Raw genomic sequence first — 57,671 nt, 5'->3', positions numbered from 1 at the left:
GCAGGGGCAGTACTGGGTCATCAACGGCCAGCACTACAACAGTGGCTGCTGCTACGACTACGGCAACGCCGAGATCGACAGCCGCGACGACGGCAACGGCACGATGGAGACCACCTACTACGGCAACGCCACCGCCTGGTACCGCGGTAGCGGAGCCGGTCCGTGGATCATGACGGACCAGGAGAACAACCTGGTGGGTTGCGTCAACCCGGGTAGCACCTCCAAGGTCTGCGCGGACCTGCCGAGCATCAACTGGCGGTTCGTGACCGCCATGGCCAAGGGCGAGCCGCACCACTGGGCCTCGCTGGGCGGCGACGCCCAGCAGGGCCCTCTGTCGACCATGTTCGACGGGCCGCGCATCAACGCCACCTATGACCCGATGCGCAAGCAGGGGGCCATCCTCCTGGGCAACGGTGGCGACAACAGCAACGGGTCGCAGGGCACCTTCTATGAGGGCGCGATGACGACCGGGTACCCGTCGGACGCCGTCGACCAGCAGATCCAGGACAACGTCGTGGCCGCCAAATACGACGTGCAGCGGCTGCGCATCGCGCCGGCGTCGGCGGTCTCCACCCCGCCCGGGCTCCAGACCTTCGCTCCCGGGTCCTCGCAGGACACCACTGTGACGTTCACCAACACCACCGGCTCCGCGGCGGTGGGCGTGAAGCTGAGCATTTCCCTGCCCGACAAGCAGTGGACCTCCGTCGTCCCGGGCACCACGGACACCTCGGTGACGTTCGAGGACCCGGTCGCACCCGGCGCGAGCGTGAGCGCGACCTTCAAGGTCACCTCGGGACCGGCCCCCTTCAACGGCGACCTGACCGGCAACGCCTGGTGGACGAGCCCGACGAAGGGCGGGCGGCAGTCCGAGACGACGGTCGAGAAGGTGCGGAACGTCAGCCCGATCAAGATCAACGAATTCCGCACCGGCAGCACCGGCAACTCGACCAACGCGTACATCGAGCTCTACAACGCCGGCGCCGCCGACATCGACATCTCGAACTGGACCCTGACCCAGCACCCGGCCCAGCAGGCCACCTTCTCCACGGTGACCGTCCCGGCCGGCACCACGCTGCCGGGCCACGGCTTCTATCTGCTCGGCCTGGCCAACTCCGGGCTGGCGGCCCCCGCCGCCGGCGGCGACACCACCGTCAACGTCAGGAGCACGACCGGGTTGGCGGCCGGCCACCAGATCGCCGTCGACACCGGCGCCGGCGCGGAGACCCGCACGATCGTCAGCGTCGGGACGGCCGCCACCGGCAACACCACCCTGTGGCAGCCCCTCCCCGACGGTCCGGTCGTCACGATCCCCGCCGGCTCGACCAACGTGCCCGTCACCAGCGTGTCCGGCTTCACCGTGGGCCAGAAGATCGGCCTCGGCTTCGGCGCCAACCACGAGGTGGCCACGGTGACCGCGGTCGGCAGGCAGGGCACCCAGGGGCTCCTGTCGGCGGACGCGCACGTGGGCGACACCAGGATCAGGATGTCCTCGACCGCCAACATCTCGGTCGGTGACCGGATCCGGTTGGACATCGACAGCCCCGGCCACGGGATCGAGTACGTCACGGTCACTGCGGTCGGCACCTCCGGCGCGAACGGCACCGGCATCACCATCGCCGAGCCGCTGCGGTTCGAGCACGCGTCCAACCTCCCCTACAGCGTGCGGGGAACCGGGGTCAGCTTCACGCCGGCGTCGCGCTTCCCGCACTCGAGCAACGAGCCGGTGCAGGCGCTCGGCAGCGGCATCACCCTCGACGAGCCCCTCGCCAACGCCCACGCCGTCAACGCGCCGGTGCGTGACACCGCGGTGGCGAACGCCGGCTACCCGGGGACGCCGGCACCGCACCAGTGGTTCGGCGGCCGGCCCTCGCCAGCGCCGGCAACATGGTGCTGCGGGACACCCAGCAGCTGGTCGTCGACAGCCTCAACTACGGAAGCCTCGTCGACCCGTGGACCGCCGAGGGCTACCAGGCGACCTCCGGGGCGGGGCAGAGCGGCTGCCGAGTGAGCAACCCGGGCACGACGGGCGCCAACGGGCGCAGCGCCGCCCGCTTCCCCGACGGCAACGACACCGACAGCAACTGCGGGGACTTCCAGACGGCGAGCGGGCCCACGCCCGGGGCGTCCAACGACGTCAGCTTCACCCTCTCGCCGGGTCCCCGCGTCTCGCTGCAGACGACGGCGCCCAGTGGCTCCTCGAACTATCTCCAGCACGGCTCCACCACCACCAGCGTGGTGACCGGCCCGGTGACGGCGGCCAGCCCGAACGCCGACAAGCAGAACGCGACCTTCGTGAAGGCGGCCGGCCTGGCCAACCCGAGCTGCTTCTCGTTCGAGGCGGTCAACCGGCCCGGAAACTACCTGCGGCACCAGGGCTTCGTGGTCTCCCTCCAGCCCGACGACGGCAGCACCCTGTTCTCCCAGGACGCCACCTTCTGCCAGGTGGCGGGCAACAACGGGCGGGGCGCCTCGTTCCAGTCGGTGAACTTCTCGACGCGGTATCTGCGCGACTACAACGGCGGCGTCTACCTCGCCGGCCCGCCCGGCACCAACGAGTGGGACACCAGCGTCTCGTTCGCCGACGACACGAGCTGGCTGGTCGCCACGCCATGGGCCCCGGCACCGTGAGGCACCGCCCGCACGACTGATCGACCCTCACGATCGATCGGGTTCGACCGCTTCCGGTGCCCACCGGCGTCGGTGGGCACCGGAAGCGCCCGTCCCACCCACCACAGGACTTGCGAAGAGGAGCTGTCGCGACATGGTCAGACCCCCCACTCGCCCCGCACGCACGAGAACCCTCGCCGCGCGTACCGCCGTGGCGCTCGCGCTGGTCGGCACGATGCTGACGATGGCGCCGGCGGCGCAGGCCACGAAGCCGACCGCCCCGCCCAGAGCAGAGGGGCCGTGTGACATCTACGCCGCGGGCGGCACGCCCTGCGTCGCCGCGCACAGCTCCACCCGTGCCCTGTACGCGTCCTACGACGGCCCGCTCTACCAGGTCCGGCGCACCTCCGACAACGCCGTCAGGGACATCGGCGTGGTCGCCCCCGTCGCGCTGCCGTTCGCCGACGCCGGCGGATACGCGGACGCGGCCGCGCAGGACGCGTTCTGCGCGGACACGCTCTGCCTGATCACGGTCATCTACGACCAGTCCGGCAAGGGCAACCACCTCTACCAGGCGCCCCCCGGCACCTTCCGCGGCCCCGACGTGGGCGGCTACAACACCCTCTCGATCGCCGACATGGCGCCGGTCACGATCGGCGGCCACAAGGCGTACGGCGTCTACATCATCCCGGGCATGGGGTACCGCAACAACGACGCCTCGTACCTCGCGAAGGAGGACGAGCCGGAGGGCATCTACACCGTCTTCGACGGCACCCACTACGACAGCGGCTGCTGCTACAACTACGGCAACACCTCGACCAACAGCCGCGCGGTGGGCACCGGCACCATGGAGACGGTCTATTTCGGCACCGCCACCGCCTGGGGGCGCGGCACCGGCCCCGGCCCGTGGATCATGTCGGACATGGAGGCCGGCCTGTTCACCGGATACAACGCCCGGCAGAACGACGCAGCGCCGACCATCGACGGCTGGCGCTTCGTGACGGGCGTGGTCAACGGTGGTGGCGGCAACCAGTGGGACCTGCGCGGCGGCAACGCGCAGCAGGGCTTGCTGACCACGTATTACAGCGGGATCCGTCCCGGCTCCCTCACCAACAGCAACTACTTCCCGATGCACCGGCGGGGCGGCATCCAGCTCGGCAACGGCGGCGACAACGGCAACGGTTCGGCCGGCACCTTCTATGAGGGTGTGATGACGACCGGATACCCGACCGACACCACGGTCGACGCCGTCCAGGCCAACGTCGTCGCCGCCAGGTACGACGTGCAGCGGCTCAGCCTGTCGCGAGCCACCACGTTCACCCCGGGCACGGCGCAGGAGGTCACCCAGACGTTCACGAACACCACGGGCTCGACCGCGGTGGGCGTCAAGTTGAGCCTCTCCGCGCCGGCCGGGTGGACCGCCGTGGTCAAGGGCACCGACGACAGCTCCGTGACCTTCGAGGAACCGGTCGCGCCCGGCGCGAGCGTGAGCGCGACCTTCACCATCACCTCGGCGACGACCAGTGCCGGTCATCTGACGGGCCGGGCCCAGTGGACCAACCCGACCCGCGGCGGCCGGCAGTCGACGGTCACCAGCCAGGCGGTGCGCAGCGCCCTCCCGGTCCGGGTCAACGAGGTCCGGTTCCGCACCAGCAGCAACGCGACCGACCAGTTCGTCGAGCTCTACAACGCCTCCGCCGACGAGGTCGACCTCTCCAACTGGACCCTGACCAACACCCCGAGCGGCTCGGCCGCCGTCACGCTGGCCACGATCCCGGCCGGGACGAAGCTGGCGAGCGGCGCCTACTACCTGCTCGGCCTCTCCGGCTCGGGGCTGGCGGCTCCCGCCGCCGCGGGTGCGGCCACTGTCAACGTCCGGAGCACCACCGGCCTCGCCGCCGGCCAGCAGATCGAGATCGGCACCGGCTCCGCCCGGGAGACCCGTACGGTCGTCGGCGTGGGCTCGGCGGCCACCGCCGCGACCACCCTGTTCGTGCCGGTCACCCACGGTTCGATCACGATCCCCGCCGGGTCGACCAACCTCCCGGTCACCAGCGCGGCGGGCTTCACCGTCGGCCAGCAGATCGGCATCGACGCGGGCGCCGGCTACGAGCAGGCCACCGTCACCTCGGTCGGCAAGGCGGCCACGCAGACGACCCTGTCGGCGCCGGCTGCCGCGGGCGCGACCAACCTCAAGGTCGCGGCCAACGCCAACCTGACCGTCGGCGACACCCTGACGGTGGACGCCGGGGAATACAAGGAGACGGTCACGGTCGCGGCGATCGGCACCACCGGCGCCAACGGCACCGGCATCGAGCTGGCCGCGCCGCTGCGGTTCGCCCACCGGTCGGCCGTCGACGTGGCCGGCCGCGGTACGGGCGTCAGCTTCTGGCCGCCGACCGGCCGGCCGCACAGCAGCGGCGTGTCGGTGCAGGCGCTGGGCGCCGGCATCACCCTCGACCAGCCCCTCGCCAACGACCACCCGACCGGCGCACCCCTGGTCAGCCCCCAGATCACCACGGCGGGCTACCAGGGGTCACCGGCACCCGACCAGTGGTTCGGTGGCAGCCTCTCGGTCAGCGCCGGCTCGATCGCGCTGCGGGACGCCACCGGCTCGGTGGTCGTCGACGCCATCGTCTACGGCTCCCAGCAGAGCAGCTCGAGCGGTAACGGCACGATCACCAGCCCGGAGCTCGCCGTCCTGGAGGCCGACCAGGGCGGTGGCGGCTGCATTGCGGTGGTGGCCGGCGCGGCCGCCAACCCGGGCCGGAGCAACGCCCGCTGGCCCGACGGCAGCGACACCGACAGCCTCTGCCGCGACTTCGTCACCACCACGATCCCCACGCCCGGCGCGGTCAACACCAGATAGCGCCGGCAACCGCTGACAACTTCCGGTGTCCGCCTGACGCGGCGGGCACCGGAAGTCTCGGGCGTGCGGTCCCGCACTGCGTCCGCACGCCCGGCGACCGGTCCCGCGCAGCCGTGGGCCGGTCGCCACGCACCCTCTCCCCAACCTTCAGGAGGCATCGTGTCATCTGGATCACTCAGTCGACGCCGGCTGTTGCAGGCCGCCGGTATCGCCGCCACCGCCTCGGCCACCGGCGCCTTCGCCGTGGGCACTCCGGCGAACGCGGCCGTACGGCCGGCCCGGCCGGACCTCGGGGCCGGCGCCCTCCCGTTCGACCTCACCCAGGTACGCCTGACCCCCGGCCGCTGGCTGGACAACCAGACCCGCACCGTGAACTATCTGCGCTTCGTCGACGTGGACCGGCTGCTCTACAACTTCCGCGCCAATCACGGCCTGCCCACCGGCGACGCCGCCCCGAACGGTGGCTGGGACAGCCCGACGTTCCCGTTCCGCACCCACATGCAGGGGCACTTCCTGACCGCCTGGGCCCAGGCGTGGGCGGTGCTCGGCGACACCACCTGCCGGGACAAGGCCGACCAGATGGTCGCCGAGCTGGCGAAGTGCCAGGCCAACAACGCCGCCGCCGGGTTCAACCCGGGATATCTGTCCGGCTTCCCGGAGTCGGACTTCACCGCCCTGGAGGCACGGACGCTGCGCAACGGCAACGTGCCGTACTACTGCATCCACAAGACCCTGGTGGGTCTGCTCGACGTCTGGGTGCACCTGGGCAACACCCAGGCCCGCGACGTGCTCCTGGCGCTGGCCGGCTGGGTCGACGAGCGCACCGGCCGGCTCACCGCCGCCCAGATGCAGGCCATGCTGGGCACCGAGTTCGGCGGTATGAACGCCGTACTGGCCGACCTCTACCAGCAGACCGGCGACGACCGCTGGCTCGCCGTCGCCCAGCGCTTCGACCACGCCGCCGTGTTCAACCCGCTCGCCGCCAACCGGGACCAGCTCAACGGGCTGCACGCCAACACCCAGGTGCCGAAGTGGATCGGCGCGGCCCGCGAGTTCAAGGCCACCGGCACCACCCGCTACCGCGACATCGCCAGCAACGCCTGGGACATCACGGTCGGCGCCCACACGTACGCCATCGGCGGCAACAGCCAGGCCGAGCACTTCCGGGCCCCGAACGCCATCGCCGGATACCTGCGCCAGGACACCTGCGAGGCGTGCAACACCTACAACATGCTCAAGCTGACACGGGAACTGTGGCTGCTGGACCCGGACCGGGTCGCCTACTTCGACTACTACGAGCGGGCCCTGCTCAACCACCTCATCGGTCAGCAGAATCCGGCCGACGAGCACGGCCACATCACGTACTTCACGCCGCTGAACCCCGGTGGCCGCCGCGGTGTGGGGCCGGCCTGGGGCGGTGGCACCTGGAGCACGGACTACGACTCCTTCTGGTGCTGCCAGGGCACCGGCATCGAGACCAACAGCAAGCTGTCGGACTCCATCTACTTCCACAACGGCAGCACCCTGACGGTGAACCTGTTCCTGCCGTCGAGGCTGGTCTGGTCGCAGCGCGGCATCGTGGTGGAGCAGCAGACCTCCTATCCGGTCAGCGACACCACCACCCTCACCGTGCGCGGCAACGTCAGGGAGTCGTGGACGATGCGCATCCGGATCCCGGCCTGGACCAGCGGGGCCAGCATCCAGGTCAACGGCGCGGCGCAGGACATCGCCACCACACCCGGGACGTACGCCAGCCTCACCCGGTCCTGGTCGCCGGGGGACGTCGTCGCGGTCCGCCTGCCGATGCGGGTCGTGCTGGAGGCCACCAACGACAACGCCGACATCGCCGCGATCACGTACGGCCCGGTGGTCCTCTCGGGCAACTACGGTGACGCCGCCCTGAGCGGCCTGCCGTCCCTCGACCCCGCCTCGATCACCCGCACCAGCTCCAGCGTGCTCGCGTTCACGGCCACCGCGAACGGGAGCACGGTCGACCTCGGGCCGTTCTACGACGCCCACGGGCACAACTACACCGTCTACTGGGCCACCGGTCCGGGTGGCGAGAGCCCGCCGAGCTTCCGCCTGGTCAACGCCGGCACCGGCCTGGTCCTGGGCATCCGGGACATGTCGCTGGCCGACGGCGGGCTGGCGCTGCAGTGGGGTGACACCGGGACCGCCGACCACGACTGGCAGCTCGTCGTCGACGGGAACGCCCTCCGGCTGCGCAACGTCAACAGCGGCAAGGTCCTCGGCGTGGAGAACATGTCCACCGCCGACAACGCCCGCGTCCTGCAGTGGAGCGACAACGGCACCGCCGACCACCTGTGGACCGTGGTGGACGTGGGCGACGGGTCCCACAAGCTGCGCAACGTGCACACCGGCAAGCTGCTCGCCATTCTCAACGCGTCGACCGCCTGGGGCGCGCAGGCGGTGCAGGACCAGGACAACGGCACGCCGGACAACCAGTGGCGGTTCGTGCCCAACGGCGCCTGCCGCATCCAGAACCGGGCCAGCGGGCTGGTGCTCGGGGTGCAGAACCTGTCGACCGCCGACGGCGCCCCGGTCATCCAGCGGGGTGACACGGGCGCCGCCGACCACCGCTGGACCGCCGTCGTGGACACCAACGGCTACCTGCGGCTGCGCAACGCGCACAGCGGCAAGGTCCTCGGTGTCGAGGGTGACGCCGGCAGCGACGGGGCCCGCGTCGTGCAGTGGGCCGACAACGGCGCCGGCGACCACCGGTGGCGGCTGCGCTACGGCACCGGCGGCTACTTCCGGATCCAGTGCGCCGTCGCGGCCGGGTCCTCGGCGTCACGGACGCCTCCACGGCCGCCGGTGCGCAGGTCGTGCTCGGGGACGACAACAGCGCCACCGATCACCTCTGGCGCTTCATCTGATCGCGGCGCCCTGAACGCCAGTGACGGCGCCCGGCGATGCCGGGCCGCCGCGACTGTCATGTCGATCAGCCGCAGGAGCGGGCCGGGTAGCTCGCCTGGTACGACGCCGAGACGGGCTCGCCGTCGACGGTCGCGGTGGCGGTCACCGTCACCACACCCGCCGGCACGGCGGCCGCGTCGGTGGGGAACGACCGGAACTTGTCCTTGCCGGGCGGCACCGACCCGAACGGGCGCGTCCCGTACGCCGACTCCGCCGAGGCCGTCACGTGGATCGCCTCGTTGTTCGCGGCCCGGACCGTCACCATGACCTTCTCGCCGACGCACCGGGTGTCCGCCGTGACGGACAGGTCCAGCGGCGGTACGGCCTCGAACGCCCAGGAGTCGATCTCGAAGAGGTCGTCCCCGGCCGGGCCGCGGTAGGTGAAGTAGACGTCGTGAACGCCGGTGGCGCCCTGCAGGTCGGCGGTCACCTCGGCCCATTCGCCGGTCGGGGTGTCGACCGGGATGGTGCCGACCACCGGGCCGCCCGCGTTGTCCAGCCGCACCTCGATGCTGCCGCCGGCGGCCAGCGCCCGCACCTTGGCCGTCACGCTGGCCGCGCCGTCGGCGCCGAAGTCGACCGCCGACAGCGCCGTCCAGTCTCCCTCGTCGATGTCACGCACCACCAGGTTCGGCGCCGCGGTGCCGAACTCGGCGGAGGCGCCGTCGACCTTGCCGGTGGCGATGCCCTTGCTCCAGCCCAGGGTCTCGGCCTCGAACACCCGGTAGGGGTTGAAGTTCCGCACCTGGTCCACGCCGGCGTAGTCGCCGACGACCTGCTGGATGGTGCCGTCCGGGTTGAAGGTCAGCTCCTGGATGTGCGGGCTGCGGTAGCCCTGGGTGGTGTTGCCGTTGATGCGCTTGTTCAGCGTCGGGGCGTGGTAGGTGAAGTAGTACTTGCCCTCGAACTCGAACACCGACTGGTGGTTGTTGCCGCCGGTGCCAGCGCCGAAGAACTGCGACTGGTTGGGGAACAGCACGCCCGCGTAGGTCTCCTTCGGCCACGACATCGGGTTGTCGGAGATCATGTAGCCGATCTGGCCGCCGCCGGGGTAGCCCGGAACCCGCGGCTGGTTGCCACCGAAGTCGTTCCCGCCGAAGTGCGAGGAGTACGAGAAGTAGTACTTGCCCTCGCGCTTGAACACGTGGCCGGCCTCGAAGGCGACCGGAGCGTCGACCACGGCCGCCCGCCCCTCGGTGGCGACCATGTTGTCGTTCAGCTTGATGCTGCGGATGTTCTTCGGGTTGTTGAAGCGCTCGACCGCCGGCATGCTCGTCGACGCCGGGCCGCCACCGAAGTAGAGGTACGCCTGGCCGTCGTCGTCCACGAGCGGCGCCGGGTCGAACTTCCACGCCACGTCCTCGGCGCCCGGAGTGCTGCCGTTGATCAGGGTGCTGGTGCGCTCGCTGGTCCACGGGCCGAGCGGCGACTTGCCCGTGATCACGTTGGAGGAGCCGCCGCCGTTGGCGTAGTAGAGGAAGAACTTCTCCTCGCCGTTGACGACCTTCTTGGCGATGCCGGGCGCCCACGAGTTGCCGGTGAACGGCGCGACGCCGTTCGGGCCGGCCACCTGGATCTCGCCGTGGTCGGTCCAGTTCACCAGGTCAGCCGAGGAGATCACGGTGATCTGGTTGATGTCGCCGTAGTTGATGCCCGGGGAGACGCCGGTGGCCGGGTTGGGGGCGTAGCCCTGGGTGTCGTTGGTCATGTAGAGGTAGACCCGGCCGTCGTGCACGAAGCCGAACCCGTCGGCGCCGAACTTGTGCCCGATGAGCGGGTTGTGCTCGCCGGGGAGCTTGCCGACCACCTCGATGGTCTTCGATACGACGTACTCCTGGAGGGTCACGTCGTCGACCTTGAAGTTCATCAGGTGGGTGTCCGGCGCGGTCGACGGGTTCGCCGTCCACGGGGTCTCGACGAAGATCCGCGCCGTGCTGACGTTCTGCCCGGCGGGAATCGTGAAGGTGCCCTGGATGAGCCCCCACTGTCCGCGCGGCACGGTGACGGTGCCGAGGTTGGTGTAGGTGGAGCCGCCGTAGTGCATGGTGATGAAGAACTGCTTGGTCGCCGGGCTGTTCGGGTTCTCGTACTTCACCCGCGCCGTGACCAGGTAGGTCTTGCCCGCCTGCACCTTGCCGGAGAGGTTCTGCATCGGGCCGGATCCGGTGGTGCTGCGGTTGGTCACGAGTACCGCGCCCGTGCCGGAGTAGGCGTCCGTCGTGGTCGACAGCGTGGCGGTGTCCGAGGCGTTGCCGTCGTTCGCGAACCAGCTGGCGAGGCCGTCCTCGAACCCACCGTTCACGATGAGGTTCGGGCTGGCGGCCTGGACGGGCGCCGCCGCGACGGCGGCGGATCCCACCGCCAGGGTGAGGGCCGCCGCGACGGCCGTGATCCGTCGTCGGGACGATCTCAGCAATCGGTGTTCCAAGGCACTTCTCCTTGATCTGAGGGTAAACCGGAAGCGGTTCCTGGGCGCCCAGGCGCGGTTGCGGTACGGCCCGGCGGGGTTCGGGGTACGGGAGAGGGGGCGGCCTCCCCGGGCCGCCCTCTCTCCCCTCACTCACTCGCAGGCGCGCGCCGCGTACGGCGCCCGCACCGTCACCTCGGCCGGTTCGCCCTGGTAGCTGGCGGAACCGACCACGGTGACCTCACCGGCCGGCACGCTCCTCGCGTTGCTGGGGAACGACCGGGCCTTCTCCTTGCCGGGCGGCACCGCCCCGAAGGGCCGCGTCCCGTACGCCGAGTCCGCCGAGGCCACCACGTGCATCGCCTCGCCGTTGCTCACCCGTACCGTCACCATGACCTTGTCGCCGACGCACCGGGTGTCCGCCACCGCGGTGACGTCCAGCGACGGCTTCTCGATCTTGAGGACGCCCAGCCGGGCCAGCTGGTAGCTGAGCGCCCGCTCCGGCGCGTCGATCTGGTTCTGGGTGCCGAACGCGCCGGCCCGGGCCGCCTTCGCGTCGGCCAGCGCGGCCTGCATCGCGGCCCAGGCGTCCGTCGGGTAGTAGTGCCGGTCGAGCGTCCCGGCGTGGGCGATGGCCGCGTCGAGGTCGCTGGTGTCGAGCGGCCGACCCTGCGCGGTCAGCGTGTCGCTGAGCAGGTAGTTGTCGAAGTCGACGTGCCCGCCCTTCTCCTGGGTCGCGTAGTTGAACAGGCCCACCCGGTGGCCCATGAAGTGCGCGAGGCTGCCGTCGAGCGTCTGCGGACCGACCCGGTTGCCCAGCTGGTGCCAGGTCAGCCCGTCGAGGCTGTAGTAGAAGGTCGTCCAGAGCTGTCCGACCGGCGAGGCGAAGTCGAGGTCCGCCTTCACGTACACCTCGCTCGCGTCACCGAGGGAAACCGCCGTGCCGGGTAGGAAGTTCTCCAGCGTGGCCTGGTCGAGGTCGACCGCGAACGGCTGTCCCCGGTTGACGACGCCCAGCGTGTTCACCCCGCCGGAGCGCTTGACCGCCACGTACGAGAAGCCACGGTTGTAGGCGGCCAGGCCCACGACGTCCCCGTTCTTCATGCCGGAGATGTCCATCCGGGTCTCGACCGACTGCCGGGGCCCGAAGGTGCGCTGCGACAGGATGTTGCGGGCCTCCTCGAACCAGGCCAGCTCGGCCCGGTTGGACAGCTTGGTGTAGATGTACTTGCCGGTGACCACCTTGCCGTTGGTCAGGCGCAGCCACCCGTCCCGGTCGGTCAGCGACCAGTACCGGTTGTCCGGGGCGTGGTTCCACTCCCACGGCAGGTCCAGCCGCGACCCGTTGGGGGCGATCTCCTCCTTGGTCGGGTATTCGGCCGTCACCGGCTGCCCGACGATCGATACGTCGTCGATCAGGTAGTCAACGCTCGACGAGGGCGGCTGCGGGTTGGCCCACGGCGTCTCCACCGCGAACTTGAAGTTGTTCAGGTTCGCCGTCGTGGGCACGGTGTACTGGGCCGACACCGTGGTCCACTGCCCGATCGGCACGCTCCGGGACGCCATCGTCTGCACGCCCGCGCCCCAGTCGGCGACCAGGTTGAACGTGATGCTGTTGGGGCCGGTGGCGTACTTGACCTTCGCCGACACGGTGTAGGTCACGCCGTGCTGCATCCTGCCGTTGAGGAACTGGTTGGGACCGGAGCCGTTGAGCGTACGGTTGCTCACCTTCAGCGCCGCCGATCCGGTGGCCGGACCGGTCGAGTCCAGGCTGATCGTCGCGCCGAACTGGGTGCCCCACGGCGCGACCGAGCCGGACTCGAAGCCGGGGTTCTGCACGAGCTCGACACCGAGGAGCGAGTCGTCGTACGTGGGCGGCGTCGGGATCGTCCACTCCTCGTCCTGGTACGCCTTGTGCGGCGCGTCGTTGGCGAAGTCGTCCGAGGTGACGATGCTCTTCTGCCGCTCGAACAGTTCCTCGGCCGGGCTGAGCTTGATCGGCTTGTCGAATCCGCCGTTGACCGGCACGACGCCGTTGGTGCCGAAGGTCGGCCAACCGTCCTGCCAGGTGGCCGGGATGAGCGCCGGGATCCGCCCGATCGGGAAGGTGTCGCGGAAGAACATGCCGTACCAGTCGGTCGCGCCGCCCGGGCGGGAGATCGGCACCAGGCTGCCCTGCGCGAAGCCGTTGGAGTTGAGCACCCCGCGCGCCTCGTAGGTGTTCACGCCGCCGGCGGAGGTGTAGCGCCCGAGCAGTTCCTTGGAGCGGAACATGACGACCTGGCGGCCCTGGCCGGAGGGCCAGGTGATGATGACGGCGTAGTAGTAGCCGTCGATGTAGTAGAACTGGGCGCCCTCGAACAGCCCGCCGATGAAGGGCCGGCCGGCGTAGTTGTTCGCGGTGAAGATGTTGGGGTAGTCCTGCTCGATGGCCGTCAGGTTCGAGTTGAGGCGTACGGCGCTGGTGCCGCCGGAGCCGTAGAAGATGTAGGGCGTGCCGTCGACGTCGAAGAAGAGCGAGGGGTCGTGCAGGCCGCGCCCGAGCGGGGTGCGCTGCCACGAGCCGTTGTCGATGTCGTCGGTGCGGTAGAGGTAGGCACCGCCGAGGTTGTTGGTGTTGAAGACGACATAGAACGTGCCGTCGTGGTAGCGCAGCGACGGCGCCCACTGGCCCTGGCCGTACGAGTTCTGCCCGTTGCGCAGCGAGAACGCGTCGCCGATGCTCGCCCGGTCAAAGACGTAGTTGACGATCTGCCAGTTCACCAGGTCGTAGGACTTCATGATCGGCGCGCCGGGGCTCAGGTGCATCGTCGTGCTGATCATGTAGTAGATGTCGCGGCCCTCGTCGTTCTCCGCGGCCGGGACCCGCTCCACGCCGATGTCCGGCACGTCGGAGTTCAGAAGCGGCACAGAGTAGGTGCCGTCACCCTTGTCGGTGGACGTGTACGACGACTTGGGTGACCAGGCGTCGGCGGCCTGTGCGGCGCCGGCGGGCGCTACGAGCGCCGCGCAGAGCAGCACCGCCCCGACCCTGGACATCCATCCTTTACCCATCGGGCTCCCCTATGTTAACGTTAACATCAGCGCACAAAATTATTGAAACATTCACGACATATAGTGTCAATGGCCCTGGCGGACGACGGCTCCCACCAGCGAGGAGGCCGACCGGTGGCCGGCCGTACCGGTCGACACCGAGCGTCGCCCATGCGCGGCAAGGCCCGAGCTTTCGGACTCTCCCCGCCGTCCTGATCGGACTTCGCGGCCCTGCCGGCGCCCGATTTCCCGCTCGTTACCCCAGTGTTATGTGCGGGTGTTGACGGTACAGATGTGAACGCAAACACTGGCCGGTGCGGCGGCAAGCGCGAGTTCCACAGAGGGGAGAACTCAGTGAAGCGAAAGTTTTTGGCCGCTCTCGGCGGTGCCGTGCTGGCGATCAGCCTGGCGGCCTGCGGCGGCGAGGGCGCGGGCGGTGGGAGCGGTACCGGCGACAAGAAGCCGGCCGACCTCACCATCGGGGTGTCGATGCCGACCCAGACGTCGGAGCGGTGGATCGCCGACGGCAACTCGGTGAAGAAGAAGCTGCAGGCCAAGGGCTACAAGGTGGACCTGCAGTATGCGGGCGACGACATCCCCACCCAGTCCCAGCAGGTGGACCAGATGATCACCCAGGGGGCCGACGTCCTGATCATCGCCGCCATTGACGGCACGGCGCTCAGCGGCCAACTACAGGCGGCAGCCGACGCGAACATCCCGGTGATCTCGTACGACCGGTTGATCCGGGACAGCAAGAACGTCGACTTCTATGTCAGCTTCGACAACTACAAGGTCGGCGTGGCCCAGGCCGAGGCGCTGCTGACCGGGCTCGGCCTGCACAACAAGGACGGCTCGAAGGGCTCGGCGAAGGGGCCCTTCAACATCGAGCTCTTCGCCGGCTCGCTCGACGACAACAACGCCCACTTCTTCTTCAACGGGGCGATGGACACGCTCAAGCCGTTCCTGGACGACGGCACGCTCGTGGTCAAGTCGCGCCAGACCAAGATCGAGCAGGTGGCCATCCTGCGCTGGCAGCAGGAGACCGCGCAGAAGCGGATGGAGGACCTGCTGACCTCCACCTACCACGACGGTTCGAAGGTCAGCGGCGTCCTGTCACCGTTCGACGGGCTGTCCCGCGGCATCATCACCGCCCTGCAGAACGCCGGCTACGGCACCGCCGCCAACCGGATGCCGGTGATCACCGGCCAGGACGCGGAGATCGCCTCGGTCAAGCTGATCGACGACGGGGTCCAGAGCTCCACCATCTTCAAGGACACCCGCCTGCTGGCCGAGCAGGCCGCCATCGCGGCCGAGGCGTTCCTGAAGGACAAGAAGCCCGAGGCCAACGACACCAAGACCTACGACAACGGGGTCAAGGTCGTGCCGTCGTACCTGCTGCCGGTGGTGACGGTCTACAAGGACGACATCAAGCAGGCGCTCGTCGACACCGGCTACTACACGGCGGAGGAGGTCGCCGCCGGCCAGGTCAAGTGACGCCGCCGGTCGGGCCCGGCGGTGACCGCCACCGCCGGGCCCGCCGAGGCCCGGAGCGTTCGCGTACGACCCAGACGACGAGGACACGCAGCCATGGACGACACCATCCTCGAGATGCGCGACATCACCAAGACCTTCCCCGGCGTGACCGCGCTGCGGGACGTGTCGCTCACCGTCCGGCGCGGTGAGATCCACGCCATCTGCGGCGAGAACGGCGCGGGCAAGTCCACCCTGATGAAGGTGCTGTCGGGCGTCCACCCGGCCGGCAGCTACGTCGGCGAGATCCTGGTCGACGGCAAGCCGGTGCGGTTCCACGGCATCCGGGACAGCGAGGCCATCGGCATCGTGATCATCCACCAGGAGTTGGCCCTGGTGCCGTACCTGTCGGTCGCCGAGAACATCTTCCTGGGCAACGAGCGGCGCGGCGCCGGTGGGCTCATCGACTGGAACCGCACCAACGCCGAGGCCGCCGCCCTGCTCGACTCGGTCGGTCTCGCCGAGAACCCGGTCACGCCGGTCATCCAGCTCGGCGTCGGCAAGCAGCAACTGGTGGAGATCGCCAAGGCGCTGTCCAAGGACGTACGCCTGCTGATCCTGGACGAGCCGACCGCCGCCCTCAACGACATCGATTCGGCGCACCTGCTGGACCTGCTGCGCCGGCTGCGCGACCGGGGGATCACCTGCATCCTGATCTCCCACAAGCTCAACGAGATCACCGCCATCGCCGACTCCACCACCGTCCTGCGCGACGGCCGTACCGTCGAGACGCTGGACATGCGCGCCGGGGACGTCACCCAGGACCGGATCATCCGCGGCATGGTCGGCCGCGACCTGGACAGCTTCTATCCCGACCGGACGCCGTCGCCGGGCGCCGAGGTGCTGCGGATCGAGAACTGGACGGTGCGACATCCGGTGCAGGACCGCAACGTGGTCGACGCCGTCACCCTGAACGTCCGGGCCGGTGAGGTGGTCGGCATCGCCGGGCTGATGGGCGCGGGGCGCACCGAGCTGGCGATGAGCGTGTTCGGCCGCTCGTACGGGCGGGACATCAGGGGCCGGGTGTTCATGCACGGCCGGCAGGTCCGGACGCGCACGGTGGCCGAGGCGATCCGCAACGGCATCGCGTACGTCACGGAGGACCGCAAGCGGTACGGCCTCAACCTGATCGCGGACGTGTGCCGCAACGTCTCCGCGGCGGCGCTCGGCAAGCTGTCCCGGGCCGGCTGGGTCGACGGCAACGAGGAGATCCGGGTCGCCGAGCAGAGCCGACGGAGCATGAACATCAGGACGCCCAGCGTGATGTCGGCGGTGGGCAAGCTCTCCGGCGGCAACCAGCAGAAGGTCGTCCTGTCCAAGTGGTTGTTCACCGACCCGGACGTGCTCATCCTGGACGAACCCACCCGGGGCATCGACGTCGGCGCGAAGTTCGAGATCTACACGATCATCAATCGGCTGGTCGCCGACGGCAGAGCAGTCGTCCTCATCTCGTCCGAGCTGCCGGAGCTCATCGGCATGTGCGACCGCATCTACGCGCTCTCCGCCGGCCGGATCACCGGCGAGATCGCGGTGTCCGAGGCGACCCAGGAGAACCTCATGGCGCTCATGACGAAGGAGAAGGAGCCCTCCCGATGACCAGCACCAAGCCCGCCGCGTCGGAGCGCACGGCGTCGGAGAGCGCCCCGGCCGCCGCGCTGCACACCGGGACCAGCGACCCCCGTACGCTGATCATGCGCAACCTGCGGCAGAGCGGCATCTATGTCGCGTTCGTCGTCATCGTGGCGCTGTTCGCGATCCTGACCGACGGGGTGTCGCTGAGCCCGGGCAACATCACGAACATCGTCCTGCAGTATTCGTACATCCTCGTGCTCGCCATCGGCATGGTCATCGTGATCATCGCCGGCCACATCGACCTGTCGGTGGGATCGGTGGTCGCGCTCACCGGCGCGGTCTCCGCCGTGCTGGTCATCCAGCAGGGCCAGCCCTGGTGGCTCGGCGTGCTCGCCGCTCTCGCGGTCGGCGTCGCGGTGGGGGCCTGGCACGGCTTCTGGGTGGCCTACGTCGGCATGCCGGCGTTCATCGTCACCCTCGCCGGCATGCTGCTGTTCCGCGGGCTCACGCTGCGGGTGCTCGACAACATCTCGCTGTCGCCGTTCCCGGCGGAATACCAGCGGGTCGCGAACGGCTTCCTCAACGGCCTGATCGGCGGCCAGGGCTACGACGCCTTCACCCTGCTCATCGCGGCCCTCGCCGTGGCGGGCTACGCGGTCGGCCAGTTCCGCACCCGGGTCGCCCGGATCCGCTACCAGCAGCCGGTCGAGTCGTTCCCGCTGTTCGTGGCGCGGGTGGTGCTGGTCGGCGCGATCGTCATGTACTTCGCCTGGCAGTTGGCCCACGCGCGCGGCCTGCCGATCGTGCTGATCATCCTGGCGGTGCTGGTGCTCGGCTACGGGCTGATGACCCGGCGCACCGTGTTCGGTCGCCAGGTCTATGCGATCGGCGGCAACCTTCCGGCCGCGATGCTGTCCGGGGTCAAGGTCCGCACGGTGAACTTCTGGCTCTTCGTCAACATGGGCTTCCTCGCCGGGGTCGCCGGGGTCATCTACTCCTCCCGGGCCAACGGCGCCCAGCCCGCCGCCGGCAACATGTTCGAGCTGGACGCGATCGCGGCGGCGTTCATCGGCGGCGCGGCGGTCGCCGGTGGCGTGGGCACCGTCGTCGGCGCCATGGTCGGCGGCCTGATCATGGCGGTGATGAGCAACGGCATGCAGCTGATGGGCGTCGAGCAGTCCACCCAGTCGGTGGTCAAGGGCCTGGTGCTGCTGCTGGCCGTGGCGTTCGACATCTACAACAAGCGGCGGGCAGGCGCCGCCCGGTGAGCTGCCGGACCCGGCGGGACGTCAGCGGGCGCCGAGCCGCCAGGTGGTGACCGAGCGGTACGTCTCGCCGGGCCGCAGCACCGGCGAGGGGAGCGCGGGCTGGTTCGGGGCCTCCGGGTACCGCTGGGTCTCCAGCGCGACGGCGTCCCCCTGCCGCAGCAGCGCGCCGTCGCGGCCCACCAGGGTGCCGTCGAGGCGGTTGCCGGCGTACACCTGAAGTGACGGCTGGTCGGTGCTCACCTCGAGGTAGCGTCCGCTGGCCGGGTGCTCCAGCCGCGCCGCCCGGCGCATGCCGTCGCCCCGCAGGTGGTAGGCGTGGTCGATGCCGGCCGCCCCCAGGACCTGCGGGTGGTTGCGGCGGGTCCGGTCGCCGATCGCGGCCGGCGCGGTGAGGTCGAACGGCGTTCCCGCGACGGGTTCCAGGCGTCCGAGCGGGATGGCCCGGTCGTCGACCGGCAGGTAGGCGTCGGCGTCCACGGTCAGCAGGTGGTCGTCGACGCTGCCCGACCCGGCGAGGTTGAGGTAGGCGTGGTTGGTCAGGCTGACCACGGTCGGCGCGGCGCAGGTCGCGGAGAGCTCCACGGTGACGGTGTCCGCCGTCACCCGGTAGCCGGCGCGGGCCGTCAACTCGCCGGGGAACCCCTGGTCGCCGTCGGGGCTGACGAGTTCCAGGGTGAGGGCGTCGGCGGCCTGCTCGACGACGGTCCACAGCCGCAGGTGGAAGCCGTCCGTGCCGCCGTGCAGGCAGGTGCCGCCCTCGTTGGTGGTGAGCGGATACGTGGTCCCGTCGAGGGTGAAGCGGCCGCCGGCGATGCGGTTGGCGTACCGGCCCACGGTCGCGCCCAGGTAAGGGTTGCGCGGGGACAGGTAGGACGCCACGTCGCAGTAGCCGAGCACCACGTCGACGCGCTGCCCGTCCCGAGATGGCATCCGCAGTCGCTGCACGGTGGCGCCGAGGTCGAGCACGGTGAGCTCCAGCCCGGACCCCCCACCCAGGGTGTACGCCGTGACGTCGCGTCCGTCGGGCATCGTCCCGAACCGTGCGGTGGGCATGGGGTCTCCTGGGGCTGGCCGGGGTGCGGGCTGGGTCCGGTGGCGCTGGCGGGGTTCCGGACACCAGCGCCACCGGAGTCGGTGCGGGCCGAGGGCTACAGCCGGGCCGCGAGGCGGTGGTAAGCGGCGCTCCACCGCAGCTCACGCCGGATGTTCTCGGGGGTGGCGCCGGCGTCGATGACGACCAGTTCGGTGCCCAGCATCTCGGCCAGGTCGCGGAACTCGGCGGTGCCCACCGCCGTGGACAGCACCGTGTGGTGCGGCCCACCGGCGAGCAGCCAGCACTCGGCCGAGGTCGACAGGGTGGGCTGGGGCTTCCAGACGGCGCACGCGACGGGCAGCTTGGGCAGCGCCGCGTCGGGCTCCACGACGTCGACCTCGTTGAGGGTCAGCCGGAACCGCTCGCCCAGGTCGCTGATGCCCACCACCACGGCCGGGCCGGGGGCGGCGGTGAAGCGCAGCCGGACCGGGTCCTCGCGGTTGCCGATGCCGAGCGGGTGGATCTCCAGGGTGGGCTTCTGCCCGGCGATGGTGGGGCAGACCTCGAGCATGTGCGCGCCGAGGATCTTCTCCTGCCCGGGCACCAGGTGGTAGGTGTAGTCCTCCATGAAGCTGGTGCCGCCGGCCCGGCCGGCCGCCATCGCCTTGGTGGTGCGGAGCAGCACCGAGGTCTTCCAGTCGCCCTCGCCGCCGAACCCGTAGCCGTCGGCCATCAGCCGCTGCACGGCCAGGCCGGGCAGTTGCCGCAGCCCGCCCAGGTCCTCGAAGTTGGTGGTGAAGGCCTTGAACCCGCCGTCGGTGAGGAAGGTCCGCAGGCCGGCCTCGATCCGGGCGCCGTAGCGGAGTGACTCGTGCCGGTCCCCGCCGGGGCGCAGCTCGGCCGCGACGTCGTAGGCGTCCAGGTATTCCCCCACCAGGTCGTCCACCGCCGCGTCGGGGGTCTGGTCGACGACGTCGACCAGCTCGTTGACCCCGTACGTGTTGACCGAGACCCCGAAGCGCAGCTGCGCCTCGACCTTGTCGCCCTCGGTGACGGCGACGTCGCGCATGTTGTCGCCGAACCGGGCCAGGCGCAGCGTCCGCAGCTCGTGCGCGCCCAGGGCGGCGCGGGCCCAGGCGGCGACCCGCTCGACGATGGCCGGGTTGCTGACGTGCCCCGCGACGATCTTGCGGGCGACGCCGAGCCGGGCGGTGATGAAGCCGAACTCCCGGTCGCCGTGGGCGGCCTGGTTCAGGTTCATGAAGTCCATGTCGATGGTGGACCACGGCAGTTCGGCGCCCGCCTGGGTGTGCAGGTGCAGCATCGGCTTGCGCAGCGCGTCCATGCCCGCGATCCACATCTTCGCCGGCGAGAAGGTGTGCATCCAGGTGATCACGCCGACGCAGCGGGCCGCGGCGTTGGCCTCCAGCACCCGGGCGTGGATGGCGGCCGCGTCGGTGAGGACCGGCTGCCAGACCACCCTGGCGGGCAGGGCGCCGCTGCCGTCGAGCTGCTTGGCGATGGCCTGCGACTGCTCGGCCACCTGGCGCAGCGTCTCCTCGCCGTAGAGGTGCTGGCTGCCGGTCAGGAACCACAGCTCGGGGGCGTGGTGGGGATCAGCGGACATGGGAGGTCTCCTCGGGGTGGCCGGCGCCGGTCAGCGCTGGCCGTAGACGTTCTGGTAGCGGTCGAACAGGGAGTCGACGTCCCGCTCGGCGATCGGCGGCGGCCGGCCGAGCTGACGCGCGATGTGGACGGTACGAGCGACGTCCTCGCACATCACGGCGGCCTTGACGGCGGCCTTGGCCGACTTGCCGATCGTGAACACGCCGTGGTTGCGCATGAGCACCGCCGGGGACCGGCTCCCGGCGAGGGTCTCGACGATCCCGTGCCCGATGGAGTCGTCGCCGATGAGCGCGAACGGGCCGACCGGGATGTCGCCGCCGAACTCGTCGGCCATCATGGTGAGCACGCACGGGATCGGCTCGCCGCGGGCCGCCCACGCGGTGGCGTAGGTGGAGTGGGTGTGCACCACCCCGCCGACGTGTGGCATGTGCCGGTAGACGTATGCCTGGGCGTCGGTGTCGGACGACGGCGCGTGGTCGCCCTCGACGACCCGGCCGTGCAGGTCGCAGACCACCATGTTCTCCGGGGTCAGCTCGTCGTAGGCCACCCCGCTGGGCTTGATGACCAGCAGGTCCCGGCCAGGTACCCGGGCCGACACGTTGCCCGCGGTCCACACCACCAGCTCGTAGCGGGTCAGCTGGGCGTGCAGCCGGCAGACCTCCTCGCGCAGGTTCCGGATGGTCACGTCGACGTCGGTCAGGACGGTCACGTCTCAGGCCTCCTCTCGACCGGCGGCGGTCAGGGCGGAGCGCCGCATCTCCTTGAGCCGCTTCATGACCGGGTTCGCGCCCCGGCCGAAGCAGTCGTGCAGCACCAGGTACTCGGCGAACAGCGCGTCGTAGGCCGCAGCCCGCTCCTCGTCGGGCACGAACGCGCCCCGGGTGACGCGCCCCATGGCCTTGGCCGCGCTGGTGATGCCGGAGTACGCGCCGGCGGCCACCGCGGCGTGGATCGCCGAGCCGAGTGCGGGCCCCTGCTCGGAGCCGAGGACCGACAGCGGCATCCGGGTCACGTCGGCGTAGATCTGCATGAGCAGCCGGTTCTTCGTCAGGCCACCGGCGATGACCAGCTCCTCGACAGGCACGCCGCTGGCCCGGAACGTCTCCAGGATGACCCGGGTGCCGAAGGCGGTCGCCTCGAGCAGCGCCCGGTAGACGTCCTCCGGGCGGGTGGCCAGGGTCTGCCCGACGACGACCCCGGACAGCTCGTGGTCGACGAGGACAGAGCGGTTGCCGCTGTGCCAGTCGAGCGCGAGCAGCCCGTGCTCACCGACCGCCTGGCGGGCCGCCTTCTCGGTGAGCAGCTCGTGCACGGAGATGCCCCGCTCCTGCGCCTCGGCGGCGTACACCGCCGGCACGCCGGTGCGAGTGAACCAGCCGAAGATGTCACCGACGCCGGACTGCCCGGCCTCGTAGCCCCACAGGCCGGGGATGATCCCGCCGTCCACGACGCCGCACATGCCGGGCACCTCGCGCAGCACGGTGCCGACATGACGTGGCAGGTGGAGGTGCCCATGATCGCCACCATCCGACCGGCCTCGGTGGCCTGGGCGGCGGGCGCCGTGACGTGGGCGTCGACGTTGCCGACGGCCACCGCGATCCCCTCCGGCAGGCCGGTCCAGGCGGCCGCCTCGGCGGTGAGCCGGCCGGCCGCCTCGCCGAGCTGGCCGACGGGGTGCTCGAGCTTGTCGACCACGAACCGCTCGAAGCCGGGGTTGAGCGCGGCGAGGAAGTCCGGCGGCGGGTACGCCCCGTCCTGCAGGATGCCCTTGTAGCCGGCGGTGCAGGCGTTGCGGACGTAGCCGCCGCAGAGCTGCCAGACGATCCAGTCCGCGGCCTCCACCCAGCGCTCGGTGGCGGCGTACACCTCCGGGTCCTCCTCGAGGACCTGCAACGCCTTGGCGAACTCCCACTCGGAGGAGATCAGGCCGCCGTAGCGCGGCAGCCACGCCTCCCCGCGCCGGCGGGCCAGCTCGTTGATCCGGTCGGCCTGCCCCTGGGCGGCGTGGTGCCGCCACAGCTTGACGTACGCGTGCGGCCGGCGGGCGTACTGCGGCAGCTCGCACAGCGGGGTGCCGTCGGCGGTGGTCGGCAGCACGGTGCAGGCGGTGAAGTCGGTGGCGATGCCGATGACGTCGGCTGACGGCGACACCGCGCCCACGTACATCAGGGGCTTCGGGACCGTCTTCCACATCTCTGCCGCGCAGACCGAGTGGAAGGAACTCGGCCGCACCTTCACCAAGGACAACGCGGTGCAGTACACGCTGGAATACAAGGACATCGCCACGAACACGTGGCGGCCGCTGGTCGACAGGAGCACGAACACCACCGCCTACACGGCCGACTACGTCACCTTCGACCGGGTGCTGACGAACGCGGTCCGGCTGAAGATCCTGGGTACGACCGAGAACGTCAAGGTCGGCGTCCACGAGCTCAACGTGTTCGGCGAGAACTACAACCTGGCTGCCTCGAAGGGCATGATCACCCCTTAGCCAGAAGCAGTACGCAGGGAGCGGGCGAGATCAACCGATCTCGCCCGCTCCTTGTCTGTGCTCGCGTTACCGCACCGTCAGGTTCTGGTAGTTGGCGGCGTGGGGCTGGTAGGTCGGGTTGCCGGAGTAGGCGACGTGGACCTTGTAGTTCCCGGGCGCCAGATCGGCGGTCGGCAGGGTGACGATCGCCTCGCCGTCCGCCAGCGGCACGACCTTCTCAGCACCGCCGAAGGTGACGGTGACCTCGCCGGTCGGGACGGGAGCCTCCTGGTTCTGCGCGCCCGCCGGCCCGACGGTCACGTTCAGGCTGAACGTGTCCCCGCGGACGACCGACGCCGGCGCGGCATTCGCGTGGACCGTGACGGCGGCCGGCCCGGCGGGCACATTGACCGACGCCGCGCCTTCCGACGCCTTCAGGTAGTCGAAGCCGAGGTACTCGGCCTTGACCGTCCGGGCGCCCGCGGGCAGACCCGCCGGCAGCGTGACCGTGGCCGCGCCGTCGTCCAGGTAGGCGAGCTGCGACCACGAGCCGACGCTGAACCGCACCTGACCGCCGATCTCGAACCCGTCGGCGGCCTTGACCGTGGCGGTGGCCGTGGCCGTCTGGGCCCCGCTCGCGTACGGCTGGACAGCCACCTCGGTGGTGGTCGCGACGTCGCTGTTCGGGATCTTGCGGATGTCGTTCCACTCGCGGAGGGTGAGCGGGATGACGGTGCCGTGGCGCGGACGGACGACACCCGCGTTGATCATCGTGATCGACTTGGCGTTCCAGGTCGGGGCCTCGATGTTCTCGTGGCACGCGGCCTGGTATCCACCGCCGTTCGTGTAGCGGTCACCCCAGAGGTAGAACTGGTTGGGGCAGGAGGTGTCACCGGGGTTGGCCTTGAAGATGACAGGCCCCTCATAGCCCTGGTTGGCAACCCAGGTCGTGCGGCCCAGAGCCGGAGCGACCAGCTGCCAGTTGTCGATGTTGCTGTCCACGAAGTCGGTGTTCTTCTCCGAGAAGATGTCCGAGCCCTGGTTGCCGGCCTCGTTCTTGGTCACCCGGTAGTAGTAGTCACCGACCTTGATCGCGGTGGTGTCGATCCGCGACTTGGGAGCCGGGTTCTGCCAGACCTTGGGAGCGGAGAACGTCTTGAAGTCGCGCGTCGTGGCGTACCACATCTGCGCGTTCCCCTGACCGGTGCGGTTCACCGGGTCGTTCCACAGCGACTGCGCCCAGAAGACGACGTAGGCGCCGATCTCGTCGACCCACAGCGACTCGGGTGCGAAGGCGTTGCCCGCGTTGTCGGGCGCGACCTTCACGTGCCGCTGAGGAGTCCAGTGCACGAGGTCGTGCGACTCGAACACCTCGATGTACTGGGTGTCGTTGATGGCGTATCCGCCCTGGTCGTACCAGTTCAGGTCGGTGGCGATCATGTAGTACGTGTCGCCGTCGGGCGAGCGGACGATGTGCGGGTCGCGGAGGCCCTGGTCGCCCAGCTGAGAGATGAGCGACGGCTGGCCTCCGGTCAGACCGGTCCAGTCCAGAGCGGTGTTCCCGTTGGACGTGGCGAACATGATCTGCTCGCCGTCGGCGATTCCCTCACCCTTGAAGTAGCCCATGAAGTACCGCTCGTATCCCTCGGTGCGGGGCATGGCGGTGATGGTCACCGGAAACGACTTCGTCTGCGAGGTTGACCCCTTGGTGATGGTCGCCGTCAGGGTCGCGGCGACATCCGGACGGCCGAAGGCCGGGCGGGTCACCTTACCGGTCGGGGTGACGAGGTCGCTGGTCGACTTCCAGGTGATCGTGGAGCCGAACTCGCCCTTGGCCGGGAGGTTGATGTTTCCGCGTACGTCGTTGGTGCCGTACAGGGTGAGGTCGAGCTTGTCCCGGTCGACCGCCTGCGCGTCGTCGAACTCGGCCTTCACCACGACGGGGATCTCCCGGGTGATGACCTCGTTGGCGCCCTTTCGGACGGTCGCCGTGAGCGTGGCCCTCGCGTCCGGCTGCCCCTGCGCCGGGCGGGTGATCCGGCCGGTCACCGCGACCTTGCGGGCGCTGGCGACGGCCGGCGGGGTGTAGACCGCGACGACCGACGGGTCCGAACTCGTCCACGTGATGGTCGAGCCCGCCACGGAGCCCACCTTGGGCAGGGTGATGTCGCGTACGATCGCACTGGTCAGGCCGAGGTCGATGGCCTCGGCGTCGGCGCGGACGCCCGTGGAGACGGTCTTCTCCGCCAGGGCGAGGGTCTCGTCGACGCTCACCGCCCGGTCGTAGACCCGGAAGTCCCGCAGCGTCCCGCGGAACGAGTAGTGGCCCGACGTCTGCGAGCGAGCCAGGAAGTTGCAGTTGGTCCCCGCGGCGTTCACCGACGGCGGCGTGGTCAGGTTCGTCGACGTCGCGTGCAGCACGCCGTCGACGTAGAGCCTGCCGGTCCAGCTCGTGCCGTTCGCGTTCAGCGACTGGGTGTAGGTGACGTGCGTCCACGCCCCCTCGGGCATGCGGACGCGGTTCTGCTGGAGGTTCGCCGAACCCACCGCGACGCGGAACCGCTGGGTGTTCGACGCGAAGATGGAGCCCTGGGCGCCGGTGTCGGCGTCGCACGAGCCGGACTTCGCGCCGAAGCTCCACATCTGGTGCTCGCCGACGTTCGCCGGGTCGATCCACACGTCGTAGTCGACGGTGAGGTTCGACATGCCGGCGGTGATGTCCTTCGGCAGCGCCACGTACGCACCGTTGAGGGCGGTCTCGTAGGAGTCGGGGTTGAACCTGACTCCCTTCCCGGTCAAGGTCGCCTTCCCCGGATTCACCAGCGTGGCGTTCGCCGCCGAGCCCGCGCTGCCCGAGTTGACCAGCGTCGTCCCGCTGGTCTCGTCGAGGGCGAAGTGGTGCACCAGACCATCGTTGAGCGTGTCCCCGGCCGCGTGCGAGGGCGTCGGTGCGAACGAGACCGAGAGAAGCGCGCCCAGGGCCAGGCCCGCGACACCTCTACCCTTCCGACTCAGCCTGTGACCCGACCTTTGCTGTCGCAATCTCAATTGATACTCCTTGCAGGGGTGCCAGCCCGCTGGGGGGAAGAGGTTTGTTAACGCTAACAATGGCGGCGCTACAGGGTCAACGAGACGATGCGGTGCCACCAAGCGCCAACCGGGCTGGAGGTGATGGTCGTTTGGCGCGATCCGTGTGACCGACGTGTGCCCATCACCGCTCCCGCACGGCTCGACCAATCCAGGTCTACGCGGGCCATTCCCAACATCCCGGGTCAAAGCGCTGTCACTGGACGAACATCCCCGTAGCCCGCTCTCAGGTCACCGGCACATCCCGACGCCTCTCTCCGTACAGTGGACGATGTACTGTCCGTGGCGTGGAGACATCGCTGCACGGACAGGTGCTGGCCCGCTTCGGCCACGCTCTGTCCGACCCGACGCGAACCCGGCTGCTGCTGGCGCTCCGGAACGGGCCGGGCTATCCGGCGGAGCTGGCCGAGCTGCTGGGCACGACCCGGCAGAACCTGTCGAACCACCTGTCCTGCCTGCGCGGCTGTGGCCTGGTGGTCGCGGTGCCGCAGGGCCGCCGCACCCGCTACGAGTTGGCCGACGCCCGGCTGGCGCACGCCCTGACCGACCTGCTCGGCCTCGTCCTGGCGGTCGACCCGGCCGCGTGCCCGGACTCCGCCGAGAAGGGCTGCTGCCGATGAATCGCCCCCTGATCGACCTGGCTCCCGCGGGGCCGTCGCCGGCGCGCCGCCAGGTGCTCGCCCGCCGGGTACGGCTGCTGGTCGCCGCCACCATCACCTACAACGTCATCGAGGCCGTGGTGGCGATCACGGCCGGCACCATCGCCTCGTCGACCGCGCTGATCGGCTTCGGCCTCGACTCGATCATCGAGGTGTCGTCGGCGGCGGCGCTGGCGTGGCAGTTCGCCTCCCGGGATCCCGAGGCCCGGGAAAAGATCGCCCTGCGCATCATCGCGGTCTCGTTCTTCGCCCTCGCCGCCTACGTCACCGTAGAGTCGGTACGCGCGCTGGTCGGCGGCGCCGAGGCCGAACACTCCCGCGTCGGCCTGGTGCTCGCCGCGCTGTCGCTGGCGATCACGCCAGTGCTGTCGTACGCCCAGCGCCGCACCGGCCGGGAACTCGGCTCCCGCTCGGCCGTCGCCGACTCCAAGCAGACCCTGCTGTGTACGTACCTGTCCGGGGTCCTGCTCGTCGGTCTCGGGGTGAACAGCCTGTTCGGCTGGTCCTGGGCCGATCCGCTCGCCTGCGTTCCGCAGGTTCGCGTCGATATAGTCGGCTCTCGGGCCTGAAGGTGCAGGTCAGGGCGCTGCGGACTGGTGGGAACGGCGAAAACCCCTAGTGACACGCCTGGCCGAGGTTGGCCTTTGTCTAGCTGGGGATTTATCTGGGCGTCATAGTCGGCGTACGGTGTGGCGCGTGTACGTGAAGGCGTCGACCCGTAAGACCCGTGATGGGCAGACGATCCGCTACCTGCAGCTGGCCCACAATGAGTGGGATCCGGTGGCGAAGGCGTCCAAGACGCGGGTGCTGTACTCGTTCGGCCGCGAGGACCAGCTCGACGTCGCCGGGGTCCGCCGCCTGGTCGATGCGCTGTCACGGCTGCTGGACCCGGCCGACGCCCTGGCCGCGGCGGCGCCGGCGGGGTTGTCGTTCGTCGAGTCACGGCCGCTGGGCGGGGCGTGGCTGCTCGACGGCCTGTGGCGGTGGCTGCGCATCGACAAGATCCTGCAGCCGCTGGTGGGTTCCGCCCGCCGCGAGGTCGACGTGGAACGGGTGCTGTTCGCGCTGGTCGCGAACCGGGCCCTGGCGCCGTCGTCGAAGCTGGCCGCGTCCGAGTGGGTCTGCCGGGACGTGCACCTGCCCGGCCTGCCGCACGTCACCGACGATGCCTGCTACCGGGCGATGGACCAGCTCATCGAGGTGGAGCCCGCGCTGACCCGGGCCGTCTACGACCAGATCGCCGACCTGCTCAACCTGGAAGTCGACCTGCTGTTCTTCGACACGACCAGCACCTACTTCGAACTCGACGAGGCCGACGAGCCGCTGTGGCGCGACGACAAGGGCACGGTCGTGGCCGAAGGCGACCCGGTGGCGGTCAAGCAGGCCGGGTTCCGCACTCACGGCAAGAGCAAGGACTCCCGCGACGACCTGCCCCAAGTCGTGGTCGGCATGGCCGTCACCCGCACCGGCATCCCGGTGCGGGTGTGGTGCTGGCCGGGCAACACCAGCGACTCGGCGCTGATCCGCCAGGTCAAGACCGACATGCGCGAGTGGAGCCTCGCCCGCGTCGTCTGGGTCGCCGACCGCGGCTTCGCCTCCGCCGAGAACCGAAGGTTCCTGCAGCAGGGCGCGGGCGGCTACATCCTTGGTGAGAAGCTGCGCGCCGGCACCGCCGAGGCCGACGCCGCCCTGGCCCGGCAGGGCCGCTACGCCACCGTCGCCGACAACCTGCAGGTCAAGGAAGTCAACATCGGCGCCGACGACCGGTTCGTGATCTGCTTCAACCCCGACGCCGCGCAGCGTGACGCCGCCGTGCGTGAACGGCTGATCGCCCAGCTCACCGACAAGATCGACGGTTCGGACACGCTGAGCGCCACGAAACGCGCCGAGCTGCGCGGGGTGATCTCCACCAAGCCTGGCCTGAACCGCTACCTCCGTGTCACCCCCGGTGGGCTGCTGCGCATCGACGCCGCCGCAGTCAAGGCCGAGCAGCGCCTGGACGGCAAGTACCTGCTGCGCTGCTCCGACCCCAAGCTCTCCGCCGAGGACATCGCCCTGGGCTACAAGCAGCTCCTCGAGGTCGAACGCGGCTGGCGCGACATGAAGACCACCCTCGACCTGCGGCCGGTGTTCCACCGCCGCGAAGACCGCATCCGCGCCCACATCCTGCTCTGCTGGCTGGCGCTGCTGCTCATCCGCGTCGCCGAAACCGGCACCGGCCACACCTGGACCAAGATCCGCGCAGACGTCGAGCGGCTGCACGTCGGCGTGTTCACCGGCCCCGCCGGCACCTTCTGCCAGCGCACCGAGCTGTCCCAACCGCAGAAGGCCCTGTTCGCCAAGCTGAAGATCACCGAGCCGCCCCGCGTCATCAACGCGACACCCGCAACCGCCTGACCAGCACGAACACCACAGCCTAGTGACACGCCATGCCACCGGGCCTGCCGACGTTTGCCCAGCTCAAGCCCCATATTCGCGGACTATATCGAAGCGAAGCTGCGGAACGCAGGGAACACGATGATCAGGATTCAGGCGGCGTTTACACGACGAGCGTCGGGTCGGCGGCGGTGGCATGCCGTAGCAGGCCGTCCACCGGTACGCGGATTGCCTGATGGTCTGCGAGGCACTGACCTAAACTTTGGCCGTTTTAGTAGTTTTGGGTAATTCTGGCGGAGTGATAGTTATCCCGTACGTGACGTCGCGGGTACGTTCTGTTTCGCGTTGGGCGGGTGTGCGGGGGTCCGTTGCGTTGCCGGTCGTGGCGGTTGAGGGGTTGGCCGGCGATGGCGGTGATCAGTGCGGTGGTGGGGTCGGGGTCGAGGTGTCCACAGTTGACGCAGGGGCCGCGGTCGGCGGTGAGGAGGTTGCGGGTCAGGGCGAGCACGGTGGTGAAGCTGACCTGGTCGGGGTCGACGTTCAGGTCGATCGCGGTGGTCACGGTGAGGCGTACGAGGGCGTTGTAGACCGTGAGCAGGGCCCAAAGTTCCTGGTAGGCCAGTTCCGGGGTCTGCCCGCGCAGGCGGGTGCCGGGCTCACGGAGCGTGACCTTCAACCGCGCGTAGGTCAGTTCGATCTGCCAGCGTTCGGCGTAGAGCGCGGCGATCTGGTCGGCGGGGTAGCGGCGGTGGTCGAGCAGGGTGGTCAACACCCGGTACCGGCTGGTCTTGATCGGTCGGCCGCTGCGGTCTCGGCTGGTCACGGTGAACTCGACCAGCCGGGCGAGCACCGGTTGCAGCCGGGTCAGGCTCTTGTCGCCACCGGCTTTACGGCACCGAGCGAGCATCTGGTCGGACTCGTGCAGCATGACCCACGCGGAGGCGTCGGGCAGCGTCCGGTCCAGACGGGCGGGCAGGCTCTCCGGGCGCCGTTCTTGACCCGCCACACCAGGTGCGCCCCGGTCGCGGTGGCCCGGATCCAGCGGTCCATCGAGAAGAACCCGCGATCGGCGAGGTTGATCGTGTCCGGCCGCAGCTTGCTGATCAGAGAGTCGGCCAGGGCCTGTTCGCTGACACCGGACGAGGCGATCCGGGCCGCGAGTAGCCACCGGTTGCCACAGGCCACCAACGCGACCATCCGCGCCTGCGGGAACCGGCCCTTGGTCGGGGTGGTGAACCCGGCCCGCATCTCGGCCGTGTCGGCCAGGTCGAACACCGTGCCGTCGATCGCGGTCACCAGCAGGCCGAACGCGTACGACTCGGCCCCCACCGGCGGCGCGTCGGCTGCGGCGGCCAGGAACAGCTGTTCCCACACCGCGGCCGGCACCCGAGCCCGGGCCTTGGACACCGCCGACCCGCTCGGCACGCCCTCCACCCGGACCCGCGGGATCCGCTCGGTCACCCGAGCGGTCACCACACCGACGCTCTCCCGCCGGAACAGGCACAACCCGAGCACGATCATCGCGGTGACCGCGCCGGTCAGCACCCGCCGCCGACCATCGACATGCCCCACCTCGGCCTGCGCCCGCCCGATCAGCTCCGGACCGGCCAGCACCGGCCACAACCAGCCGGCCACCCGCTCATCCAGCACGCCGAACCCGGCCGGGCCGGCGAGCACCGCCGCCCGCAACGCCTCCCGCTGGTCAGCGGGCTGATGCACCAGGCCAGCAGACACCATGGCAGAATCCGCCACCGAAGCTCCTGATTGAACATGTTGATCTAGTCAATCCATGTCCTATCAGGAGCTTCTTTGCATCCCGCGCCCGACCCACACCCCAACCGAAAACGGGACTATTGATCACCAAACGGCCTTGAGTTTAGGTCAGTGGTCTGCGAGGTAGGCGGCAATAACGTCATTGAGCGCCGTTGTCATGTCGACGCCTCCGTCTGGGGACGGTTCCCCTCACCGCTGGACGATTCGTCATGTGCGACGCGGTCGCCGGTGATGAGTCGCTGGTCGGTGTCGGCGAGCGTGTCGTCCAGGGAGGATGTAGCGGTTCCGGGTGCGGCCCGGGCGGTTGTCCACCCGGATGACGTCGGGGAACCGGGACACGGCACCGGGGTCTTCACCTCGGTGGTGTACACGAGCTGGACCTTGTGTGCGGTGGCGACCGCTCGTTGGAGGCCGACGAGGCTGCCGTGTGAGGCACGGCCGATCGGGTTGTCGAGCAGCAGCACCCTCCCCGAGCGATCCCGGCGTCCGGCGTTGACGGCGCGCAGTGCCGCGATCGTGCAGTAGAGCGCGACGCAGACGGTCAGCTTCTCTCCGCCGGACCACTTGCCGACCGGGGTGATGTCCTCGGTGGTGGGCACGAGGTCCAGGGCGGGTTTAAGGACCTTGACGGTGAAACCGGGGTTCCGGCTGCCTCGTGGACGGCGTCCTTGAGCAGCGGCAGTCCTTCCGGTTTGACGCCATCGGCGATGCGCCGCTCCAATGCGGTTGACGTAGGTGCGGAGGTCCGCGTCGCTGGCAGGTGGCTCGAAGGAAACTCGGAGCATCTGCTTCCCGGCCCAGCCTCCGGTCTTCGTCGCCACTCGCGAGTACCGTTCGGCCTTGCGCAAGGTGTGGAGGGTGTTCGAGACGAGGCGGGCGAGGGAGTCGGCCACGATCGCCTGGTCCTTGGCGATGTCGGCGAGTTCCCCGTCGATCATGTCCGCGCGCAGCCTGAGCTGCTTGGCCAGCGTTCCCGCGTGCTGCGCCAAGCCTTAATCATGCTCGAGCTCGTCGATCCGCCACCACGCCAGGCGGGGCCCCTTGCCACCGGCGCCCCAGCTGCACCCCTCCCAGGCCGGGGCGGGGGCCGCCGCGGCCAGTTCGCCAGCGCGGGCGCTGGGTCGCTAACTGCACCTCCGCCGGTACAGCGGCTTCGGTCCACCGGGCATCATCGGCGCACCAGCCTTGCGGCAGATACAACTCCCGGTCGACCAAGGTGCGCCCCTGTCGGCCGGCGTAGGCCAGGAACACCCCGAGCTGGCAGTTCTCTGTGCGGCAGCTGGGGTAGCTGCGGGGACGGCAGCGGAGGGACTGCGCGTGCAGCCCCTCCGCGTGCAGTTGTCGACCGTTACTTTAGGTTGAACAGGGCGGTGAGGCTGGACCCGTCACGTGCCGTGGCGGTGACCGTGTAGCAGGCGCCGGGTGTGGCCGGCGTCTTCCAGTTGTAGACGAACTGGCCCGCGGTCGAGTCGTACCTCAGTGACGTAGCACCGCTGGTGACCGCCTCGATGTCGTTCGTCGCGGCACCGCTGCTGCAGGTGACCTGCTTGGTGCTGATCGTCACGAGCGAGGGGTCGGTCAGCTCGGTGGTGTTCGAGAAGATCTCGAACTTCAAGGGCACGGTGCTGCCACCCTTGACCGTGTTGACCACGCCGTCCATGTGGACCGGGTCGTCGAAGCCCTTCAGCGTCCACGGCAGCACCGTGTACGTCTGCGTGGCCGTGCCCACGTTGCCGGCGGCGTCGGTCGCCGTGGCGGTGAGGGTGTGCGTGCCGACGTCGGTGCGGTAGCCGCTGACCACGCAGCCCGCGCGCCCGGAGACCGCATCGCTCGCGGTGCACGTGGGGGCGGGCGGGACCGAGCCGAAGTAGACGATGCCGATTGTGGCGTCGATCTTCGCCGTCGGTGCCACCGTGTCGACCTTGACCGTGGCGGCCTTCGTCTCCTCGACATTGCCGCTGTCGTCGGTCGAGCGGAACTCCACCCGGTGGCTGCCCTGCTGGTCGACCGTGACCGGAGTGCCCGGGTAGGCCGTCCACTCACCGCCGTCCAGCCGGTACTCCGTCCTGGCCACGGCGAACGCATCCTTCGCGGACAGCGTGAAGGACGGGAGCGTCGTGTACCAGCCGTTGGTGCCGTTCGGCGCTGCCGGCGACCAGGCCAGGGTCGTCGCCGGAGCCTCCTTGTCGTCGCCGACGGTGAGGGTCAGCGTCGTCTTCGTCGTGCCGGCCTCGCTGACGTAGTCGGGCAGGTCCAGGTCGCCAACGATGGTGTAGCGGCCGGCCGTGTCGACCACGCTGCGGTCGAAGTGCCAGTCGACGCCGATGGCCTGGTTGTCACGGGAGCCGTCGTTGTAGGAGACCTCCACCTTGTCGGGCAGGTAGGGCAGCTCGCCCACCTTCACCTTCTGCGCGAACGTCTCGGCGCCCTGGATCGAGATGCCGTGCTCGGCGGTCTCCGGACGGACGTAGATCCGGGCCTCGGCGACCAGGCCGTAGACGTCGTTCGTCCCGTAGACCACGAACGGGTCGACGTTGGGCTCCGCCACCATGTCGGGCGTGATCTCCTGCCACCTGAACTCGACCTTGTCGCGGGCACCGCTCGCAAAGGTCGCGTCGAGCTTGCTGGGCAGGGTCGGCACCTGGCCCACGGTGGTCCGCATGAGCACCGGCGAGCGCACCGAGTCGACGGTCTCGCCGTTGGCGCGCCAGCGCAGCACGCCCGTGCCCGCGCCGCTGCCCTGGACACCCCAGATGCGGATGCGCAGTTGGCTGGTCTTGATGGGTTGGAAGTTGAAGTGGTTGTAGGCGTTGACGGCCAACCCGTCGGCGTACGTCGACCCGTTGGTGAGGGTGACCGGCGTCCAGGTGGTGCCGTCCTCGGAGGTCTCGATGGCGTACGTCGTGGCCGTCGGCCGGCGGGTGCCGCCGTTGTCGTCGTACCAGTAGATGTCGGTCGACGACAGCCGCACCGGCGAGTTCCAGGTGTACTGGATCCACGCCGCCCGGGCGAGGCTGGTGCCGTTCTGCTGCTGGCCCCAGTTGCCCCAACCGTTGCCGGTCCCCGGGTTCGAGCTGCTCGGTGTGCCGGGGTCGTTGACCCGGTTGTGGTTCTCCCACGACGCGGTGCCGCTCGTGGTGACCGTCGCCGACGCGCCGAACTCCGCCGTGACCTCGCGCTTGGTGAGGGTCACGGGCACCGTGACCTCGGAGCGCTTGTCGCCGTCGTTGGCGAAGAACCGGAACACGTAGTCACCGGGTACGGTGCCGGTCACCTTGGTGGCCTGGGCGTGCTGGTCGGAGTAGATGACGCTGGCGCCCGACGGCGCGGAGACGGTCTCCCAGCCGACGGTGAGCTCGCTGTCGTACGGGACACCGTCGTCGGTGGCCGTACCGACCAGACGGGTGGACACGTTGCCGTCCGCGGAGGTGTCGCGGCTGGCGGTGACCACGGGCGCCTGGTTGGCCACGGGCGGCACCTCGCGGCCGGAGTTGAACACCTGGATCTCGGAGATCGCGGTGTAGTAGGACGGGCTGTTCGTGAACGCGATCCGCAGCTTGTCCGACGTCACGGTCTTGAACAACGCCTCGTTGAACTTCGGCGCCGAGGCGGCCGGGTTCTTGAACTGGTCCGGCAACGCCTTCCAGCCGCCGTGGCCGTCGGGCACCTGGACCCACCAGCGCGCCGGCTCGTGGTAGCCGCCGGCCTGACGGTCGCTGACGAAGGTCGCCTTCACGTTGTCGAAGGACTTGGCCGACTGCAGGTCGAGTTCGATGTAGCCGTTCTTGTCGGTGGTGCCGTAGTTGCCCCAGTACGGCTCGTTGGCGGTCACGCCGTCGGTCACCGCGGACAGTGACACCGGCCGCTCGGTCTCGGCGATCGCGCCCGGCGTGTAGTTCATCGAGGTGGTGCTCCAGCCGGGCGTGTGGAACTGCCGCCACGGCGTGGGCCGCGCGCCCTGCTGGGTGTACGAGGAGCTGAGCTTGGCGCCGGTCGCCAGGTTGGGCGCGTCCTCGGTGAGGTCGATGCCGGCCGTCTTGAGGTAGGAGACGACCCGGGCGTCCTTGATCGGGGTGTCCACCGCGCTCGGGAACGTGGTCTTGCTCGTCGCGGTGAAGGTGACGGCCACGCCGTCCTCAGCCTGGACCTCGTTGGTGTTCGGGTCGTAGGTGAGCTTGCCGAGCGCGTTGGTGCTGACCTTCTTCTCGCCGTCCAGGAACAGGCTGTACCCGGCGCCGAGCCCGTACTTGCTGCCGTCCGGGTCCCAGACGATCGTGACGTCGTGCCCGTGGTAGCGCAGGTTGTTGGCCATGAAGTGGTCGTAGCCGAACTTGATCGGCCACAGCTCGATCTTGTCGTCGGAGCGCGGCTGGAGGCCCGCCATGTCCTCGACGAAGATGTAGTTCATGTTCCCGAGCATCACGTGGTTCGGGTTGTTGCGGTTGTAGGTCTTCGTGGTCGGGTTCCAGTTGGAGTAGTACTCCGCCTGGTTCGGCACGCGAAGGTCCGCGCCCGGGTAGACGCTCCAGGCCATCCAGTCCAGCAGCCGCTTGGCGTACGCCGGAGTGATGTACTTCTGCTGCGGGTCGTAGTGGCGCAGGGCGGAACGAACGCCGCGGTACTGCACGGCGAAGTTGATGTTGGAGAAGTTGTTGGAGCCGCCGATCCCATAGGCCGCGCGGTCGTACTGGTTGGCGGTGTAGAACGGGAAGATCGGGAAGTTGTCGCCGTAGGTGAGGAAGCGGAACCCGTCGACGTAGTTCTGCCACTGGTCGAACGGGATGAGATCCTCGGCGTAGACGTCGTAGAGGTTCGACTCCTTGGCCGGGATCAGGGCACGGGCCGACGCGGGCAACGGGTTGGCCTTGCCGTTGGAGCTGGCCGCACTGGTGGCTCCGTAGGATGTGCGAGCCAGGAACATCCGCATGTCGGAGCTCCACAGCTGGCTGAGGATCGCGTCGCGGGTGCCGTTGGCGGCGGTGGCCATCTCGTCGACCTTGGCCTGGTCAGCGCCCGAGATCTGGTAAAGCTGCCGGGCGGCGTCGAGGGCGCCCCACACGTACGCCGACTCGGGGCGTTCGATCGTGCGCGCGCCGGGGGCGCCGGCATTGGCCTTCGGGAAGCCGAACGAGATGGCATCGGCGTCGTTGCCCGGCATGTAGTTGGTGTCGTAGGCGATGAGCTTGTTCTTGTTGCCGTCGTAGTGCTCGAGCTGACCGACGCCGTCGCCCTCGAAGTAGTGCGCGAACCTGCCGGCGATCTCCTTGCCCCCGCCATGCACGTTGTAGGCCTCGAGCCCGGCGGTGCCGATGTACTGCGAGTAGTGGTTGTTCCAGCTGGTGTGACCGGGGCTGTCGAGGAACGCCGAAGAACCGGACAGCTCGCCGATGTTGAGGACCTGGCCGTACGGCAGGTAGGGCGTACGCAGCCACTTGGTGTCCTGCAGGTGCATCGGCTGGGTCAGCGCGATAGCGTTCTGGTAGAGGTTCGCCCCCTCGACGGTCGTGGGGTACTGGTAGGCGTAGCCGGGTGCGTTGGCGTCGAGGCTGTTGTAGCGCTCGCCCCACCAGCGGTAGACGATGGCCTTCTCGATGGCGGGATCGGGGACGTCGATGTAGGGGATGTCCTGGGCCCATTGGCGGTTGAACTCGGTGATGCCGGTGCGCACGGCCTGGGCCGGCGGCATCGCGGCGTACTCCTGATAGCTCTCGACCGTCTTGCGCAGCGTGGCCGACGAGACGGCGCCGACGACCGACAGCGACACCGAGCCGCCGGCGGGCACGGTGATCTGGCGGTCGAGGTTGGCACCGCTACGGGTGAAGCCGGCGCCGGTGAGGTCGATCGTGACGGTGTTCCACGGGGTGTCGACGAGGCCGTTGTTGGCGCCACTGGTGATGGTGCGGGTGCCGGTGAGCTCGGCCCCGCCGTCGCCGGCCTGGGTCGCCAGTGGTGAGTCGGCGCGGACGGTGAACGTCGCCGCCGAGCCGCCGGGGTTGGTGAAGTCGATGGCGGTGACTGCGACGTTGTCGTAGGTGATGAACTTCGTCAGATCGGCGGTGACTCCGGTAGCGCCGATCGTGTAGCGGCCTTTGGCGTGGCTCGGCGCGTTGAACCGGTTCGCGTTGACCTCGGTGACCGTCTGCCCGGGCACGGTGACCGTGTACAGGTTGCCGAGGTTGTTGGGGCCGCCGACGTAGGTGCTGCCGGCGAAGCCCATGGTGGTGAAGTTGTTGTTGCTCGCGCCGCGCATGTACAGGGAGCGGCCCCTGGTCATCAGCACCGCCGACCCGAGGGTCCCCCGCACACCCAGCACGCGGTCGAGGTAGTAGTCGGTGCCGCCGGCCGCGAGATCCTTGTCGAAGATCGACTGGTGCATGCTCGTCGCGGTGAACGGCACACCGGGCGCGAGCTGCGCAGCAACCTCGCCGACGTTGGTGTAGACCGGGTCCCCGATCTCCATGACGTGGCTCTGCCCGTTGGTGTAGAGCCCGACGTCGCCTTCGTTGCCCGGCAGGATCGGAGTGTCGGCGTGCGCCGCGGACGGCAGGCCGACCACTCCTCCCACCACCAGCGCGGCCACGGTCGACCAGACGGGCACTCTCCTCACGCATCTACTGATCATGCTCTATCTCCTTGGTGGCGGTGCGGATGGACGGTGGCCGGCAGGTGTCCTGGTAGCCGTCTGGCCCGGATGTCGAGCAACGGCGACCGGCACGCGATCCGCGATCCGCGGCGACCGGTCTCCGACGACATCAACTCGATCAGCCTGTGGACCTCGCCGTGTGCGCGCCGCCGGTCGGCCCGGAAGCCGCCCGGTGACGCGCACCTCGGCCAGGCCGAGCGGCCGCAGGGCGCCGCGGGACAGGTGGCCGGCCAGTCGCCGGTGGGGTCGGAAGCTGACATGCGTCACCTCCTGCTGGGTTCGCGTGACCCCGGTCACTAGCGCCCACCTTGTCTTACGAAAACCTTTTCGGCAAGATGTCAGCCGAGGTCAATTCGAGCGCGACGACCGGACGGCCGACGAATGACACCGAAAGGGTTTCGGACGGGCCGGTGGGGACAGCAAGGGCACCCGGGCCGGTCGAGGGATACCGGCCGACGAGGGGAAGCCTCAGCTCACCGGCGGGCCACCGTAGAGCCACGGATGACCAGACGAGGCGCTTGGGTGTGCACGCCCTTGCCCATCTCCTCACCGTCAAGGGCGGCGAACACCCGCTGGGCCGCGGACCGGCCAAGCAGCTGCAGGTTCGGGTCGATGCTGGTCAGCTCCGGCCGGGAGTTGGTAACCATCTCGTCCCAGTTGTCGAACCCTATGACGGCGATGTCGCCCGGCACCTTTCGCCCCTGGTCACGCGCAGTGTCCAACGCTCCCCTGGCGATCTGGTCCGAGCCGCACAGGACTGCGTCGATGTCCGGGTACCGCTCGAGCAGCACCGCAGTTGCGTCACGACCCCAGCGCTCCGACCACTCCGAGTACATCACCTCGCCGACCAGTTCCAGCCCGGCGGCGTCGAGCGCCGCCAGTGCGCCGGTGACCCGGTCCTGCGCGGCCGCGTAAGAGGGGTCACCGGTCACGTGCGCGATGCGGCTCCGCCCGCAGCTGATCAGGTGCTCGACGGCGAGTCTCCCCGCCGCCACGTTGTCGGGGACGAGCGACAGGTCCTCCGGGTCGTCGGACGGAGCGTAGACGTACACGACCGGGACCGGGAGGTCGTGGCCGACGGAGGGACGCGAGTCGGTCCGACTCCCCACCACGATCAGACCGTCGACCCGCCGACTCAACAGCGCCTTGAGCTGGTGCTGCTCGCGGATCGTGTCTCCGCGCGCGTCACACAGGAAGACGTTCACGCGGCCCGCACCGAAGGCGTCCTCGGCGCCCATGAGGATGGGGATGACGAACCGGCCCTGGAGGTCGCTGGTGAGCAGACCGACGGTTCCGGTGCGCCCCACCAGCAAGCCCTGCGCAAGCGTGTTGGGGACGAAGGACAGCTGCTCGGCCGCCTGGAGCACGCGCGCCCGAGTGCGCGCGGCAACCTGACTGCGTCCGTTGAGGGCCTTCGACGCCGTGGCCACCGAGACGCCGGCCAGCCGTGCCACCTCCGTCAGGGTCACCGCCTTCCTGCCGCCGACATGGTCCTTGCCAGCCATGCGCTCTCCTCCATCGTTCCGGCCCCATGGTTCGCCGTAGGGCCGATCCCTGCGTCAAGACGCCGCACCAAGTGCTTGACGAGGGTGACGTCGGCCACTATTTTACACGAAACAGAAAAGGGTTTCGGTCTTTTCACAAAGCAAGCGTCAGTCACCCCCTGTCACGCGATCCTCCGACCACGACGGAGACCCGGACGCATTCCTGGGCCGCGACCCGTACCGGCGTCGACCTATCACCGAAAAAGCACCACGGCAAGGCTCTCACCACACCACCACCGGGGCCGTGCAGCGGCTCCCGCTCAACGATGGGCAGAGGAGTAGCGATGAAAACATTCCACCGGCGAGGCGGTCTGCGTACCGTCATGGCAGTCGGCCTCAGTGCGGCGGTCCTCGCGCTGGCCGCGTGTGGCGGCGGGAGCGACGCGGCGCCGGGAGCAGCGGTCAGCGTCGGCCCGGACGGAACCGACGACGGCAGCCAGCTGACGCTGTGGACGCGAGCCCCCGTGGAAAAGCAGGCCAAGCTTCTGGTCGAGGCCTACAACAAGAGCCACAAGAACCAGGTCACCCTCACCGTCGTCCCCAACGACGACTACGTCGCCAAGGTGGGGGCCGCAGCAGGGTCGAAGGGCCTGCCGGACCTGTTCGCCGCCGACATCGTCTATGTGCCGAACTGGGTGAAGCAGGGCCTGTTCCGGGACATCAGCGCCAACGTCGACGGGCTGAGCTTCAAGGACTCGATCAACAAGGGTCACCTCGGCGCTGGCACCGTCGACGGCAAGGAGCACGTCCTGCCGTTCGTGCTGGACCTGTCGATGCTCTTCTGGAACAAGGCGCTGTTCAAGGAAGCAGGGCTCGACCCGGACAAGGCGCCCGCCACCCTCGAGGAGTACGCCGCCGACGCCAAGAAGATCCAGGCCCTGGGCAAGAAGGACGTGTACGGCACCGCGACCGGGCTCAACTGCGGGGGATGCCTCGTCTTCACCTGGTTCCCCACCGTCTGGGCCGCGGGCGGCCAGGTGATGAACGGCGACGGTACGCAGGCCAACTTCACCAGCGACCAGAGCAAGAAGGTCTTCGACACCTGGCGCGACCTCTGGAAGTCCGGGGCCGTTCTGCCGTCGTCGAAGGACGAAACCGGCGCCACCTGGACCGCGGGGTTCACCGAGGGCAAGGTGGGCCTGATGTTCTACCCGGCCACGCTGCTGTCGTCGACCAAGTTCGACGTTGGCGTGGCGGGTATCCCGGGACCCGGCGGCGGGGCGTCCACCTTCGTCGGCGGCGACGGCCTCGGCATCTCCAAGGACTCCAAGAAGGCCGCACAGGCCTGGAACTTCCTCAACTGGATGATGTCGGAGGAGGCTCAGGTCGAGGTCTTGGCCAAGGACAACGACGTGGTCTCCCGCGGGGACCTGGCCAGCAACAAGTACGCCGTCAAGGACCCACGGCTGGTGACCATCAACGAGGTGGCCGGCAAGGGTCAGACGCCCGTCGCGATGAACTTCCAACAGGCGTACAACGCCACGAACAGCCCGTGGCTCAGCCTGGTCCGCGACTCCGTCCTCGGCGAGGGCACCAAGCTGCAGTCGAGCAACGAGCAGGTCACGTCGGTGCTGTCCCAGTAGTCCACCCGCCCTGGTGCCGGACTCGGTCGTCGAGCGGCCGGGTCCGGCAGCGGGCTGATCCACTCCCCCGCGCCGTGCACGTCTCTTGGAGGGCCGCGCCGTGAGTATGTCCTTGATGTCCGGCCGAGCCAGACGCTTTCGCCGACGCTCGAGCGCGGCATCACCCGCACGACGCGGTGAGGCCGTCAAGGGATGGCTCTACGTCTCGCCGACCGCGGTGTTCGTAGCGGTCTTGTTCATCCTGCCGCTGCTGCTGGTGGTCCGGATGTCGCTCTCGCGCTGGCCGCTGCTCACCGGCGACCAGGGCGTCAACGCCCCGGACAACTACACCAAGGTTCTCGACAACCGCTTCTTTGCCGACTCGGTCGTCTTCACACTCAAGTACACTGTCCTGGCCACCGCCCTGCTCATCGCGCTCGGCCTGGGCCTGGCCCTGCTGGTGCAGGAGTCCAGCCGTTGGAAGGGCCTGCTGCGGGCGTCGTTCCTCATCCCCAGCGCCCTTGGGCTCGCCTCCGCGTCCCTGCTGTTCTACGTGCTCTACTCGCCGATCGCCGGGCCGGCCGCGGACCTCATGGAGAAGCTCGGCTGGACGTTTCTCGGCAGCCCCAACGCCGCCCTGTTCTCCACGGTGTTCCTCATCGTCTGGCGTTTCGCCGGCTTCTACATGCTCCTGATGCTGGTAGGCCTACAAGGCATCCCCGCTGAGCTCTACGAGGCGGCGCGGATCGACGGCGCGTCCCGGTGGCAGATCTTTCGTCGGATCACCCTTCCGCTGCTGAGGCCGACGCTGGCGCTGACCACCATCATGTGCGTCACCGGCTCCCTGCTGGCCTTCGAGCAGTTCTACATCCTCACCAAGGGCGGCCCGGACAACAGCACCATCACCGTCGTCCAGCTCATCTACACGATGGCCTTCCAGGGACAGAACGACCTGGGAGTGGCCGCCGCGCTGTCGGTCATCGCCCTCATCGCCCTGGTCGTCATCAATGCGGTGCAGCTACGGGCCTTCCACAACCCGGACGAGAAGTGAGAGCGACATGAGCACCCACGCATCAACGCCCGCCAGCGCTCACGCCGCGAAGAACCCGGGCACCGGCTTGTCCGACCGTTCCTCGGCGAGCGACGGCGCCGCCATCGGGAAGGCGACACCGGCACGTCCTGGTCCGGTGCGCCGTCCCCCCACGACAACCATCGGTGGCCTGGTCCTACGTACGCCGTACTGGATCTTCACCGGGGGTCTGGCCATCATCTTCCTGTTTCCGCTGGCCTGGACGGCGGTCGCGTCCGTCTCGCCGCACGCGGGCACCAACCAGACCGACGGGTGGGGCTTCGGCAACTACCGCACGCTGGCCGACTATCAGGCCGGCATCTGGCAGTACCTCGCCAACTCGGCGTTCGTCTCCCTGACCACGGTCGTCCTCACGCTGGCGATCTCCCTGCTGGGCGGGTACGCGTTCGCACGGTTCAACTTCCCCGGCAAGAACGTCCTGTTCCTGACCACTCTGGCGATCCTCATGGTCCCCTACGCGACGATGCTGATCCCGCTCTACGTCCTTCTGAACCAGCTGAGTCTGCAGGATTCGCTCATCGGCGTGGCCCTGGTCCTGACGATGTTCCAGCTGCCGTTCTCCACCTTCATGATGCGGATCTCTTTCGAGGCCATCCCTCGCGAGCTGGACGAGGCGGCCCTCGTCGACGGCTGCTCCTCCTGGACGGCGCTGTGGCGGGTGCTACTGCCGGCGGTCAAGCCCGGTCTGATCACCGTCGGTCTCTTCGCCTTCCTGACGGCCTGGAACGATTTCATGGCACCCCTGATCCTGATCAATGACTCGAACAGGTTCACCCTCCCGCTGGCCGTCTCCAACCTGCGCGTCCAGGTGCAGGGAGTCATCGACTATGGGGCCACGGAAGCCGGAGTCGTGGTGCTGGCCATGCCCTGCATCGTCCTGTTCCTGCTTCTGCAACGTCACTACGTCCGCGGCTTCATGTCCGGCGCCTTCAAAGGATGAACCCCACGATGACGATCACAGACCCAAGGACTACCCAGCGTCGGGCCAGGCTCGTCCCCGCCGCCCCCACGACCGGGCGACTGCGTCCGCTCGGCTTGGACGAGGTCCGCATCACCGGGGGTTTCTGGGCCCAGCGCCAGTCGGTGAACAGCGAGCGCACTCTGGCGCACATCGGTCACTGGCTCGAACGTGAAGGCTGGATCGGGAACTTCGAGCTCGCTGCCACCGGCCCCCTGCCCGAGGGCCGGCGCGGGCGCGAGTTCTCCGACTCGGAGATCTACAAGTACCTTGAGGCGCTGGCCTGGGAGATCGGCCGCACCGGTGACAACGACCTGGAAGCCGCCTTCCGGGACCTGGTCGGCCGGGTCGCCCGGGCCCAGGAACCCGACGGGTACCTCAACACCAACTTCGGACGGCCCGGGCAGGCACCGCGGTGGTCGACCTGGAGTGGGGCCACGAGCTGTACTGCCTCGGCCACCTGTTCCAGGCCGCAGTGGCGCGAGCCCGCACGCGGCCGGACGCCGTCGACGGCCTGCTGGCCATCGCATGCCGCGCCGCCGACCTGCTCTGTGAGGTCTTCGGCGCCGAGGGCATCCAGAGCGTGTGCGGGCACGCCGAGATCGAAGCCGGTCTTGCGGAGCTGGCGCGCGTCACCGGCGAGCAGCGGTACCTGCGCCAGGCCGAGCTGTTCGTCGCCCGCCGCGGCACCGGCACGCTGCCCCCCATCGAGTGGGGCCAGCAGTACTTTCAGGACGACATCCCGGTGCGCCAGGCCGCAGTGCTGCGCGGCCACGCCGTCCGGGCCAACTACCTGGCGGCCGGCGCGGTCGACGTCGCGGTCGACACCGGCGACGACGAGCTTCTCTCTGCCCTGGTCACCCAGTGGGACAACACGGTGGCCCGGCGCACGTACATCACCGGCGGCCAGGGCTCCCACCACCAGGACGAAGCCTTCGGCGAGGACTGGGTGCTCCCACCGGACCGGGCCTACTCCGAGACCTGCGCCGGCATCGCCTCGATCATGTTCAGCTGGCGGCTGCTGTTGGCCCGCGGCGACACCCGCTACGGCGACCTCATCGAGCGAACGCTTTACAACGTGGTCGCCACGTCCCCCTCGGCGTCCGGGACCGCGTTCTACTACGCCAACACCCTGCACCAGCGCAGCCCTGGGGCCGTCCCCGACCCGAACTCCGCATCACTGCGCGCCGAGTCCTCCCTCCGGGCCCCCTGGTTCGAGGTTTCCTGCTGCCCCCCGAACGTCGCACGCACCTTCGCCAGCCTCGACGCGCTGGTCGCCACCGCGGATGCGCACGGCGTCCAGATCCACCAGTTCGCCAGCTGCGGCATCCAGACCCGGCTGGACAACGGGGAGCTCATCACCCTCGACGTGCAGACCGACTACCCCCGCTCCGGCTCCGTCCGCGTCACCGCGGAACGGGACGCCGCCGACCCGTGGACGCTCTCGATTCGCGTGCCACGGTGGGCCGACGGGGCCCGGCTGGTGGTGACCGGGGCGAGCGGCGACGTGAGCACCGCGTCCGTCGAGCCCGGGTGGGTCACCGTACGCCGCGTCTTCCAGGCCGGAGACGTGGTCGAGCTGGTCCTGCCGATGCGACCGCGTCTGACCCACCCCGATCCCCGCATCGACGCGGTACGCGGCAGTGTCGCCGTCGAACGGGGGCCCGAGGTCTACTGCCTCGAGTCGATCGACCTGGGCGTCGCCAGCCACGGAACCGTCACTGACGTCGCGGACGTCCGGGTCGACGCCACGGCTCCCGTCGAGGACCACGACGGCCGGCCACGGGTTCGCCTCGTCGCCCCGGTGGCGGAACCCGGGCGGGAGCTCGCCTGGCCCTACGCCGAGCGCCCCCTGGAGCCGGTGCCCTCGGCGTCGTTCGACGTCCCGCTCATCCCGTACCACGACTGGGCGGAACGGGGCCCGTCCACCATGCGCGTGTGGTTGCCACTGGCCGCACCACCTCTCGACCGGTAGTACGCCCGTGTCCAGCACCACCAATCCCCCACCGCAACAGTGAGGAGATCGGCACCGTGAACACCACCACCAGGCGCGGCGCCGCGCCACCAACCCGTGGGCCGCTGCGCCGGCTCCGCAGGGCGATCGCCGCGACGGCGGTGGCCGGACTCGTCGCCGGCGGCATGGTCGGGGTCGCCACCCCGGCCTACGCCGCCGACTCGTACACCTTCACCAACACCAGCAATCCCATCCTCGGCGACGGCAGCTACTACTCCGCCGACCCGGCACCCGTCGTCGTGCCGGCCGGCTCCCCCGGCAACGACAGCGGCAAGGACCAGCTCTACATATACACGGGCCACGACCAGGCCGGGCCGTCCACCAACGACTTCATCATGAACGAGTGGGGCGCGTTCCGGACCACCGATGTCGCGTCCGGGCAGTGGACGCACTTTCCGTCGCTGGCGCGCCCGGAAACGGTCTTCAGCTGGGCCACCCCGGGACGCGCGTACGCGGGCCAGGTGGTCCAGGGAGTGGACGGGCGCTACTACTGGTACGCCCCCGTCTATGAGCGGAACAGCCCGGCGGCCGACAAGTTCGCCATCGGCCTGGCCGTCTCCGACAGTCCGACCGGACCGTGGAGCGACTATGTGGGCTCGCCGCTGATCTCCCAGCGGGTGCCCACGACCAACAACATCCAGAACATCGACCCGACGATCCTCATCGACGGTGCGGCCCCCAACCAGCGGGTGTACGTCTACTGGGGCACGTTCGGCCAGCTGCGGATGCTCGAGCTCGGGCAGGACATGAAGACGCCGGTCGGCACCCAGCGCTCCATCACCGGCCTGAGCGGCTACTTCGAGGCCCCCTGGATCTTCAAGCGGAACGGCACCTACTACCTGGCGTACGCCGGGAACAACGCCGGCCCGACCTCGCCATGCACCCCGGCGAACTACCACGCCTGCATCGCCTATGCGACGGCGTCGTCGCCCACGGGGCCGTGGACCTACCGAGGGACCATCCTTCGGCCGGTCTCCTCGACGACGAGCCACCCGGGCATCCTGGAGTTCAACGGCCAGTGGTACCTGACGTACCACACCGCCGACGCCGTGGGCGGCGGGCACTTCCGCCGGTCGGTTGCCATCGACCGGGTCGAGTGGGACGACACGCTGACCCCGCCGCGGATGAAGCTCGTCACGCCGACGCCGGTCAAGGGACGGGACCTCTCGCCCCGGCCGAACATCGCCCAGGAGGCGAAGGTCACCGTCTCCAACGAGCCGGTGCCCACCCAGTACTGGGTGAAGGCGCTCAACGACGAGATCGTCCGGTCGAACCCGCTGCCGCCGGACATGTGGGGGACCTGGACCGGCAACAACCCACCGCAGCAGTGGGTGCAGTACACCTGGGACCAGCCGATGCGGATCTCCGGCTCGCAGATCGACTTTTGGAACGACCAGGCCCAGGGCACTGGCGTCGGGGTCGCGGCACCCGCCCGCTGGCGCATCCAGTACTGGAACCTCGCCACCGGCCAGTGGGCCGACGTGCCGAACCCGAGCGGCTACCCGACCAGCACGCAGGGCTTCCAGAACACCACGTTCGACCCGGTGACCACCACGCAGGTCCGGGCGATCTTCGACGCGTCGACCAACGGCAGCACCTACTCGGCCGTCGCGGTCGAGGAGTGGAAGATCCTCGCCACCCAGCCGCAGTCCGTCACGCCACCACCGATGACGGTCGAGGTGGGCGAGACGGAGCTACCCGGCACTGTGCCGGTGTCGTTCGGCAGCGAAACGTTGCAGGTGCCGGTCTTCTGGGACCCGGTGACGACGGAGCAGTTTGCCAGCCCCGGTACGTTCACCATCCACGGCACGGTGCTCGGCTATGCCGCCGAACGCGTCTCCGCGCAGGTCACCGTCATCTCACCCGGTGACACCGAGGGCGACGCGACGGCGCCGACCCTGACACTCACGCCCACGGGCAGCGCCGGCGCCGCCGGCTGGTTCCGCTCCGCCGTGCGGGTGCGCGTCGCCGGTGTCGACGACCGTGGCGGCCGGGTGACCATCGAGTCGCGGGTGGACGCCGGCGAGCCGGCCGTCGCCACCGGCGTGCGGTACGCCGACGTCACCGTCTCCGGAGACGGACAGCACACGGTCACGGCAACGGCGACCGACCGCGCGGGCAACGTCTCGGCGGCCAAGAGCCTCGCCGTACGGATCGACGCCACCGCGCCGGTCAGCACGGCCACCCTGGACAGCGCCACCCGCAAGGTGACGGTGACCGCGGCCGACGCGACCTCCGGGGTCGCCCGCATCGAGTACTCCATCGACACCGGGGAGTGGACGAGCTACACCGACCCGATCGCGGCACCGGACGCTAACAAGCACACCGTGTCGTTCCGCGCGATCGACGCGGCGGGGAACCTGGAGACCGCCAGGACGGTCACCATTCCCGCAGACCTGTCCGGGCCGCTCAGCGGCAACATCGCGCCGGTGGCGACCCCGTCCGCCTCCTACACCGCCGGTTGGAACAGCCTTACCGCGCTCAACGACGGGGCCGACCCGACGAACCCGAGCCAGGCGCAGATCTGGGGTACCTGGTCGGGCGACCGTCCGGCCACTCAGTGGGTCCAGTACGACTGGTCGCGCCCCGTGCGGATCACCGGGACGGAGCTGAAGTTCTGGCGGGACTCCAACCGCGGCAGCGGCGACGGCGTCGCCGAGCCCGACGGGTGGGTGCTGCAGTACTGGGACGAGGCCACCTCCGGCTGGCGCGACGTGACCGGCGCATCCAGCTATGGCACGAGCACCACCGCGTTCAACACCGTCACCTTCAACCCGGTGACCACGCCCCGTGTGCGGGCCACCATCAGGGCCAACGGCAACGGCACCACCTACTCCGCGGTCGCGATCACGGACTGGCGGGTCTTCGCCGACGATCCGGGCGACACGGTGCCCCCGACGACGACGGTGGCCTGGTCGCCGGCGCAGCCCGAGGGCAACCAGGGGTGGTACACGACGGTTCCGTCCTTCACGCTCACCGCGAAGGACACGTTCGGCGTGGCCGGCACCCAGTACCGGCTCGACGGCGGTGAGTGGACGACCTACGCCGGAACGCCGGTCCCGGTCGACCAGCAGGGCACCCACCAGGTGGAGTTCCGCTCGACCGACCGGCGCGGCAACGTCGAGGAGCCGAAGTCGGCGACGGTCAAGGTCGACACCGTCGCCCCGACGGCGACGTTCGATTCCACCATCGGTGTCGTGTACTTCGGCGCGGTACCGCCCGCTCCCACCTGCAGCGCGAGCGACGCCACCTCCGGTGCGGCGGGCTGCGTGGTCAGCGGTTACAGCACCGCGGTCGGGACGCACACCGTCACGGCGACGGCGACCGACGCGGCAGGCAACACGAGCACGGCCACCCAGACGTACACGGTGATGCCGTGGACCGCGAAGGGCTTCTACCAGCCGGTGCACATGGACGGTGTGCTCAACACGGTCAAGGCCGGCAGCACCGTGCCCCTGAAGTTCGAGCTGTTCGCGGCCAACGAGATCAGCGAGACCAGCGCCGTGACCATGACCGCGAAGGAGGTCACCTGCTCCACGTCGGCCGGCACGGCGGACATCGAGATCACCGGCTCCGGCGCCACCGCCCTGCGCTACGACACCGCCGCCGGGCAGTTCGTCTACAACTGGAAGGCACCCACCACGCCCGGCACCTGCTACGCGGTCACCGCCACCGCAGATGACGGAACCGGCCTCACCGCCCTGTTCGAACTCCGATGACGGCGAGCTGACACGCGCGGAGGCGCTGCTCCTGGCAGCCCCTCCGCCGCTGTTACGCCGAGGCAACCTACGGAACGATCACCAAGAACGGCCCCAGGCGTTCTCCTGACAGCATGCGCCGCCGCGCCCGGGTGGGCGGCCGGCGGCGTTGTCGTTCTGCGCCTGGGGGAACGGCGCCATCGTCGGCGGCGCGTCGGCTCCGGCCCGGCCGGGGGCGGCAACGGGATCTGCCATGTCACACGGTGGTCCCGCGCCGCTCCCAGGTCCTGAGCCGTTTCCGGAAACTCAGGTAGCCGGTCAGCCTGCCAGTTCTTGCTGCGCCCGCGCGGCACCGACAAGGATCGCCTGCCGTTGCTGCCGGGTGTGGCGGCCGGCCGCGAGCCACTCGCTCGAGACCTCCTCCACCCGGCTGACGAACCGGCCGTGGTTGGCGAAGGGCGCCGCCTCCCAGACCCGATCCAGGAAGGTCTCGCCGTCTTCGTCGCGAATGCTGTCGTTCGGCACGCCCGTGTTGATCGCCCCGAACACCACCTCCGGTTCCACTCGCTTCACGTAGGGGTGGTAGGAGTTGAACTCACCGGGGACGGGGTCGGAGATGTAGTACGGGGCCAGGGTGTAACCGTGCGTCGTGAAATGCATCGGCACGTCGGTCGGCTGTATGGCGGGGGCGAGGTCCCCATCCAGCTTGAGGTCCCGGTAGAAGGTGAACTGTCGGTAGCTCGGTGTGCCGTCACGAACGACCATGAGGGTCGGCCCGTAGAGGATGGACTGGACGCTCTTGTCGTCGAGCGCCTTCTCAACCCGGAAACTCAAGGGCATCGAGATGTCGATGGTGTCCCCTTCGGTCCATTGCCGGTCCAGCGTGACGTACGTGCCGGGAGCAGCGTCCAGGGCCTGCCGGGCCCCGTTGACCGTCACCGCGTAGCCCTGCCGGGCCCAGGACGGCACCCGGAGCTTGATCTTCAGCCGGCCTCCGCCCTGGTCGAACCGCAGCCTGGTGGCTCCCTGTGTCGGATAGGCGGTGTCCTGGGTGATGACGAGTCCCCGGCTCGGCCAGGTGAGCGTGGAGGCGATGAAGAGGTTGACGTAGAGCGTGGATTCGTCGGCGGAGTGGAAGTAGATCGACTCCTGGTACTTTGTGTGGCTTTCCAGGCCGGTCCCGTTGCAGCAACTGCCGTTCCCGCCGTACCTGCTGTATTCGATGACGCTGCCGATCTTCCGCGACCTGCCCGGCCACATGTTCTGGTGATAGGTCACCTCGGTGCTGGTGACGCTGTCGATGTCCCGCCGCGAGCTCAGGATCTGGTTGTGGAGCGCCTTCTCGTAGTAGTCCATGTACGCCGGGTCCTGGTCGTGGAAGAACAGGTTCCTGGTCAGGCGGAGCATGTTGTACGCGCAGCACGTCTCGGCGTGCCGCGGATCGGACGAGGAGGTGAAGCCGGAGGTGATCGAACCGCGCTGGCGGAAGTGCTCGCTTCGGCCCGCGCCGCCGTTGCTGAAGATGCGGTGCGGAACGACCATGGACCAGAAGTTCTTGGCCGCGGTGTGGAAATCCGCGTCGTCGGTCTGCTCGAAGATCCGCAGGTACCCGATGTTGGGAGCCATGTACTGGTTGGCGTGGCGTCCGTTCAGTTCGTCGCGTTCCGCGAGCGAGGCGTCGAACAGCGTGGTGAACGTGACCGCCTTCGCCGTCGCGAGGTAGCGAGCCTTCTGATCCTGGTCGGGGGCGAGCGCCGCGAGCTCCGCCATCACCTCGTTCATGGACCCGGCCTCGCCCGCACTGTAGGTGTCCCACATGTGGTTCAGGTCGTCCCGGCTGATGCGACTCAGTCGCTCGTGGGCCCAGTCGCCCATCCGGAACGCGATGTCGAGCGCCTCCTCGTTGCCGGTCAGGTCGTAGGCGTTCAGGAGGCCTCGCATGATCTTGTGGCAGGTGTACCACGGGGCCCATACCGCGTTCGGGCCGCTGTTTGGCTGGAAGGTGGGCGGTTCGAGCCTGACGAACTGGCCCTCCGGGAACGCAGCCAGGAAGCCGGGGTAGCCCGTGCCGATGATGCGCGCGTCGCGATGGTTGGCCGAGTGGTCGGCGGCCGTTTCGCCCTCGTCCTCGAACCGGTACCACGCCACCAGGTCGGACGGGACCGGCGACGGTGTGCCGTCCGACTGGAGTGCCCGGACCTCTGCCGGGTCGAGCGCGCGGCGGTAGATCCGGAAGTCGTCCACGGTCGCGTTGAGGAAGGGATCGTTGCTGTTCTGGGATCGTCCGATCCAGTTGTCGACCGTCGCTCCCAGCGCGGCGGCGGTCAGGGCGAGAACCTTGCCGGCAGCCTCGACCCCGTTGACGTAGAGCCGGCCCACGCCCGTTGCGGAAAGCGTCACCGCGAGATGCGTCCACTCGCCGACGGGCACTTCGGTGCTGCCGGTGATCCGCTGCTCGTTGGCGCTGCCGGCGTTGGTGATGGCGAACCGCGGGCCTCCGCCGTCGCTCGCGGTCAGGGACAGGTAGGAGCTGGAACTGGCGCCGAAGTGGCAGATCCTGGCCCCGGCCTGTGCCGTCGCCAGATTCACCCAGACGGCGATGGTCAGCTCGGTGACGCCGTCGAGAGTCCTCGGGGGCAGCAGAACGTACTGGTTCGGGTGCGGGTCACCGAGCCGGGCCGCCTTGCCGGATCTGCCCGGCACCCGGCCGAGTTCCCGCTTGTCCAGTTCCCGCTGGCACTTGCCGAGTTCCTCGACGAGGTAGTCGAGCTTGTCGAGGAAGACTTCCTCGCCGGTGGCGGCGTAGGCCTGGGAGAGCAGCGTCAGGTAGTGACCGCTGAAGTGGCCGCGCAGCAGATGCCGCGGGGTGTCCCAACCACCTGGGTAGGTGCCGGGAGCGGGGAGACCGGCGTTGGCGCGGAACAGGTTCAACATCCGGTCGGGCCCGTCGAAGACGCCTCCCGTGCCGGGGTAGTTTCGGGCGTAGTTGAGCATCCGGTCGCGCTTCTGCTGGAAGATGCCGTCATGCAGCGCCACCTGGTTGAGGGCGAACGGCTTGACCGACCAGTTCGGGCCGACCCAGCCGGGCCGGGCGGCGGCCCCGCCCGGGCTTGCGGTGGATCCTGCCCCTTGAGCGGCCGTGGCCGGAAGCACCGACGCTACCGCTGGGACGGAGGCGGCCAAGGCACCGAGGCGCAGGGCCGCCCGGCGGGAGTACTGCTTGCTCATCTCACACTCCTGTGGGGTGCAGATTGACAGGGGTTCCCACCAGTCCCGGAGGCCGCGCAGACGCTGGTCGTGCTGACGGCCCTGCGGGCCGGGGCTCAGCGTGCGTGCATCGGCGGTCCACTCGGCGACCAGGCTGGCGTCATCGTTCACATGCGCGAGCCCTCGACCCCATTTCCTGCCGGAGGCGCGTGAAGAGAGGGGCGTGGGCTGCCCAGCTCGCCGCCGGGCAGGAGGTCGGGGGCGGAGTGGCAGTCCGACACGCTCGAGCGGTGCAGGAGATCCCGCGGCGACTGCCACGTCAAACAGCCTGCCCGGCGGCCTGACCGACTCGAGTCGGTCAGCGCCGTCAGGCTCAGGTACATCGGCCGTCAATGGTTCCTGGCGGCCGCGGTACTACTACGGGGCGAGTTCCTTGCTGGCGCGGGCGGCGTTCGAGACCACGACGTCCTTCTCCGCGTCGGTGAAGACCCCCGCCGCGACGAACGCCTCGGCGGTGCGGGCGACGGCCGAGACGAACTGGCCGTGGCTGGCGAAGGGCGCCTGGTCCCACACCAGATCGAGGAAGGTCGGGCCGTCGTTACCGGGCGACGTGATGCCCGTCACGGGGACGTCGTAGTTCGGCAGCCCGTCGTTCCGCTTGCGGTTCGGCACGCCCGTGTCGATGGACCCGAACACGATCGTCGGCTCGACTCGGCGGAAGTACGACGAGACGGCCTGCGAATCGCTGATGTAGTACGGCCGCAGCGTGAAACCGTGCGTGGTGAAGAGCGGATCACCAGCGGCGGTCGTGCCCGCCTGCGTGATCGCCGCGCGGGCGTAGTTGCCGTCCCGCTTCAGGTACCGGTAGAGGGACAGCTCGCGGTAGCTGCCGCCCCCCGGATTGCCCAGGATCTGCAGGACGACGGGACCCCAGAAGATCGCCTGGGTGTCGGGACGGTCCAGCGCCCGCTCGATCCGGATGCTGAACGGCATCCGGATGTCGACGGTGTCGCCGGGCGCCCAGGTCCGGCTCAACGTCAGGTAGCTGCCCGGCTTGGCGTCGACCTGGACGGGAGCGCCGTTGACCGAGACGGAGAAGCCCTTCTCCACCCAGCCCGGTACGCGCACCTTGAGGTCGAGCGGGCCGCTGCCGTTCACGACCAGCTTGGTGCGGTCGCTGCGGGGGAAGCTCGTCTCCTGGGTGACGGTGAAGCCCTTCTCGGCCCAGGTCAGCGTCGACGGCACGAACAGGTTGACCCACAGGGCGCTGCCGTCGGCGGACTTGAAGTAGGTCGTGTCCTGGTACTTCGTGTGGTTTTCCAGGCCGGTCCCGCCGCAGCAGGTACCGGTGTTGCCGTAGCTGCGGCTGGCGCCCGGGGTCAACGGCTGGAAGTAGGTGACCTGCGGGTTGCTGACGCTGGAGGAGTCGACCCGCGAGCCGGCGATCTGGTTGAGCAGGCCCCGCTCGTAGTAGTCCATGTACGCCGGGTCGTGCTCGTGCAGGAAGAGGTTGCGCGCCAGCTTGCCCAAGTTGTACGCGCTACAGGTTTCCGCACCGCCCTGGGCGATCGCGTTCGCGATGTTGTCCCGGTTCTGGAACATCTCAATGTTGTTGTTGGAGCCGGGGAAGTTGCCGCCCGTACCGCCGTTCACGAACGAGCGGTGCGGGACGACCATCTTGAAGAAGTTCTTGGCGGCCTGGAAGTACTCGGAGTCCCCGCTGCGCTCGTAGACGCGCATGTATCCGACGAACTGCGGTACGTGCTGGTTGACGTGCAGCCGATCCGGGCGGCGTCGGCCAGGACGCGTCTGCGGCGTCGTTACCAGGATGTCGCGGTTTTCCACGCAGGCCTGGAACAGCGACTCCCGGTTGTCGAAGCACTTGGCGGTCTCCAGGTGCTTCGCGTCGCCGGTGAGCGCGTAGATCTCCGGGAACACCTCGTTCGCGCCCCCGGACTCGCCGCCGATGTAGAGATCCCACATGTAGTTCAGGTTGTCCCGGGTGATCGGACCGGTGTACTTGGGGTGGTTCTTGTCCCCGACGGTCAGCGCGAGGTGCGCCCAGTTGGCCATCTTGACGACCACATCGAGCGCCTGCTGGTTGCCGGTGTGGTAGTAGGCGTCGAGCAGGCCGCGCATGATCTTGTGCTGGGTGTACCACGGGGCCCACGTGTTGGTGTCCTTGTTGCCGCCGTAGACCGCCCACCTCGGCGGGCCGAGGCGGAGCACCACGTCCTCCGGAAGGGCGCCCACGTAACCGGGGTGGGTGGGCACCCAGAGCTTCCCGGTGTCCTGCTTGACCACCACTCCGGCGTCGCGGCCGTTGGGCGAGGCGTCCTTGAGGACGGTGCCACCGTCCTCGTCGAACCGGTACCACGCGATCGTGCCGCCGCCGGTGCTACCGGCCGGCGAGTCGAGCAGCGACCGGACGTCCTGCTGGCTCAGCGCCCGGTCGAAGACGTGGAACTCGTCGATGGTCGCGTCCAGGAGCGGGTCGCCGTACTGCGACCGCCCGATCCACCGGTTGCCCGGGTTGCCCAGGTTGGCCGGGCCGAGGGTCATGTTGGAGTTCTTGCCGGCCTCCTCGCCGTTCACGTACAGCGTGCCGGTGTTCCGCGACAGCGTGACGGCCAGGTGCACCCACTGATTCGTCGGCAGCGCCGCGTTGCCGTTGATCTGCTGCTCCGCGCCGGAGCCGCCGACCGTGATGGCGAACCGCGGCACGTTGCCGGTGACGCCGGCGCGCGGGGTCAGGAACATGTTGACCGTGGTGTTCTGGCCGAAGTCGAACAGCCGGCTCCAGCTCTGGGCGGAGGCGAGGTTCACCCAGGTGGCGATGGTGAAGTCGCTGAGCTGGCTGATCGCTTCCTGCGGCAGGGTCACGTACTGCGCGGCGGTGGTGCCGTTCAGCCGGAGCCCGTTGCCGAACTTGCCCGGCACCCGGCCGATCTGCGGCTGCGGCGGCTGCTGCGGATCCCCGCCCGACCCGTCGTCCATCCGGGCGGTGATCGCGTCCTGGCACGCGGCGATCTCGCCGACCATCCAGTCGAGCTTGCCCTTGAAGATCGGCTCGCTCTGGTCGGCGTAGGCCTGTGCCAGAGCCGTCATGAAGTGGCCGGCCCAGTGGCCGCTGAGCAGCCCGCCGTCCTCCCAGCCGCCGGGGACAGCGACACCGGGCGGGTTCGGCCGACCCGCCTGATTGTTGAACAGCACGAGGAAGCGGCGCTCGTCGTACTGCCGGAGGAAGTTCTTCATCCGGTCGCGCTTCTCCTGGAGCAGGCCGTCGCCCAGCCGCACGTCGTGCAGCTGGAACGGCCGGACCGGGGCGGTACCGCCGGGCCCGGGCTCGGCCGGAATCGAGCTGAGCGCCGCCGGTGCGGCTGCTGTTTCGGCTTCCGGTGCTGCCTGGGCGGCCGTTGCCGGGAGCGCGGTGGTGGAGGCGACGGCAACCACACCGGCCGCCGACGCTTGAAGCAGTTGGCGCCGATTGACGGCGAGCTTCTCGGATTGGGCCACTTTGGATTAGTCCTTTCACGTGGATATCTGCGCCAGGTGCCTGGCCAGACGGCTGATCGACGTATCCGGATCGGGGGATGAGCGAGCCGCGCTCGCCGCGTCGGACGGCCGCATCGTGCTCATGCGGGTCCGGTAAGGAGGGCCGGCTCATGGGACCGCTGCCGGCACCTCGCTGCACCTGCCGCCCGTCGGCGCCTCTGCCGTTCCTGCTTGTCGACCGGCACGGCGCTCGTCGCCCGGGACGTCAGACACCACATCGACAACCCTCCATATACTGTCGGGCTTGCGCATGCAGACCGGCCTTGGCGGGGGTGCCGGAGCGCCCCGTACGCCGCAGGTAACCGGCTGAGCTGATGCGAGGAGTGTGAGCGTTAACAGAGCCGTCGTCAATGCCTACGTACAAGTAGGTCCGGGGTTTGACACTTCTCGGAAACGTAAATATGTTAGCGCTCACCTGTGCGCCGAGCCCCGCTTCGCGGGCTGCCCTTGCCGCGCCTACTCGGCGGCGGCTCGGCCGGGTCGGCATGCCCGACGGGGCGGCCAGGCCAGCGCCCGTGACAGGGGCCAACGTCCTGATGGAGGAGTCGGAGTGACGGCCACATTCGACTTGTCCGAGTTGTGGGACCCGGCGGTCCGCCGAAATCCACACGAGTTCTACGACCGGGTACGAGACACCGGGCGGCCCGTCCTCCAGATCGATCCCGCGGGTAACCGGTTCTGGGTGGTGGCCGGATACGCCGACGTCCTGACCGGACTGCGCCACCCGGCGATCGGGCACGAGGTCCACCGCCACTGCCCGGATATGCAGCAGCAGGCTCAGCATCACCTGCCAGAGGTGGCGAGAATCGAGGCCCGCCAGCTCATCAGCCTCGATCCGCCGGACCACACCCGGCTGCGGGGGCTGGTCAGCGGCGGCTTCACGGCCCGCGCAGTGGCCCGGTTGGAACCGTGGATCGGCGACCTCGCGGACCGCTTGGTCGCGGAGGCGCGCCGGTGGGGACGCATCGACGGGGTGACGCACCTTGCCGACCCCGTGCCGGTCAACGTCATCGCGGAGCTGGTCGGCATTCCGGAGCCCGACCGGCCGCGCTTCCGCGCCTGGTCGGCCGCGATCGTGTCGGCCGGCCCGGACGGCCCGGAGGCCACCCTCGAATTCGCGGCGTACCTCGATGAGCTGGCGGCCCGGCGCCGAGCGGTCCCGGAAGACGACCTGATCTCCGAACTGGTGGCCCGGGCGGACCAGGATGAGCAGCTCGACCGCGACGAGCTGGTGGCCCTGGTGCAACTGCTGCTCATCGCGGGCCAGGAGACCACCGTCGACCTGATCGTCAACGGCATCCGCCTCCTGCTCACCCACCCCGAGCAGTGGCAGGCGGTACGGGAGGATCCGTCGCTGTCGGCTGCGGTGGTCGAGGAGACCCTCCGGTTCCGGGGACCGGTCGAGATCGTGCCGCCACGGTTCGCCTTCCAGGACATCGAGCTCGGCGGTGGACGTATCCCGGCGTTCGATCGGGTCGGATTGTCGTTGTGGGGAGCCAACCGCGATCCCGCGGTGTTCGACCGGCCGCACGCATTCGACATCCACCGCTCCGACGTTCGCCGGCACATCGCCTTCGGCTACGGGATCCACTTCTGCCTGGGCGCCCATCTGGCCCGGCTGGAGAGCCGGATCATGTTCGAACGGATCGCCCGGCAGCTCCCCGGTCCTCGGCTCGCGGCCGACCCCGACGAGCTCGACTCCTTCCGGCTGCACCAGAACGGGTTACCGCTTCAGGTCTGACGTCGCCCGAAGTCGGCGAGCGATCGCCGGCAGCGATGGCCGGTGGACTCCGGCGCCGCTGACGTCGTTACGTCCCACTCGGTCGGTCGGGTTGATTGACATTGATGTGTCATCGATGTTTCAATGGATTGGCCCGAGATGTTAACGCTAACATGGCCGTCGATGACGAGCCTGCCTTGTCAATCACCCTTGAACTATCGGGGCTTCCACCTTATGCGCGGATTTTCGGCCGGGGGCGGCGTCGATGAATCTTGTTAGCGCTAACACGATTCTGAACGGCTAGCTGCACAAGGGAGAGTGGTCCCGGTGATCGGTACGTATTCAGCTTGAGAGAGCGGCGGGCATCCACGGGCCGGTGGTGAACAGCTGTTTGAGCACGTCGAGTGCGTCCTGGCCGTGTTTGGCGGCGGTG

Annotated in this window: 31 protein-coding genes and 3 pseudogenes (1 of these 34 running past the window's edge); 19 read left to right on the top strand and 15 right to left on the bottom strand. The window is 69.3% G+C overall.

Translation table 11 applies throughout. From position 1 onward, the window contains the following. The 4 genes and pseudogenes from JNW87_RS02410 to JNW87_RS02395 all read left to right on the top strand — a co-directional run. Positions 1 to 2,008, top strand: partial view of an arabinofuranosidase catalytic domain-containing protein gene (locus JNW87_RS02410; protein WP_238452869.1) — the 3' portion only. It extends 584 nt beyond the left edge of the window; the window shows 2,008 of its 2,592 coding nt (coding positions 585-2,592); its start codon lies off the left edge, out of view; the stop codon is at positions 2,006 to 2,008. After that, on the top strand, positions 1,891 to 2,628 hold the full coding sequence (locus tag JNW87_RS02405; protein ID WP_238452874.1) for an AbfB domain-containing protein: 738 nt from the start codon (positions 1,891 to 1,893) through the stop codon (positions 2,626 to 2,628). The genes JNW87_RS02410 and JNW87_RS02405 overlap by 118 nt, the downstream gene beginning before the upstream one ends. A 133-nt stretch (positions 2,629 to 2,761) precedes the next feature. Further along, entirely contained in the window at positions 2,762 to 5,476 is a 2,715-nt protein-coding gene (locus JNW87_RS02400; RefSeq protein WP_109801533.1) for an arabinofuranosidase catalytic domain-containing protein, read from the top strand. Between the two features lie 63 nt (positions 5,477 to 5,539). Further along, positions 5,540 to 8,206, top strand: a pseudogene (locus tag JNW87_RS02395) (beta-L-arabinofuranosidase domain-containing protein); the annotation flags it as partial. Positions 8,207 to 8,438: 232 nt separating this feature from the next. On the opposite strand, the gene JNW87_RS02390 reads toward JNW87_RS02395, so the two are convergent. Next, a complete protein-coding gene (locus tag JNW87_RS02390; RefSeq protein ID WP_109801535.1) occupies positions 8,439 to 10,841 on the bottom strand; it encodes a family 43 glycosylhydrolase in 2,403 nt (800 codons plus the stop codon). Positions 10,842 to 10,973: 132 nt separating this feature from the next. Continuing rightward, positions 10,974 to 13,874: a family 43 glycosylhydrolase gene (locus tag JNW87_RS02385; RefSeq protein ID WP_109801536.1), complete on the bottom strand. Its 2,901-nt coding sequence runs from the start codon at positions 13,872 to 13,874 to the stop codon at positions 10,974 to 10,976. Between the two features lie 333 nt (positions 13,875 to 14,207). Here JNW87_RS02385 and chvE point away from each other — a divergent pair, with 333 nt between their 5' ends. From chvE to mmsB, 3 genes are all read left to right on the top strand, one after another. Next, a complete protein-coding gene (gene chvE, locus JNW87_RS02380) occupies positions 14,208 to 15,347 on the top strand; it encodes a multiple monosaccharide ABC transporter substrate-binding protein (protein WP_109801537.1) in 1,140 nt (379 codons plus the stop codon). 93 nt (positions 15,348 to 15,440) lie between these two features. Beyond that, the gene (gene mmsA, locus JNW87_RS02375) at positions 15,441 to 16,979 is read left to right on the top strand and encodes a multiple monosaccharide ABC transporter ATP-binding protein (protein ID WP_109801538.1); all 1,539 of its coding nucleotides are present in this window, start codon (positions 15,441 to 15,443) and stop codon (positions 16,977 to 16,979) included. Beyond that, entirely contained in the window at positions 16,976 to 18,223 is a 1,248-nt protein-coding gene (mmsB, locus tag JNW87_RS02370) for a multiple monosaccharide ABC transporter permease (protein ID WP_109801539.1), read from the top strand. Before mmsA ends, mmsB begins: the two co-directional genes overlap by 4 nt. Positions 18,224 to 18,244: 21 nt before the next feature. Here mmsB and JNW87_RS02365 read toward each other — a convergent pair whose 3' ends face one another. The 4 genes from JNW87_RS02365 to JNW87_RS40390 all read right to left on the bottom strand — a co-directional run bounded on the left by JNW87_RS02365 (position 18,245) and on the right by JNW87_RS40390 (position 22,341). Beyond that, the gene (locus JNW87_RS02365; protein ID WP_109801540.1) at positions 18,245 to 19,276 is read right to left on the bottom strand and encodes an aldose epimerase family protein; all 1,032 of its coding nucleotides are present in this window, start codon (positions 19,274 to 19,276) and stop codon (positions 18,245 to 18,247) included. A 95-nt stretch (positions 19,277 to 19,371) separates the two neighbouring features. Continuing rightward, a complete protein-coding gene (araA, locus tag JNW87_RS02360) occupies positions 19,372 to 20,883 on the bottom strand; it encodes an L-arabinose isomerase (protein ID WP_109801541.1) in 1,512 nt (503 codons plus the stop codon). Positions 20,884 to 20,913: 30 nt separating this feature from the next. Beyond that, the gene (locus tag JNW87_RS02355; protein WP_109801542.1) at positions 20,914 to 21,591 is read right to left on the bottom strand and encodes an L-ribulose-5-phosphate 4-epimerase; all 678 of its coding nucleotides are present in this window, start codon (positions 21,589 to 21,591) and stop codon (positions 20,914 to 20,916) included. 3 nt (positions 21,592 to 21,594) lie between these two features. Beyond that, on the bottom strand, positions 21,595 to 22,341 hold the full coding sequence (locus tag JNW87_RS40390) for an FGGY-family carbohydrate kinase (RefSeq protein ID WP_309233881.1): 747 nt from the start codon (positions 22,339 to 22,341) through the stop codon (positions 21,595 to 21,597). Between the two features lie 30 nt (positions 22,342 to 22,371). Between JNW87_RS40390 and JNW87_RS40385 the strand changes: the two genes are divergently transcribed. Further along, entirely contained in the window at positions 22,372 to 22,656 is a 285-nt protein-coding gene (locus tag JNW87_RS40385; RefSeq protein WP_309233880.1) for a hypothetical protein, read from the top strand. Between the two features lie 246 nt (positions 22,657 to 22,902). Beyond that, entirely contained in the window at positions 22,903 to 23,373 is a 471-nt protein-coding gene (locus tag JNW87_RS02345) for a hypothetical protein (protein WP_238452876.1), read from the top strand. A gap of 66 nt (positions 23,374 to 23,439) precedes the next feature. Here JNW87_RS02345 and JNW87_RS02340 read toward each other — a convergent pair whose 3' ends face one another. Continuing rightward, positions 23,440 to 26,256, bottom strand: coding sequence for an immunoglobulin-like domain-containing protein (locus tag JNW87_RS02340; RefSeq protein WP_109801545.1), 2,817 nt, complete (start codon positions 26,254 to 26,256; stop codon positions 23,440 to 23,442). A gap of 470 nt (positions 26,257 to 26,726) precedes the next feature. Here JNW87_RS02340 and JNW87_RS02335 point away from each other — a divergent pair, with 470 nt between their 5' ends. The 3 genes and pseudogenes from JNW87_RS02335 to JNW87_RS02325 all read left to right on the top strand — a co-directional run bounded on the left by JNW87_RS02335 (position 26,727) and on the right by JNW87_RS02325 (position 29,495). Further along, complete coding sequence (locus tag JNW87_RS02335) at positions 26,727 to 27,059, top strand: helix-turn-helix transcriptional regulator (protein ID WP_109801546.1); 333 nt, start codon at positions 26,727 to 26,729, stop codon at positions 27,057 to 27,059. Further along, positions 27,056 to 27,628 (top strand): annotated as a pseudogene (locus JNW87_RS02330) (cation transporter); the annotation flags it as partial. The gene JNW87_RS02335 and the pseudogene JNW87_RS02330, both read left to right, overlap by 4 nt. 88 nt (positions 27,629 to 27,716) lie before the next feature. Beyond that, positions 27,717 to 29,495: an IS1634 family transposase gene (locus JNW87_RS02325; protein ID WP_238452867.1), complete on the top strand. Its 1,779-nt coding sequence runs from the start codon at positions 27,717 to 27,719 to the stop codon at positions 29,493 to 29,495. Positions 29,496 to 29,745: 250 nt separating this feature from the next. On the opposite strand, the gene JNW87_RS02320 is transcribed toward JNW87_RS02325, so the two are convergent. From JNW87_RS02320 to JNW87_RS02295, 6 genes are all read right to left on the bottom strand, one after another. Further along, positions 29,746 to 30,381 carry a transposase gene (locus tag JNW87_RS02320; protein ID WP_161557815.1) on the bottom strand — a complete coding sequence of 212 codons (636 nt, stop codon included), beginning with the start codon at positions 30,379 to 30,381 and terminating at the stop codon, positions 29,746 to 29,748. Next, entirely contained in the window at positions 30,339 to 31,226 is an 888-nt protein-coding gene (locus tag JNW87_RS02315) for a transposase domain-containing protein (protein WP_146231044.1), read from the bottom strand. The genes JNW87_RS02320 and JNW87_RS02315 overlap by 43 nt, the downstream gene beginning before the upstream one ends. A gap of 176 nt (positions 31,227 to 31,402) precedes the next feature. Further along, positions 31,403 to 32,236 (bottom strand): hypothetical protein, encoded by an 834-nt coding sequence (locus JNW87_RS02310; protein WP_146231045.1) that lies wholly within the window; start codon positions 32,234 to 32,236, stop codon positions 31,403 to 31,405. A 7-nt stretch (positions 32,237 to 32,243) separates the two neighbouring features. Then, the gene (locus JNW87_RS02305) at positions 32,244 to 32,570 is read right to left on the bottom strand and encodes a transposase (RefSeq protein ID WP_375373450.1); all 327 of its coding nucleotides are present in this window, start codon (positions 32,568 to 32,570) and stop codon (positions 32,244 to 32,246) included. A gap of 25 nt (positions 32,571 to 32,595) precedes the next feature. Further along, positions 32,596 to 37,869, bottom strand: a complete 5,274-nt coding sequence (locus tag JNW87_RS02300) for a PxKF domain-containing protein (RefSeq protein ID WP_238452866.1) — start codon at positions 37,867 to 37,869, stop codon at positions 32,596 to 32,598. A gap of 494 nt (positions 37,870 to 38,363) precedes the next feature. Then, positions 38,364 to 39,395, bottom strand: coding sequence for a LacI family DNA-binding transcriptional regulator (locus JNW87_RS02295; RefSeq protein WP_109801555.1), 1,032 nt, complete (start codon positions 39,393 to 39,395; stop codon positions 38,364 to 38,366). 323 nt (positions 39,396 to 39,718) lie between these two features. Here JNW87_RS02295 and JNW87_RS02290 point away from each other — a divergent pair, with 323 nt between their 5' ends. From JNW87_RS02290 to JNW87_RS02270, 6 genes and pseudogenes are all read left to right on the top strand, one after another. Continuing rightward, positions 39,719 to 41,017 carry a sugar ABC transporter substrate-binding protein gene (locus tag JNW87_RS02290; protein WP_109801556.1) on the top strand — a complete coding sequence of 433 codons (1,299 nt, stop codon included), beginning with the start codon at positions 39,719 to 39,721 and terminating at the stop codon, positions 41,015 to 41,017. A gap of 232 nt (positions 41,018 to 41,249) precedes the next feature. Further along, positions 41,250 to 42,047: a carbohydrate ABC transporter permease gene (locus tag JNW87_RS02285; protein WP_238452865.1), complete on the top strand. Its 798-nt coding sequence runs from the start codon at positions 41,250 to 41,252 to the stop codon at positions 42,045 to 42,047. 7 nt (positions 42,048 to 42,054) lie between these two features. Next, entirely contained in the window at positions 42,055 to 43,026 is a 972-nt protein-coding gene (locus JNW87_RS02280) for a carbohydrate ABC transporter permease (protein ID WP_109801558.1), read from the top strand. Next, positions 43,023 to 43,376, top strand: a pseudogene (locus JNW87_RS39160) (hypothetical protein); the annotation flags it as partial. The gene JNW87_RS02280 and the pseudogene JNW87_RS39160, both read left to right, overlap by 4 nt. A gap of 83 nt (positions 43,377 to 43,459) precedes the next feature. Next, complete coding sequence (locus JNW87_RS02275; protein WP_309233879.1) at positions 43,460 to 45,019, top strand: beta-L-arabinofuranosidase domain-containing protein; 1,560 nt, start codon at positions 43,460 to 43,462, stop codon at positions 45,017 to 45,019. A gap of 56 nt (positions 45,020 to 45,075) precedes the next feature. Continuing rightward, a complete protein-coding gene (locus JNW87_RS02270; protein ID WP_236647705.1) occupies positions 45,076 to 48,777 on the top strand; it encodes an OmpL47-type beta-barrel domain-containing protein in 3,702 nt (1,233 codons plus the stop codon). Positions 48,778 to 49,074: 297 nt separating this feature from the next. Here the strand turns inward: JNW87_RS02270 and JNW87_RS02265 are convergent, their stop codons facing one another. Together JNW87_RS02265 and JNW87_RS02260 are read right to left on the bottom strand one after the other, a co-directional pair. Continuing rightward, complete coding sequence (locus JNW87_RS02265; protein WP_146231046.1) at positions 49,075 to 51,984, bottom strand: beta-L-arabinofuranosidase domain-containing protein; 2,910 nt, start codon at positions 51,982 to 51,984, stop codon at positions 49,075 to 49,077. A gap of 396 nt (positions 51,985 to 52,380) precedes the next feature. Continuing rightward, positions 52,381 to 55,479 (bottom strand): beta-L-arabinofuranosidase domain-containing protein, encoded by a 3,099-nt coding sequence (locus tag JNW87_RS02260; RefSeq protein ID WP_109801561.1) that lies wholly within the window; start codon positions 55,477 to 55,479, stop codon positions 52,381 to 52,383. Between the two features lie 589 nt (positions 55,480 to 56,068). On the opposite strand from JNW87_RS02260, the gene JNW87_RS02255 reads away from it, so the two are divergent. Then, complete coding sequence (locus JNW87_RS02255; RefSeq protein WP_109801562.1) at positions 56,069 to 57,259, top strand: cytochrome P450; 1,191 nt, start codon at positions 56,069 to 56,071, stop codon at positions 57,257 to 57,259. Positions 57,260 to 57,671: the final 412 nt, after the last annotated feature.

Source organism: Micromonospora sp. ATA51 (assembly GCF_016802855.1).
Classification (GTDB): domain Bacteria; phylum Actinomycetota; class Actinomycetes; order Mycobacteriales; family Micromonosporaceae; genus Micromonospora; species Micromonospora sicca.
This window is presented reverse-complemented; position numbering and strand designations above follow the sequence as displayed.

Bases quoted from the DNA above. Each gene is read 5' to 3' on its own strand.
- JNW87_RS02300 (WP_238452866.1), bottom strand. From the start codon at position 37,869: ATGATCAGTAGATGCGTGAGGAGAGTGCCCGTCTGGTCGACCGTGGCC.
- JNW87_RS02295 (WP_109801555.1), bottom strand. From the start codon at position 39,395: ATGGCTGGCAAGGACCATGTCGGCGGCAGGAAGGCGGTGACCCTGACG.
- JNW87_RS02320 (WP_161557815.1), bottom strand. From the start codon at position 30,381: ATGCTCGCTCGGTGCCGTAAAGCCGGTGGCGACAAGAGCCTGACCCGG.
- JNW87_RS02265 (WP_146231046.1), bottom strand. From the start codon at position 51,984: ATGAGCAAGCAGTACTCCCGCCGGGCGGCCCTGCGCCTCGGTGCCTTG.
- JNW87_RS02385 (WP_109801536.1), bottom strand. From the start codon at position 13,874: ATGGGTAAAGGATGGATGTCCAGGGTCGGGGCGGTGCTGCTCTGCGCG.
- JNW87_RS02290 (WP_109801556.1), top strand. From the start codon at position 39,719: ATGAAAACATTCCACCGGCGAGGCGGTCTGCGTACCGTCATGGCAGTC.
- JNW87_RS02365 (WP_109801540.1), bottom strand. From the start codon at position 19,276: ATGCCCACCGCACGGTTCGGGACGATGCCCGACGGACGCGACGTCACG.
- JNW87_RS40385 (WP_309233880.1), top strand. From the start codon at position 22,372: ATGACGTGGCAGGTGGAGGTGCCCATGATCGCCACCATCCGACCGGCC.
- mmsA (WP_109801538.1), top strand. From the start codon at position 15,441: ATGGACGACACCATCCTCGAGATGCGCGACATCACCAAGACCTTCCCC.
- araA (WP_109801541.1), bottom strand. From the start codon at position 20,883: ATGTCCGCTGATCCCCACCACGCCCCCGAGCTGTGGTTCCTGACCGGC.
- JNW87_RS02400 (WP_109801533.1), top strand. From the start codon at position 2,762: ATGGTCAGACCCCCCACTCGCCCCGCACGCACGAGAACCCTCGCCGCG.
- JNW87_RS40390 (WP_309233881.1), bottom strand. From the start codon at position 22,341: ATGTGCGGCGTCGTGGACGGCGGGATCATCCCCGGCCTGTGGGGCTAC.
- mmsB (WP_109801539.1), top strand. From the start codon at position 16,976: ATGACCAGCACCAAGCCCGCCGCGTCGGAGCGCACGGCGTCGGAGAGC.
- JNW87_RS02280 (WP_109801558.1), top strand. From the start codon at position 42,055: ATGAGCACCCACGCATCAACGCCCGCCAGCGCTCACGCCGCGAAGAAC.